Source organism: Paraburkholderia sp. FW306-2-2C-D06C (genome assembly GCF_058781505.1).
In genome coordinates, this window is sequence record NZ_JBYSWU010000004.1 from 1 (window position 1) to 57527 (window position 57527).

The 57527-nt window shown below is 63.2% G+C and carries 51 protein-coding genes and 2 tRNA genes; 22 read left to right on the top strand and 31 right to left on the bottom strand.

Annotated features, from left to right (window positions below; translation table 11 throughout):
* Positions 1-142 precede the first annotated feature (142 nt).
* Positions 143-1783: a tetratricopeptide repeat protein gene (locus tag AC3WLT_RS04065; protein WP_492590640.1), complete on the top strand. Its 1641-nt coding sequence runs from the start codon at positions 143-145 to the stop codon at positions 1781-1783.
* Between the two features lie 20 nt (positions 1784-1803).
* Here AC3WLT_RS04065 and AC3WLT_RS04070 read toward each other — a convergent pair whose 3' ends face one another.
* Positions 1804-2028, bottom strand: coding sequence for a cysteine-rich CWC family protein (locus AC3WLT_RS04070; protein WP_492590641.1), 225 nt, complete (start codon positions 2026-2028; stop codon positions 1804-1806).
* Between the two features lie 265 nt (positions 2029-2293).
* Here AC3WLT_RS04070 and argB point away from each other — a divergent pair, with 265 nt between their 5' ends.
* From argB to AC3WLT_RS04110, 8 genes are all read left to right on the top strand, one after another.
* Complete coding sequence (argB, locus tag AC3WLT_RS04075) at positions 2294-3193, top strand: acetylglutamate kinase (RefSeq protein WP_007179687.1); 900 nt, start codon at positions 2294-2296, stop codon at positions 3191-3193.
* Positions 3194-3396: 203 nt separating this feature from the next.
* Positions 3397-4188 carry a pyrimidine 5'-nucleotidase gene (locus AC3WLT_RS04080; RefSeq protein ID WP_492590642.1) on the top strand — a complete coding sequence of 264 codons (792 nt, stop codon included), beginning with the start codon at positions 3397-3399 and terminating at the stop codon, positions 4186-4188.
* Positions 4155-4847, top strand: coding sequence for a nucleoid occlusion factor SlmA (gene slmA / locus AC3WLT_RS04085; protein ID WP_492590643.1), 693 nt, complete (start codon positions 4155-4157; stop codon positions 4845-4847). The genes AC3WLT_RS04080 and slmA overlap by 34 nt, the downstream gene beginning before the upstream one ends.
* A 295-nt stretch (positions 4848-5142) precedes the next feature.
* Positions 5143-6288: a homoserine O-succinyltransferase MetX gene (metX, locus tag AC3WLT_RS04090; RefSeq protein ID WP_492590644.1), complete on the top strand. Its 1146-nt coding sequence runs from the start codon at positions 5143-5145 to the stop codon at positions 6286-6288.
* The gene (gene metW / locus AC3WLT_RS04095; protein ID WP_492590645.1) at positions 6285-6893 is read left to right on the top strand and encodes a methionine biosynthesis protein MetW; all 609 of its coding nucleotides are present in this window, start codon (positions 6285-6287) and stop codon (positions 6891-6893) included. The genes metX and metW overlap by 4 nt, the downstream gene beginning before the upstream one ends.
* 14 nt (positions 6894-6907) lie before the next feature.
* Positions 6908-8302 carry an AmpG family muropeptide MFS transporter gene (locus AC3WLT_RS04100; RefSeq protein WP_492590646.1) on the top strand — a complete coding sequence of 465 codons (1395 nt, stop codon included), beginning with the start codon at positions 6908-6910 and terminating at the stop codon, positions 8300-8302.
* Positions 8284-9570, top strand: a complete 1287-nt coding sequence (locus tag AC3WLT_RS04105) for a M48 family metallopeptidase (protein WP_492590647.1) — start codon at positions 8284-8286, stop codon at positions 9568-9570. Before AC3WLT_RS04100 ends, AC3WLT_RS04105 begins: the two co-directional genes overlap by 19 nt.
* Positions 9571-9604: 34 nt before the next feature.
* Positions 9605-9763 carry a hypothetical protein gene (locus AC3WLT_RS04110; protein WP_492590648.1) on the top strand — a complete coding sequence of 53 codons (159 nt, stop codon included), beginning with the start codon at positions 9605-9607 and terminating at the stop codon, positions 9761-9763.
* Here the strand turns inward: AC3WLT_RS04110 and AC3WLT_RS04115 are convergent, their stop codons facing one another.
* From AC3WLT_RS04115 to gatC, 5 genes are all read right to left on the bottom strand, one after another.
* Positions 9764-10543 (bottom strand): exodeoxyribonuclease III, encoded by a 780-nt coding sequence (locus AC3WLT_RS04115; protein ID WP_492590649.1) that lies wholly within the window; start codon positions 10541-10543, stop codon positions 9764-9766.
* Between the two features lie 62 nt (positions 10544-10605).
* The gene (locus tag AC3WLT_RS04120; protein WP_492590650.1) at positions 10606-11445 is read right to left on the bottom strand and encodes a PPK2 family polyphosphate kinase; all 840 of its coding nucleotides are present in this window, start codon (positions 11443-11445) and stop codon (positions 10606-10608) included.
* A gap of 144 nt (positions 11446-11589) precedes the next feature.
* Positions 11590-13065: an Asp-tRNA(Asn)/Glu-tRNA(Gln) amidotransferase subunit GatB gene (gene gatB, locus AC3WLT_RS04125; protein WP_492590651.1), complete on the bottom strand. Its 1476-nt coding sequence runs from the start codon at positions 13063-13065 to the stop codon at positions 11590-11592.
* Positions 13066-13070: 5 nt separating this feature from the next.
* Positions 13071-14558: an Asp-tRNA(Asn)/Glu-tRNA(Gln) amidotransferase subunit GatA gene (gene gatA / locus AC3WLT_RS04130; RefSeq protein WP_492590652.1), complete on the bottom strand. Its 1488-nt coding sequence runs from the start codon at positions 14556-14558 to the stop codon at positions 13071-13073.
* 168 nt (positions 14559-14726) lie between these two features.
* On the bottom strand, positions 14727-15026 hold the full coding sequence (gatC, locus tag AC3WLT_RS04135; protein WP_492590653.1) for an Asp-tRNA(Asn)/Glu-tRNA(Gln) amidotransferase subunit GatC: 300 nt from the start codon (positions 15024-15026) through the stop codon (positions 14727-14729).
* 379 nt (positions 15027-15405) lie between these two features.
* On the opposite strand from gatC, the gene AC3WLT_RS04140 reads away from it, so the two are divergent.
* The 5 genes from AC3WLT_RS04140 (at position 15406) to rodA (ending at position 21858) form a co-directional block, all read left to right on the top strand.
* Entirely contained in the window at positions 15406-16449 is a 1044-nt protein-coding gene (locus tag AC3WLT_RS04140) for a rod shape-determining protein (RefSeq protein WP_004189550.1), read from the top strand.
* Between the two features lie 153 nt (positions 16450-16602).
* The gene (gene mreC / locus AC3WLT_RS04145) at positions 16603-17676 is read left to right on the top strand and encodes a rod shape-determining protein MreC (RefSeq protein ID WP_492590654.1); all 1074 of its coding nucleotides are present in this window, start codon (positions 16603-16605) and stop codon (positions 17674-17676) included.
* Positions 17673-18185: a rod shape-determining protein MreD gene (gene mreD, locus AC3WLT_RS04150; RefSeq protein ID WP_492590655.1), complete on the top strand. Its 513-nt coding sequence runs from the start codon at positions 17673-17675 to the stop codon at positions 18183-18185. Before mreC ends, mreD begins: the two co-directional genes overlap by 4 nt.
* Before the next feature lie 141 nt (positions 18186-18326).
* Positions 18327-20699 (top strand): penicillin-binding protein 2, encoded by a 2373-nt coding sequence (mrdA, locus tag AC3WLT_RS04155; RefSeq protein ID WP_492590656.1) that lies wholly within the window; start codon positions 18327-18329, stop codon positions 20697-20699.
* A gap of 10 nt (positions 20700-20709) precedes the next feature.
* A complete protein-coding gene (rodA, locus tag AC3WLT_RS04160) occupies positions 20710-21858 on the top strand; it encodes a rod shape-determining protein RodA (protein ID WP_492590657.1) in 1149 nt (382 codons plus the stop codon).
* A 188-nt stretch (positions 21859-22046) separates the two neighbouring features.
* Here the strand turns inward: rodA and AC3WLT_RS04165 are convergent, their stop codons facing one another.
* From AC3WLT_RS04165 to def, 14 genes are all read right to left on the bottom strand, one after another.
* The gene (locus AC3WLT_RS04165) at positions 22047-22748 is read right to left on the bottom strand and encodes a tetratricopeptide repeat protein (protein WP_492590658.1); all 702 of its coding nucleotides are present in this window, start codon (positions 22746-22748) and stop codon (positions 22047-22049) included.
* Positions 22745-23527: an HpcH/HpaI aldolase family protein gene (locus tag AC3WLT_RS04170; RefSeq protein ID WP_492590659.1), complete on the bottom strand. Its 783-nt coding sequence runs from the start codon at positions 23525-23527 to the stop codon at positions 22745-22747. The genes AC3WLT_RS04165 and AC3WLT_RS04170 overlap by 4 nt, the downstream gene beginning before the upstream one ends.
* Before the next feature lie 229 nt (positions 23528-23756).
* Complete coding sequence (queD, locus tag AC3WLT_RS04175; protein WP_492590818.1) at positions 23757-24200, bottom strand: 6-carboxytetrahydropterin synthase QueD; 444 nt, start codon at positions 24198-24200, stop codon at positions 23757-23759.
* 9 nt (positions 24201-24209) lie between these two features.
* The gene (queE, locus tag AC3WLT_RS04180) at positions 24210-24842 is read right to left on the bottom strand and encodes a 7-carboxy-7-deazaguanine synthase (protein WP_492590660.1); all 633 of its coding nucleotides are present in this window, start codon (positions 24840-24842) and stop codon (positions 24210-24212) included.
* A gap of 67 nt (positions 24843-24909) precedes the next feature.
* Positions 24910-25641, bottom strand: a complete 732-nt coding sequence (gene queC, locus AC3WLT_RS04185) for a 7-cyano-7-deazaguanine synthase QueC (RefSeq protein WP_492590661.1) — start codon at positions 25639-25641, stop codon at positions 24910-24912.
* A gap of 453 nt (positions 25642-26094) precedes the next feature.
* Positions 26095-26170: transfer RNA gene (locus tag AC3WLT_RS04190), tRNA-Phe, on the bottom strand.
* Between the two features lie 96 nt (positions 26171-26266).
* Positions 26267-26956, bottom strand: a complete 690-nt coding sequence (gene esaR, locus AC3WLT_RS04195; protein ID WP_492590662.1) for a response regulator transcription factor EsaR — start codon at positions 26954-26956, stop codon at positions 26267-26269.
* Positions 26957-29371: a sensor histidine kinase gene (locus AC3WLT_RS04200; protein ID WP_492590663.1), complete on the bottom strand. Its 2415-nt coding sequence runs from the start codon at positions 29369-29371 to the stop codon at positions 26957-26959.
* A complete protein-coding gene (locus tag AC3WLT_RS04205) occupies positions 29361-29960 on the bottom strand; it encodes a DUF4390 domain-containing protein (protein ID WP_492590664.1) in 600 nt (199 codons plus the stop codon). The genes AC3WLT_RS04200 and AC3WLT_RS04205 overlap by 11 nt, the downstream gene beginning before the upstream one ends.
* Entirely contained in the window at positions 29957-31396 is a 1440-nt protein-coding gene (gene rsmB, locus AC3WLT_RS04210; protein WP_492590665.1) for a 16S rRNA (cytosine(967)-C(5))-methyltransferase RsmB, read from the bottom strand. Before rsmB ends, AC3WLT_RS04205 begins: the two co-directional genes overlap by 4 nt.
* A gap of 297 nt (positions 31397-31693) precedes the next feature.
* A complete protein-coding gene (htpX, locus tag AC3WLT_RS04215; protein WP_492590666.1) occupies positions 31694-32551 on the bottom strand; it encodes a zinc metalloprotease HtpX in 858 nt (285 codons plus the stop codon).
* Between the two features lie 103 nt (positions 32552-32654).
* Positions 32655-33296, bottom strand: coding sequence for a LysE family translocator (locus tag AC3WLT_RS04220; RefSeq protein WP_492590667.1), 642 nt, complete (start codon positions 33294-33296; stop codon positions 32655-32657).
* Positions 33297-33409: 113 nt separating this feature from the next.
* Complete coding sequence (gene fmt, locus AC3WLT_RS04225) at positions 33410-34399, bottom strand: methionyl-tRNA formyltransferase (RefSeq protein WP_492590668.1); 990 nt, start codon at positions 34397-34399, stop codon at positions 33410-33412.
* A gap of 31 nt (positions 34400-34430) precedes the next feature.
* Entirely contained in the window at positions 34431-34934 is a 504-nt protein-coding gene (gene def / locus AC3WLT_RS04230) for a peptide deformylase (RefSeq protein WP_492590669.1), read from the bottom strand.
* Between the two features lie 242 nt (positions 34935-35176).
* Here def and dprA point away from each other — a divergent pair, with 242 nt between their 5' ends.
* The 3 genes from dprA (at position 35177) to AC3WLT_RS04245 (ending at position 39742) form a co-directional block, all read left to right on the top strand.
* A complete protein-coding gene (gene dprA, locus AC3WLT_RS04235; RefSeq protein WP_492590670.1) occupies positions 35177-36358 on the top strand; it encodes a DNA-processing protein DprA in 1182 nt (393 codons plus the stop codon).
* Between the two features lie 90 nt (positions 36359-36448).
* Positions 36449-36826 (top strand): thioredoxin family protein, encoded by a 378-nt coding sequence (locus AC3WLT_RS04240; protein ID WP_492590671.1) that lies wholly within the window; start codon positions 36449-36451, stop codon positions 36824-36826.
* 252 nt (positions 36827-37078) lie between these two features.
* On the top strand, positions 37079-39742 hold the full coding sequence (locus AC3WLT_RS04245; protein WP_492590672.1) for a DNA topoisomerase III: 2664 nt from the start codon (positions 37079-37081) through the stop codon (positions 39740-39742).
* 173 nt (positions 39743-39915) lie between these two features.
* On the opposite strand, the gene AC3WLT_RS04250 is transcribed toward AC3WLT_RS04245, so the two are convergent.
* Positions 39916-41016, bottom strand: coding sequence for a LysR family transcriptional regulator (locus AC3WLT_RS04250; RefSeq protein ID WP_492590673.1), 1101 nt, complete (start codon positions 41014-41016; stop codon positions 39916-39918).
* Positions 41017-41357: 341 nt separating this feature from the next.
* A complete protein-coding gene (locus tag AC3WLT_RS04255; protein ID WP_492590674.1) occupies positions 41358-43214 on the bottom strand; it encodes a phosphoenolpyruvate carboxykinase (GTP) in 1857 nt (618 codons plus the stop codon).
* 375 nt (positions 43215-43589) lie between these two features.
* Here AC3WLT_RS04255 and AC3WLT_RS04260 point away from each other — a divergent pair, with 375 nt between their 5' ends.
* Positions 43590-44603, top strand: coding sequence for a D-2-hydroxyacid dehydrogenase family protein (locus AC3WLT_RS04260; RefSeq protein ID WP_492590675.1), 1014 nt, complete (start codon positions 43590-43592; stop codon positions 44601-44603).
* A 78-nt stretch (positions 44604-44681) separates the two neighbouring features.
* On the opposite strand, the gene AC3WLT_RS04265 is transcribed toward AC3WLT_RS04260, so the two are convergent.
* Positions 44682-45557: a patatin-like phospholipase family protein gene (locus AC3WLT_RS04265; protein WP_492590676.1), complete on the bottom strand. Its 876-nt coding sequence runs from the start codon at positions 45555-45557 to the stop codon at positions 44682-44684.
* Positions 45558-45616: 59 nt separating this feature from the next.
* Positions 45617-46021: a PaaI family thioesterase gene (locus AC3WLT_RS04270; RefSeq protein WP_492590677.1), complete on the bottom strand. Its 405-nt coding sequence runs from the start codon at positions 46019-46021 to the stop codon at positions 45617-45619.
* 203 nt (positions 46022-46224) lie between these two features.
* Between AC3WLT_RS04270 and AC3WLT_RS04275 the strand changes: the two genes are divergently transcribed.
* A tRNA-Lys gene (locus tag AC3WLT_RS04275) sits at positions 46225-46300 on the top strand.
* Between the two features lie 350 nt (positions 46301-46650).
* Here the strand turns inward: AC3WLT_RS04275 and AC3WLT_RS04280 are convergent.
* From AC3WLT_RS04280 to AC3WLT_RS04310, 7 genes are read right to left on the bottom strand one after another with little or no spacing between them, the layout of a single operon-like run.
* Positions 46651-47403 carry an inositol monophosphatase family protein gene (locus AC3WLT_RS04280; RefSeq protein ID WP_492590678.1) on the bottom strand — a complete coding sequence of 251 codons (753 nt, stop codon included), beginning with the start codon at positions 47401-47403 and terminating at the stop codon, positions 46651-46653.
* Positions 47404-47424: 21 nt separating this feature from the next.
* The gene (locus tag AC3WLT_RS04285) at positions 47425-48411 is read right to left on the bottom strand and encodes a LacI family DNA-binding transcriptional regulator (protein ID WP_492590679.1); all 987 of its coding nucleotides are present in this window, start codon (positions 48409-48411) and stop codon (positions 47425-47427) included.
* Positions 48404-49924: a glycerophosphodiester phosphodiesterase gene (locus tag AC3WLT_RS04290; RefSeq protein WP_492590680.1), complete on the bottom strand. Its 1521-nt coding sequence runs from the start codon at positions 49922-49924 to the stop codon at positions 48404-48406. Before AC3WLT_RS04290 ends, AC3WLT_RS04285 begins: the two co-directional genes overlap by 8 nt.
* Entirely contained in the window at positions 49914-50972 is a 1059-nt protein-coding gene (locus AC3WLT_RS04295; protein WP_492590681.1) for an ABC transporter ATP-binding protein, read from the bottom strand. The genes AC3WLT_RS04290 and AC3WLT_RS04295 overlap by 11 nt, the downstream gene beginning before the upstream one ends.
* Positions 50969-51802 carry a carbohydrate ABC transporter permease gene (locus tag AC3WLT_RS04300; protein WP_492590682.1) on the bottom strand — a complete coding sequence of 278 codons (834 nt, stop codon included), beginning with the start codon at positions 51800-51802 and terminating at the stop codon, positions 50969-50971. The genes AC3WLT_RS04295 and AC3WLT_RS04300 overlap by 4 nt, the downstream gene beginning before the upstream one ends.
* 9 nt (positions 51803-51811) lie before the next feature.
* A complete protein-coding gene (locus tag AC3WLT_RS04305) occupies positions 51812-53224 on the bottom strand; it encodes a carbohydrate ABC transporter permease (RefSeq protein WP_492590683.1) in 1413 nt (470 codons plus the stop codon).
* Positions 53131-54489 (bottom strand): ABC transporter substrate-binding protein, encoded by a 1359-nt coding sequence (locus AC3WLT_RS04310; RefSeq protein ID WP_492590684.1) that lies wholly within the window; start codon positions 54487-54489, stop codon positions 53131-53133. The genes AC3WLT_RS04305 and AC3WLT_RS04310 overlap by 94 nt, the downstream gene beginning before the upstream one ends.
* A 670-nt stretch (positions 54490-55159) precedes the next feature.
* Between AC3WLT_RS04310 and AC3WLT_RS04315 the strand changes: the two genes are divergently transcribed.
* The 3 genes from AC3WLT_RS04315 (at position 55160) to AC3WLT_RS04325 (ending at position 57491) form a co-directional block, all read left to right on the top strand.
* Positions 55160-56362: a porin gene (locus AC3WLT_RS04315; RefSeq protein WP_492590685.1), complete on the top strand. Its 1203-nt coding sequence runs from the start codon at positions 55160-55162 to the stop codon at positions 56360-56362.
* Positions 56363-56453: 91 nt separating this feature from the next.
* Positions 56454-56723 carry a SemiSWEET transporter gene (locus AC3WLT_RS04320; RefSeq protein WP_492590686.1) on the top strand — a complete coding sequence of 90 codons (270 nt, stop codon included), beginning with the start codon at positions 56454-56456 and terminating at the stop codon, positions 56721-56723.
* 180 nt (positions 56724-56903) lie between these two features.
* Complete coding sequence (locus AC3WLT_RS04325; protein ID WP_492590687.1) at positions 56904-57491, top strand: LysE family translocator; 588 nt, start codon at positions 56904-56906, stop codon at positions 57489-57491.
* Positions 57492-57527: the final 36 nt, after the last annotated feature.

Here is a 57527-nt window from a genome sequence, read left to right on the forward strand (position 1 = left end):
GCCTCAAGGATTCGCTACGCCGGGCTTACGCCCGTCCTTGACCCGCCAAACCTACCCACTCAAAATTCAAAAGAGGCATTTTTTCGATAGCACCGCACGCGCCATCGCCAACCATCGGCTCTCCTGCTGTCCGAACACACTCATGCCGTCTACATCCTCCGATTCCGAGCGGGACATCTCGTCAGCTTTCCTGAATTTTCTGCGCCATGCTGTCGCAGATCAACGAAACGGCACCGCGCAAGCACAGGCCAGCTGGCTCGACGCTGCCGCGCAACTGCATCCACTCGACGACGCATCGCTCGAATCGATGACCACGGCTTTGCTCGGGCGCCACCGTCACGACGACGCCATCGCGCTAGCCGCCATTATTGCCCAACTCGATCCCAACCGCGCTGTTACGCACTTTCGCCTTGGCTACGTGCTGCAAATGGCAAGCCGGCATGGCGAAGCAATTGCACCGTATCGTCGCGCACTCGCAATCGATCCGAAGCTGCCAACATTGCGCAACAATCTCGCCGGCGCGCTGGCGCTCACCGGCGGCGACGTGAACGAACAACTCGTACTACTGGAAAGCGCAGTGCAAGACGAGCCTGACGAAGGCGACACATGGACCAATCTTACGCAGGCAAGCCGCGTCAGTATGAATCTGCCGCGCGCGCTCGAAGCCGGCGCACGAGCCGTGCAATGCGCGCCGCACAGCCCGCTGGCGCACAACAACTATGCGCTGGCGCTGCGTGAAGCGCAACGCTGGGACGACGCGGAGCGGGCCGGAAGAACCGCCTGCGCACTTGCGCCCAACAACGCGACGATGCGCTCCAATCTCAGCATGTTGCAACTGATGCGCGGTGACTACGCGCACGGCTGGCCAGCGCACGAAGCGCGCTGGGAAGGTTCTTTGGAACTGGGCGGCAACCGTCCGAAGATGCCGGCGCCGACCTGGCAAGGCGAGCCGCTCGCCGGCAAAACGCTGTTGGTGTGGGGCGAGCAGGGCGTGGGCGACGTGTTGCAGTTCAGCCGCTATATCCCGCTGCTGGCCGCGCGCGTTCATCGCGAAGGCGGCCGTCTGATCTGGAATTCGTTTCCGCAGATGGGCGCGCTGCTGGTACGCAGCCTCGGCGAGCATGTGGACGGCTACACGGCGGGCGGCGGCGTCGAATTCCTGCCGCCATTCGACTGCGAGATTCCGCTACTCAGCCTGCCATTCATATGCGACACGCGGGAAGAGACGATCCCCGCTGCAATGCCGTATTTGCACGCCGACGCTGCCGCCGGCAAGTCATGGCGCACGCGCCTTGCCGGCGAAACCAGGGCCAAGGTGGGACTGGCATGGACCGGCAGCGCCGGCCACCAGCGCAACCCGTTTCGGCGGGTGGGCTGGGAACGCTATGCGGCGTATTTCGGCGGCATGAAAGACGTCGCCTTTTATTCGCTGCAACCGGGCGCGGCGGCGGACGTTGCGGCGGCACAAGCAGCCGGCTTGCCAATGACCGACTTCACCGCCGAGTTCACCAACTTTGACGACACCGCCGCGTTTGTCAGCGCGCTCGACCTCGTCATCACGGTTTGTACGTCCGTGGCGCATCTGAGCGGCGCCCTCGGGCAGCGCACCTGGGTGCTGCTCGACGTCAATCCACACTGGGTCTGGCTGCTCGACCGCCGCGACAGCCCATGGTATCCGAGCGCGACGCTATACCGGCAGCCACAGTTCGGCCAATGGGACCCGGCGCTCGAAGCCGCCGCACGCGATCTGAGCGCGCTCGCGACCAGTCTGCGCGCGGCGTAAATCGCCATAGCGCACAGGTTTCAAGCCGGGTCCGCGCCAGACCCGGCTTGCGCGACTCGTGCGATCTCTGCCGCGAGACATTCAGGGCACAAGCAGCGGCCACTCGGATCCAGCCTGTCGGCCGGCAATGCCGGCAAGGCGCGGCACCAGCAGTCGAACGGCTGTTCGTGCATAGCGCAATCGAACGCGTTGCCGCAGCGCGGGCAACGCGCGCTGCTTTGGTGACGGGAGGCAGACGGTTTCATGACGGGCCGGATGGTCTCGCTGAGGCATCGGTCAGGAAATGATGCCACGACTGGCGAGGCTTCGTCAGTCGTCCGTCCGGCCTATTCACGGGCGGGTTCGGATCGCTGTACGCTTCACCTTCGCCCGCCTGCCAGAGCCGCCGATTGCGCAGTGCGCAAAGCACGCGCCGCCCGCCGCCAGCAGCACTATCGAAAACCCTGTTGCAGCGCGCCAGTCCTGTACAATTCGCCCTGTTTCAACTGTTCCGTGCCCGAGCCTGCCGCCATGTCCGAGCTTCCCGACCTTTCGCAGATTGCGCCCACCCTGAAGGCTGAAATCCTGGCCGAGGCGCTACCCTACATTCGCCAGTATCACGGCAAGACCGTGGTCATCAAATACGGCGGCAACGCCATGACCGAAGAGCGCCTGAAGCAAGGCTTCGCGCGCGACGTGATTCTGCTGAAACTGGTCGGTATCAATCCGGTGATCGTTCACGGCGGCGGTCCGCAAATCGACCAGGCGCTGAAGAAAATCGGCAAACAGGGCACGTTCATCCAAGGCATGCGCGTCACTGACGAAGAGACGATGGAAGTCGTCGAATGGGTGCTCGGCGGCGAAGTGCAGCAGGATATCGTCACGCTGATCAATCATTTCGGCGGCCACGCGGTCGGCTTGACCGGCAAAGACGGCGGCCTGATCCACGCGCGCAAGATGCTGATGCCGGATCGCGATAATCCCGGCCAGTATGTCGATATCGGCCAGGTCGGCGAAGTCGAGGCGATCAATCCGGCGGTCGTGAAGGCGCTGCAGGACGACGCGTTCATTCCGGTGATCTCGCCGATCGGCTTCGGTGAAGACGGCTTGTCCTACAACATCAACGCGGATCTGGTCGCAGGCAAGCTGGCAGTCGTGCTGAACGCCGAAAAGCTTGTGATGATGACCAACATCCCCGGCGTGATGGACAAGGAAGGCAATCTGCTCACCGATCTGTCGGCGCGTGAAATCGACGGCCTGTTCGCCGACGGCACGATCTCCGGCGGCATGCTGCCGAAAATCTCGTCGGCACTGGATGCAGCGAAGAGCGGCGTGCGTTCGGTGCATATCATCGACGGCCGGATCGAGCATTCGGTGCTGCTGGAAATTCTCACCGAACAACCGTTCGGCACGATGATCCGTTCGCATTGATCCCCGCCTCGAGCACGGCATGCACGGCGCGTCCAGCATGCGCGCCATGCATGTCCCCACGCACGCTCGCGACGTCAATCGGTACACCACGCGCCGCCCAATCGCGCGAAAATAAACACCTCTGTCCTCCCGCCGCCCGCAACGCGAACCGCTCGCGTTCGTCGCACGGCGCGGCAGCACGCCGCTAGCCGGCTCCTCTTATCATGCGCACTCCCACTTCCCGGCGTCGTCGTCCGCACATCGCAGGCGGCCGTCCGGTCTGGCTGTTCGATCTCGACAACACGCTGCACCACGCGTCGCACGCGATCTTTCCGGCAATCAACCACGCGATGACGCAGTACATCATCGACGCGCTGCAAGTCGAAATCGACGAAGCCGACCGCCTGCGCACCGGCTACACGCAGCGCTACGGCGCGACCTTGCTTGGGCTCGCGCGGCACCATCCGCTCGATCCGAACGATTTCCTGAAGGTCGTGCACACGTTTCCCGATCTGGGTTCGATGATCCGCCATGAGCGCGGGATCGCGCGCCTCGTCGCGGCGCTGCCCGGCCGCAAGATCGTGCTGACCAATGCGCCGGAAGCCTATGCGCGCGCCGTGCTGGCCGAACTGCGCATCGAGCGCCTGTTCGAGCAGGTGATCGCGATCGAGCACATGCGCGACCGTCACGGCTGGCGCGCCAAACCCGACCACGCGATGCTGCGCAAAGCGATGCGCGATGCGCACGTGTCGCTCAAAGACACGATCCTCGTCGAAGATACGCGCTCGCATCTGAAGAGCTATCGGCGGCTCGGCATCCGCACCGTGTGGATCACTGGCCATCTGCCGCGCAAGCCGCATGCGGACGGCGTGCCGACGCGTCTGCCGGGCACCGGCCGGCCGCACTATGTCGACCGATGCATTCGTTCGTTAAAATCGTTACGACTGGGCACCCGCTCGGTGCGACTGAAGGGACGACAGACATGCAGCCGATCGACAAGCCTGACGAAGCCGTAGCCGAACACGAGCCCGAACCCGCGGCAAACCCGCGTGCGCCGCGCCTGAAGCCGGGCGAGCGCCGCGTGCACATCCTCCAGACGCTCGCCGCGATGCTGGAGGCGCCGAAGAACGAAAAGATCACCACGGCGGCGCTCGCCGCCCGCCTGGGCGTCTCGGAAGCCGCGCTGTACCGGCATTTCGCCAGCAAGGCGCAAATGTTCGAAGGGCTGATCGAGTTCATCGAACGAACCATCTTCGGCCTGATCAACCAGATCGCCGACAAGGAAAGCAACGGCGTACTGCAAGCGCGTTCGATCGCGCTGATGCTGCTCAGTTTCCCCGCAAAGAATCCCGGCATGACGCGCGTGCTGACATGCGAGGCGCTGGTCGGCGAGCATGAGCGGCTGACCGAACGCGTCAATCAGATGCTGGAGCGGGTCGAGGCGTCGTTGAAGCAGTGTCTGCGGCTCGCTCAAATGGAGGCCGGCGCAACTGCCGACGCGAGCGCCGGGAGCGTGAACCATGACGTCCCGCTGCCCGCCGGCTACGATCCGGCGATCCGCGCGAGCCTGTTGCTGAGCTATATCATCGGCCGCTGGCACCGCTACGTGCGCAGCGGCTTTGCGCGCCCGCCCGCCGAACACGCCGACGCCCAGTTGCTGCTGATTCTTCAGTAGTCCGCGCGGGCGTGCGCGGTCTCATGCGAGCGCCGACGACGCTGCCACGCGAGAATTTCCGCTATACTTTGCGCCTGACTGCGGCCCCTCGATGCACTTGAGGCCGCAATCCAGAACACCTTGAACATCTCACGCGCCGATTTGCTGACTCGATTGCGGGCGCGCGAACTGCCGGGAACCATCCCGGGGTTCATTACAAATGCGGCTAAAGAGGTCGTCAGCCCCGCACACAGTCGCCTCCTCCGTGCTTTGCCGACGCCGTCTAGCCGCCCTCTTTTGTTAAATGGCGGAATGAATGGAATCGATCGGTATCGTCGCTCCCCAAAAAATGCATTTCAGCGAGCCGCTGCGCTTGCAGAACGGCAGTTCGCTCGCCGGTTACGACCTGATGGTCGAGACCTACGGCACGCTCAACGCCGCGCGCAGCAATGCCGTGCTGGTGTGTCACGCGCTCAACGCTTCGCACCACGTGGCGGGCGTGTATGCCGATAATCCGAAGGACATCGGCTGGTGGGACAACATGGTCGGTCCGGGCAAGCCGCTCGACACCAACCAGTTCTTCGTGATCGGCGTGAACAACTTGGGCTCGTGCTTCGGCTCGACCGGCCCGATGAGCGTCGATCCGGCCACCGGCAAGCCGTACGGCGCGACGTTTCCCGTCGTGACGGTCGAAGACTGGGTCAATGCCCAGGCGCGCGTCGCCGATGAATTCGGCATCACGCGCTTTGCCGCGGTGATGGGCGGCAGCCTCGGCGGCATGCAGGCGCTCGCGTGGAGCATGATGTATCCGGAGCGCGTCGGCCATTGCATCGTGGTCGCCTCCACGCCGAAGCTCTCCGCGCAGAACATCGCCTTCAACGAAGTGGCGCGCTCGGCGATCCTGTCCGACCCCGACTTCCACGGCGGCAACTACTACGCGCACAACGTGAAGCCGAAACGCGGCCTGCGCGTCGCGCGGATGATCGGCCACATCACCTATCTGTCGGACGACGACATGGCCGAGAAATTCGGCCGGGCGCTGCGCCGCGCGGAAGGCGCGGTGGACGAGTACAACTTCAACTTCGACGTCGAATTCGAGGTGGAGTCGTATCTGCGCTACCAGGGCGACAAATTCGCCGATTACTTCGACGCGAACACCTATCTGCTGATCACCCGCGCGCTCGACTATTTCGATCCGGCCAAGGCCTTCGACGGCGATCTGACCGCCGCCGTCGCGCACACCACCGCGAAATACCTGATCGCCAGCTTCTCGACCGACTGGCGGTTCGCGCCGGCCCGCTCGCGTGAACTGGTGAAGGCACTGCTCGACCACAAGCGCACGGTGACCTACGCGGAGATCGACGCGCCGCACGGCCACGACGCCTTCCTGCTCGACGACGCGCGCTATCACAATCTGATGCGCGCCTATTACGAACGCATTGCGAACGAGGTGAACGCATGAACCAGCGAGCTCTCGATTATCTGGCGCTGCGCCCGGACTTCCGCGCGATCGCCCGCTGGGTCGAACCCCGTGCCACCGTGCTCGACCTGGGCTGCGGCGACGGCTCGCTGCTGTCGCTGCTGACCGAAGAACTGGACGTGCAGGGCTACGGCATCGAAATCAACGACGCCGGCGTGCTGGCGTCGACGCAAAACGGCGTCAATGTGATCCAGCAGAACCTGGAAGACGGCCTGCGTCTCTTCGAGGACGCCAGCTTCGACTTCGCGATCCTCTCGCAGACGCTGCAAACCATTCATCAGACGGCCGCGATCCTGCGCGAGACGGTGCGGGTGGGCAAGGAATGCATCGTCTCGTTTCCGAATTTCGGCTACTGGGCGCACCGGCTCTCGGTGTTGCGGGGCCGCATGCCGGTGTCGAAGTCGCTGCCTTTTCAGTGGCACAACACGCCGAACGTGCGGGTGCTGACCATCAAGGATTTCGAGGCGCTGGCGCCGGAGGTGGGCATCGAAATTCTCGACCGCGTGGTGCTGCACGACGGCCAGGCGGTGCGGTGGGGCGTGAACTGGCGTGGTAGTCTTGCGGTCTATCGCGTCAAGAAAAGCTAACGCAAGTTATCCACATGTCGAACCCGCCGCACGAGGCGCCTGCACTTACCGCTCACGAAGAACATCCCGGCTGGCGCGCGTTCCTGAATACGCGCATGCTGATTTGCGTCTTTCTCGGCTTTACGTCCGGACTGCCGCTGTTCACGCTCGTCTATCTGGTGCAGGCGTGGCTACGCTCAGAAGGCGTCAATCTGAAGGAAATCGGCCTGTTTGCGCTGATTCAGTTCCCGTACACCTGGAAATTCGTCTGGGCGCCGCTGATGGACCGCTACGTGCCGCGTTTTCCGGGCTGGCGGCCGGGCAGACGGCGCGGCTGGATGCTGGTCACGCAGATTCTGGTCGCCGGTGCGATCGCCACACTCGGCTTCGTCTCACCCAAAGACGCGATCTGGACCGTCGCGGCCTTGACAGCGTTGGTCGCGCTCTTCGGCGCGAGCCAGGACATTGCGATCGACGCCTACCGGCGCGAGCTGCTGAGCGACACGCAGCAGGGTCTCGGCAATGCGGTGCATGTGAACGCTTACAAAATCGCCGCGCTGGTGCCGGGTTCGCTGGCGCTGATTCTGTCCGATCATTTGCCGTGGACCACCGTTTTCATCGTCACCGGTGCGTTCATGCTGCCCGGCATGATCATGACGCTGGTGGTGCGCGAACCCGAGGTGCATGGCACGCCGCCCAAGAATCTGCGCGAAGCGATCGTGCAGCCGTTCAGCGAATTCATTCAACGCGACGGCTGGCGCGGCGCGCTGTTCGTGCTCGGCTTCATCTTCCTGTACAAGCTCGGCGATACGATGGCGACCACGCTGTCCACGTCGTTTTTCCTCGACATCGGCTTTTCACGTACGCAGATCGGCGTGATCGCGAAGACCACCGCGTTTGGCGCGAGTCTCGCGGGCGGGATTGTCGGCGGAATCTGGCTGATGAAGATCGGTATCGGCCGCGGCCTGTGGATCTTCGGCATCCTGCAGATGGTGTCGACGCTCGGTTTTGCCTGGCTCGCGCATCTCGGGCCGGCCTCGCCCGGTCTGACGGCGATTTACGACATCGCCGTCTGGGTGAGCCAAGGCGCGACCAGGCTCCTGGCCGTGGTGGGCGTCGACTGGGCCGTGCAGCTCGAACCGCGCTCGGTCGCGCTCGCACTCGTGTACGGCTTCGAAACCTTCTCGACCGGTCTGACCATGGCGGCCTTCACCGCCTACATCGCCAGCACCACCGATCCGCGCTACACGGCCACCCAGTTCGCGCTCTTCACGAGCCTGGCTTCGGTGCCGCGCACGCTGGCTTCAGCGGCAAGCGGCTATGTGGTCGCGAAGATCGGCTGGTTCGACTACTTCATCGTGTGTACCGCGCTGGCGCTGCCCGGCATGCTGCTTCTGCTGCGGATCGCCCCTTGGAGAAACCAGTCGTGACGGTGCGTCTGCCAAAGCGCGTGATGCGCGCGGATGCCTCGTCGGCCGCCTCCCGCAAGGCCAGCCGCGCCGTGTTGCATGCTGCAATGGCGTTCGGCTATGCCGGCGTCACGCTCGCCACTCCGTTGAGCGCACACGCGACGGCGACGACAACGCCCGCGGCCGCCACCAGTGCGCCGACGCCGGCCACCGTGCCGGCGGCAAAATCGGCGCTGAGCGCGGCCGGCCCCGAGAACCCGGCACCGGCGGCGCCCGGCGCGAATAGCGCTGCAACCGCCGGCAGCGCACCTGCCGCCGCCACACCGCTGGCTTCACCGCCGCCCGCGCCGCCGCCTGCGCCGGTAACGGCCAAGACGCCCGCGCCTACCGCACTGCCGCCCACCGCCGCAAAAGCGCCCGCCGCTACATCGGCGCCCGGCGCTTCAACCGCGCCTGGGGCCTCCTCGTCGTACGGTCCGAACTCGCAATTGCGCTACGGCGGCTATGTGGTGTTCCGCAACCTGATTCCGTCGCCGATGCTCGAGGCGCAAGCCGCCGAAGAGTTCGACCAGATCGCGCGCGGCGCGGACCACGCGAACCGTCTGTACGGCGACACCAACGCGCACGTCACGCGCGTGCGTTCGATCACCGACAAGCTGATCCCTTACTCGCTGAAATGGAACGAGCGGGCGAAGGGCTGGAAGTGGGATGTGGCGGTGGTGCGCTCGCCCGATATCCGCATGTACTGTCTGCCGGGCGGCAAGATCGTCGTGTATAGCGGACTGCTCGACCGCGTGCGGCTGAACGACAACGAACTCGGCATGCTGATCGGCCACGAGATCGCGCACGCGTTGCGCGAGCATGCGCGCGAGCGGCTCGGCGAGCAACAGGCGGGACAACTGGGTTCGTCGGGCGCGATTCCGCAGCTGTTCGGCCTCGCCGATCTCGGCGCGGCGCCGCTCGGCATCGGCTCGCAGTTGCTGGAAATGAAGTACGAGAGCACCGACGAAACCGAAGCCGACGTGATCGGCAGCGATATCGCGTCGCGCGCCGGCTTCGATCCGCGCGCGGCGGTCACGCTGTGGGACAAGCTGGCGACGGCAACGCGCAGCAATCGCGAGCAAGGTTTCATCTACGTGCATCCGTACACGCAGGCGCGCCGCCAGGACATCATCAAGCGCTTGCCGGACATGCTGCCGCTCTATGCCAAGGCAGCCGGCAAAAGCGTGGACGCGCTGCCGGACTATGCCGGTATGGGTCGTCCGCGCCGCAAGCTGGTCCGCGATTGAGTTTGGCGAGCCGCGCGTTCGCGGCTCGCTTGCCGTGCTTGCCGTGCTTGCCGTGCTTGCCGTGCTTGCCGTGCTTGCCGTGCTTGCCGTGCTTGCGGCGCTAGCGGCTCAAGCGGCGCTAGCGGCTCAAGCGGCTCAAGCGGCTCAAGCGGCTCAAGCGGCTCAAGCGGCTCAAGCGGCGCTCATTCTGTGATTACTTCTTGAGCTTGTGGTCGTAATCGACGGTCAGCGGCGCGTGGTCGCTGAACTTGATATCGCGGAACACGTCGGTGCGCTTCGCCTTGCCGGCGATGCCCGGTGTCGCGATCTGATAGTCGATCCGCCACCCGACGTTCTTCGCATACGCCTGGCCGCGATTGCTCCACCACGTGTACTGTTCCGGCCGCTGATCGAGCGTGCGGAACACGTCCACGTAACCGACTTCGTCGAACAGTCTGGTCAGCCACGCGCGCTCTTCCGGCAAGCAGCCTGAGTTCTTCTGGTTGCTCTTCCAGTTCTTGATGTCGATCTCTTTGTGGACGATGTTCACGTCGCCGCACACGATCACTTCACGCTCTGTGGTCAGTTCCGCGAGATGCGGCATGAACTCGTCCATGAAGCGGTACTTGGCCTGCTGGCGCTCATCGCCGCTCGAACCCGACGGCACATACACCGACACGATCGACAGCTTGCCGAAACGCAGTTCGACATAGCGCCCTTCGGCGTCGAATTCCTCGCTGCCGAAACCGATCACGACTTCGTCCGGCTCATGACGCGTGTACACGCCCGCGCCGCTATAACCCTTCTTCACCGCATGTTGAAAATAGCCGGTGAAATCGTGCGGCGCCATGAATTCGGGCGTCATGTCGTCCTGCGAGCATTTGATTTCCTGCACGCACAGCACGTCGGCTTTCTGTTCGCCGAACCAGTCGAAAAAGCCCTTCTTCGCCGCTGAGCGGATGCCGTTCAGGTTCGCGGTAATCACACGCAACATGTCGTTCCTCTTATGTTCAATTCGTTCAGTTCGTTCAATTCACGGCGAGGCCGGAGGACAGGTCACTCGACCCTGACGCCCTTCAGCGACTCTTTGGGCGGCGGATATTCGAGTTTCAACCCTTCGAACGTGCGCAACAGCAACTCGGCGATCATCACGTTGCGATGCGTCTTCGAATCGGCCGGAATCACATACCACGGCGCGTAATCCATCGACGTGGCGGCCAATGCGTCGAGGTACGCCGCCTGATACTTGTCCCACTGCTTGCGCGCGTCGAGATCGGACACATCGAATTTCCAGTGCTTGCTCGGATCGTCGATCCGCGCTTGCAGACGCGCACGCTGCTCGTCTTTCGAAATGTGCAGCATGCACTTGATGATGGTCGTCCCGCTGTATGCCAGCATCTCCTCGAACTGGCGAACGTGGCGGCAGCGTTGCTCGAATGCTTCGGCGCTCAGGTCGCCGAGCACGGTGGGCACCAGCAGATCTTCATAGTGGCTGCGGTTGAAGATGGTCAGCTCGCCGGCCGCCGGCACTTGTGCATGCACGCGCCACAGGAAATCGTGCGCCATTTCGACGGGCGTCGGCGCCTTGAACGGCACGATGCGCAAACCGAGCGGATCGACTTCATGAAACACCGCGCGGATCGTGCCGTCCTTGCCGCTCGTGTCCATGCCTTGCAGCACCAGCAACATGCGACGCTTCTGCTGTGCGTGCAGGCGCTCCTGCAACGTGTCGAGCTTCGCACCGATCTCCGACAAACGCGCGCGGTCGCCCTCTTTTGAACCGCTCGAAAACGGCTTCGCGGCCGGATCGAAATCGTCGAGTGAGAATTTGCTCTTCTTCTTGCCGTCGTCGAAATACGGTACGCGGAAATCGTCGAGTTCGGGTTGCTTCGCCATTCACACACTCCGTGATCTGCGTTTAAACGTGCGCGCAAAATGAAACGGGCCGTTGCCCCACTTTCGTTTCCGGCAACAGCCCGTGGCGGCTAAAGCGTGCGCTTCAGCCGCGTTTGTTCAACTGAGCTTCCACTCAGCTTCAACTCAGGACAGCTTCTTCTTCAGCAGTTCGTTCACCTGCGCCGGATTGGCCTTGCCCTTGGTCGCTTTCATCGCCTGGCCGATCAGCGCGTTGAACGCCTTTTCCTTGCCGGCGCGGAATTCCTCGACCGATTTCTGGTTCGCGGCGAGCACTTCGTCGATAATCGCTTCCAGCGCGCCGATGTCCGAAATCTGCTTCAAACCCTTGGCTTCGATGATGCGATCGGCAGCGGCTTCGTCGGTGGCCTTCTCTTCCCAGATCGCGAGGAAAATTTCCCTGGCGATCTTGTTCGAGATCGTGCCGTCGGCGATACGTTGCAGCAGCAATGCGAGTTGCGCCGCCGAAACCGGGCTCCCGGCGATATCCAGGTCCTCGCGATTCAGTTGCGACGACACTTCGCCCATCAGCCAGTTTGCCGCGACCTTGGCCTGCGCCTGGCCGACCTTCTGCACTACCGCTTCGTAGTAAGCCGCCATCGCCTTGCTCGACGTCAGCACGTTGGCGTCGTACGGCGTCAGGCCGTATTGCGACACGAAGCGCTGCTGGATCGCCACCGGCAGTTCCGGCATCTCGCTCTTCACACGCTCGACCCACGCCGGATCGATCACCAGCGGCATCAGATCGGGATCGGGGAAATAGCGGTAATCGTGCGCGTCTTCCTTGCTGCGCATCGAGCGGGTTTCGCGCTTGTCCGGATCGTAAAGACGCGTTTCCTGCACCACCGTGCCGCCGTCTTCGATCAGCTCGATCTGGCGGCGCACTTCGTACTGAATGGCTTCCTCGAGGAAGCGGAACGAGTTCAGGTTCTTGATCTCGGCGCGCGTGCCGAATTCCGCCTGGCCAACCGGCCGCACCGACACGTTCGCGTCGCAACGGAACGAGCCTTCCTGCATGTTGCCGTCGCAGATGCCGAGCCAGGTGACGAGCGTGTGCAGCGTCTTCGCATACGCCACCGCTTCAGCCGCGCTGCGCATTTCCGGCTCGGTGACGATCTCGAGCAACGGCGTGCCGGCGCGATTCAAATCGATGCCGGTCATGCCCGCGAAGTCTTCGTGCAGCGACTTGCCTGCGTCTTCTTCGAGGTGGGCGCGAGTCAGGTTGACGACCTTCTCGTACGCTTCCTTGCCCGCCTTTTCGTTGGCCGGCACTTGAATCGTCACCTGGCCGCCCTGCACGACAGGAATTTCGTACTGGCTGATCTGATAACCCTTCGGCAGATCAGGGTAGAAATAATTCTTGCGCGCGAAGATGCTGCGCGGCGCCACCGTCGCGCCGATCGCAAGGCCGAACTGAATCGCACGCTCCACCGCGCCGCGGTTCATCACCGGCAGCGTGCCCGGCAAAGCGAGATCGACGGGACACGCCTGCGTGTTGGGCGCGGCGCCGAATTGCGTGGCGGCGCCCGAGAAAATCTTCGATTTCGTCGACAGTTGCGCGTGGGTCTCCAGACCGATCACGACTTCCCATTGCTTGGTCATGGTGTTCACACTCCTGCCGGTGCTTTGCGGTGCCAGTCGGTCGCGCGCTGGAACGCGTCGGCCACTTGCAGCATCCGGGCTTCATTGAAATAGTTGCCGATGATCTGCAGACCCACCGGACGCTGCGCATTCGCGCCCGCGCCGAAACCGCACGGCACGCTCATGCCCGGCAAACCGGCGAGACTCACCGACAGCGTGTAGATGTCAGCGAGATACATCTGCACCGGATCGTCGCCCTTCGCGCCGATGTCCCACGCCACTGAAGGCGCCACCGGTCCCATGATCACGTCGCACTGCTTGAACGCTTCCTGGAAATCCTGCGCGATGATGCGGCGGATTTTCTGCGCCTGCAGGTAGTACGCGTCGTAATAGCCGTGCGAGAGCACATAGGCGCCGACCAGAATGCGGCGCTTCACTTCCGGGCCGAAACCTTCGGCACGCGACTTCTTGTACATGTCGAGCAGATCGCGATATTGCGCGGCGCGATGGCCGAAGCGCACGCCGTCGAAACGCGACAGATTCGACGAAGCCTCCGCCGGCGCGATCACGTAGTACACCGGGATCGACAGTTCGGTTTTCGGCAGCGAGACGTCGACCAGCGTTGCGCCGAGCGCTTCGTATTGTTTCAGCGCGGCGTCGATCGAGGCGCGCACGTCGTCGGCGAGACCTGCGCCGAAATACTCTTTCGGCAGGCCGATGCGCAGGCCGGCGAGCGGCTTGTCCGCGCCATCTTCTCGCCACGTCTTACCGAGGTAGCGCGTGAAGTCTTCGTCATCGCGCGTGAGGCTCGTCGAATCGCGTTCGTCGAAACCGGCCATGGCGTTGAGCAGCGTCGCGCAATCCGCGGCGGTTTGCGCCATCGGGCCGCCCTGGTCCAGCGACGACGCGAACGCGATCATCCCGTAACGCGACACGCGGCCGTAGGTCGGCTTGATGCCGGTGATACCGGAAAACGAGGCCGGCTGACGAATCGAGCCGCCGGTATCCGTGCCGGTTGCCGCGGGCGCGAGACGCGCCGCCACGGCCGCCGCCGAACCGCCGGACGAACCGCCCGGCACGGCCTGACGATCCCACGGATTCTGCACCGGGCCAAAGTACGAATTCTCGTTGGACGAGCCCATCGCGAACTCGTCCATATTGGTCTTGCCCACACACACCATGCCGGCATTCTGCAAGCGCGCGACCACCGTCGCATCGAACGGGCTTTCGTAGTTCGCGAGCATCTTCGAGCCGGCGGTGGAGCGCCAGCCCTTCGTCACGAACACGTCCTTGTGGGCGATCGGCAGGCCGACCAGCGGGCCGGCGTGGCCGGTGTGGAGCAGCGCGTCGGCGGCTTTCGCCTGCGCGAGCGTCAGATCGGCGTCGACCTGAATGAACGCGTTCAGGCTGTTGGCCGCGTCGATCCGCTTCAGATACAACTGCGCCAGTTCGACTGCGGAGCATTCCTTGGCAGCGAGTGCGGCACGCAGTTCGGTCAAGCTTTTTTCATGCATTGCGTTTCATCCTGAAGAGCGCGGCAGCGTGGGCAACGCTGCCGTGGAGGCATTCGGCTGCCCGCCGGCAAGCCAAGCCGAGGAGGCCGGATTCAGTGGACGTGCGAGCGCGAATCGGTCAGGCGGCGATCCGCTGGGCGGCGATCCGCTCGCACACCGCACCGGGCTTTATTCGATCACCTTCGGCACGAGGTACAGGCCGTCCTGGACAGCCGGCGCCGGGTGCTGGAAAGCTTCGCGTTGAACGGTTTCGGTTACGGCGTCTTCACGCAGACGCAGCGCGACGTCTTCGATCTGTTCGATCGGATGGGCAAGCGGCGCGATGCCGGAGGTATCGACTGCCTGCATCTGCTCGACGAGGCCGAAGAAATCATTGAGCTGGGCAAGCGTGTGCTCAGCGTCGGCGTCGGCCAGTTCGAGCCGCGCAAGATGCGCGATGCGTTTAACATCGGTCAAGGTCAGAGCCATGCAGTCACCGGAAAATGTGGTGGACCGCCGCAGCGCGGAAAAACAATGCTGCGACAGCGGGTTACGACACTGGAGGAACGCCTCGAAAAAGGGGCCAGCGGCGGCAAAAAGTGCCGTCCGTTTCCTTCAAAACAACCAAAATTATAAGGTATCATTACGCGTTCGACCCAAACCCGGACCGACTTACCCAGGCCTTTCTGAACAATTCCCACGGATAGTTCGGATTTCGCCGACATGGCTTTGCTCCGGCCTCCGGTAGACTCCCCCGCAGCTTCAAGTTCCTGTGGCGCCGCTTCCGCCCGGTTGAAGCTGTTATTTTTTCCGCTGCCGCCCTGCGCATACGTTGCGAGGCCCGGCGCCAAGCGAGACAGGATTTTGAATGTTCGGTTTTTTGCGCAGCTACTTCTCCAACGATCTGGCGATTGACCTTGGCACTGCCAACACGCTCATCTACATGCGTGGCAAGGGTATCGTTCTCGATGAACCGTCGGTGGTCTCGATCCGCCAGGAAGGCGGCCCCAACGGCAAGAAAACCATTCAGGCAGTCGGTAAGGAAGCCAAGCAGATGCTCGGCAAGGTGCCGGGCAACATCGAGGCGATCCGCCCGATGAAAGACGGCGTGATCGCCGACTTCACCGTCACCGAGCAGATGATCAAGCAGTTCATCAAAACTGCTCACGAATCGCGCATGTTCTCACCGTCGCCGCGCATCATCATCTGCGTGCCGTGCGGTTCGACCCAGGTCGAGCGTCGTGCGATTAAAGAAGCGGCGCACGGCGCCGGCGCATCGCAGGTCTATCTGATCGAAGAACCCATGGCCGCCGCCATCGGCGCCGGCCTGCCGGTGTCGGAAGCCACCGGCTCGATGGTCGTCGATATCGGCGGCGGCACGACCGAAGTGGGCGTAATCTCGCTCGGCGGCATCGTGTACAAGGGCTCGGTGCGCGTAGGCGGCGACAAGTTCGACGAAGCCATCGTCAACTACATCCGCCGCAACTACGGCATGCTGATCGGCGAACAAACCGCTGAAGCCATCAAGAAGGAAATCGGCTCCGCGTTCCCGGGTTCCGAAGTCAAGGAAATGGAAGTGAAGGGCCGCAATCTGTCGGAAGGTATCCCGCGCAGCTTCACGATCTCCAGCAACGAAATCCTCGAAGCCCTCACCGATCCGCTGAACCAGATCGTGTCGTCGGTGAAGATCGCGCTCGAACAAACGCCGCCGGAACTCGGCGCGGACATCGCCGAGCGCGGCATGATGCTCACGGGCGGCGGCGCACTGCTGCGCGATCTGGACCGCCTGCTCGCGGAAGAAACCGGCCTGCCGGTGCTCGTCGCCGAAGACCCGCTGACGTGCGTTGTGCGCGGCTCGGGCATGGCGCTCGAACGCATGGACAAGCTGGGCAGCATCTTCTCGTACGAGTAAGCGAGCCCGTCTCCATGCCAGTAGCGCGGATCAGGCAAACGGCCCCTTGCGGGCCGGTTTGCCGTTGGCTGGGCCTGCCAGCCGCCGCGCACTGAACGCGCGTCCCTCGCGCGCCGCCGTCTCACCCAACCGCTCACGCCCCCGGCGCCGACCATGGAATACAGTCCGCCGCCCCTGTTCAAGCAAGGCCCGTCCGCGCTCGCACGGCTGGTGTTTTTTGTCGTGCTGGCGCTCGCCCTGCTGATCTCCGACGCACGCTTCAAAACGCTCGAAATCGTTCGCGGCGTGCTCGGCGCGGGTCTTTATCCGTTGCAACGCGCCGCCCTCGTGCCGCGCGACGTCTTCATGGGCGCGGCCGACCTGGCCGTGACCAGCGCCACATTGCGCCACGAAAACGAAAAGCTGCGCACCAAAGATCTCCAGCTGTCGCAACAAGCCAATACGGCGGCCGAACTGGCCGCCGAAAACACTCATTTGCGCGCGCTGCTGCAGCTGTCGCAGCGCGCGACCACGCAATCGCTGCCCGCCGAAATCCAGTACGACACGCGCGATCCGTTCACGCAGAAGGTCGTGATCGGCCGCGGCGCGCAGCAAGGCATCCAGAACGGCTCGCCGGTCGTCAACGAAGACGGCGTGATCGGGCAGGTGACGCGCGTGTTCCCGCTGCAGGCCGAAGTCACGCTGCTGACCGACAAGGATCAGGCGGTGCCCGTGCAGATCGTGCGCACCGGTTTGCGCAGCGTGATTTACGGCACGCCGAAGGGCGATACGCTCGATCTGCGCTTCGTGCCGATCAGCGCCGACGTGCAAGCCGGCGACGAGCTCGTCACCAGTGGGCTCGACGGCGTGTATCCGCCAGGTTTGCCGGTGGCGAAGGTGGTACGCGTCGATAAACAGGCCGACACGGCGTTTGCGCGCGTGATCTGCCTGCCGGTCGCGCCGGTGCGCGGCGCGCGCCAGGTGCTGGTGCTGCACTACCTGAACAATGTGCCGCCGCGTCCGGCGGAAGAGCCCGATGCGGCCGCCGCCGCGAAAGAGGCGAAGAAGAAAGGCGCGAAGGCCGCGGACAGCAAGGCCGCCGCGGACAAGAACGCCGCGAAGCCCGCTGACAAGCCGGCCGCCAGGGGCGCTGACAAAACCCCGCCCGCCAAACCCGCCGCCGCGGAGAAGAAACCGGCCGCCGACAAGAGCGCCAAGCCGCAAGCCACGCCGGGGGCCAAGCCATGAACCGTCCGCAATACATCCTGCAGCCGGTCAATCCGTACTTCATTGCATTCAGCCTCGCCGCGGCGTTTTTGCTGAACCTGATGCCGTGGGGACGCCTCGTCGGCGTGCCCGACTTCGTGGCGCTGGTGCTGCTGTTCTGGAACGTGCACCAGCCGCGCAAGGTCGGCATGGGCATCGCGTTTTTCCTCGGTTTGCTGATGGACGTGCACAACGCCAGCCTGCTCGGCGAACATGCGCTGGCTTATACGCTGCTGTCGTATGGGGCGATTACGATCCATCGCCGCGTGCTGTGGATGTCGCTCGGCGTGCAGACCTTCGCGGTGATGCCGCTGCTGGTGATCGCGCAGCTGGTGCCGTTCGTGATCCGTCTGCTGATGGGCGCGGCGTTTCCGGGCTGGGGTTACCTGTTCGACGGCTTCGTCGAGGCTGCGTTGTGGCCGATCGCCAGCATGCTGCTGCTGATGCCGCAGCGCCGCCCCGCCGATCCGGACGATACGCGGCCGATTTGACCACGCATCGAGCGAACCGGCCGTTCTGATGGAACCTGCACTCCCGGCCCGCTCGACGCGCATCGCTGTTCATGCCTTCCGGCTCCGGCCGGATTGGGCGCACACTCATGATGGCCGTCACGCGGCCTTTTGCAGAATCGCATGACCGAATTCAAGGACACTCAGCAACAGCTCTCGAAGTTCCGCCTGCGCGTCGCGGCGGCGGGCCTGTTCGTGTTCGTGTGCTTCGGGCTGATCGGCTTCCGCTTCCTGTTCCTGCAGGTCTGGCACTACAGCAAGTACTCGCTGCAAGCGGACGAAAACCGCATCTCGGTCGCGCCGATCGTGCCGAACCGCGGCATCATCACCGACCGCAACGGCGTGGTGCTGGCCAAGAACTACTCGGCGTACACGGTCGAAATCACGCCGTCCAAGCTGAACGATTCGCTCGAAAACGTGATCGACAATCTGTCGACCGTGATTTCGATCGACGCACGCGACCGCCGCCGCTTCAAGAAGCTGCAGGAAGACTCGAAGAACTTCGAGAGCCTGCCGATCCGCACCCGCCTCACCGACGACGAAGTCGCGCGCTTCACCGCGCAGCGCTTCCGTTTTCCGGGCGTCGAAGTGCGCGCGCGCCTGTTCCGTCAATATCCGCTCGGGCCGACCGCGGCGCACGTGATCGGCTACATCGGGCGGATTTCGCAGCGCGACCAGGAGCGCATCGACGACGCCAGCGATCAGAACGACAGAGATCCGGAGCACTACGATCCACGTCTGGACGCGAACAACTACAAGGGCACCGACTACATCGGCAAGATCGGCGTCGAGCAGAGCTACGAAACGGAACTGCATGGCCAGACCGGCTTCGAGGAAGTCGAAGTGACAGCGGGCGGGCGGCCGGTGCGCACGCTGTCGCGCACCCAGGCGACGCCCGGCAACAACCTCGAGCTGTCGCTCGATATCGGCTTGCAGCAGGTCGCTGAACAAGCCTTCGCGGGGCGCCGCGGCGCGCTGGTCGCGATCGAACCGTCGTCGGGCGACGTCCTCGCATTTGTGTCGGCGCCGAGCTTCGATCCGAATTCTTTCGTCGACGGCATCGATCAGCAGACCTGGGACGAACTGAACAACTCGCCGGACCACCCGCTGCTGAACCGGCCGCTGCACGGCACCTATCCGCCGGGCTCGACCTATAAGCCGTTCATGGCGCTCGCCGCGCTGACGCTGCACAAGCGCACGCCGGGCTGGGGCTTCCAGGATCCGGGCTCGTACACGTTCGGCGGCCACACGTTCCGCAACGACGTGCGCTCGGGCCAGGGCTGGGTCGACATGAACCGCGCGATCGTCGTGTCGAACGACACGTATTTCTACATGCTCGCACACGATCTCGGCGTCAACGCGATTGCCAACTTCATGAAACCGTGGGGCTTTGGCCAGATCACCGGCATCGATATTTCGGGCGAAGCGCGCGGCATCCTGCCGTCGACGGAATGGAAGCGCAAGGCGTATCGCAAGCCCGAGCAGCAGCGCTGGTACGAGGGCGAAACGATCAGCCTGGGCATCGGCCAGGGCTACAACTCGTTCACCATTCTCCAGCTCGCTCACGCCACGGCGACGCTCGCGAACAACGGCGTCGTGATGAAGCCGCACCTCGTGCGCGATATCGAAAACCCGATCACGAAGGACACCCGCGCGGTCGTGCGCGATCCGAGCGACAAGATCGCCGTGAAGCAGTCGGACATCGACGTCATCAAGCAGGCGATGGAAGGCGTCGTGACGAACGGCACAGCGTCGAAACTGTTCATCGGCGCGCCGTATCTGGCGGCCGGCAAAACCGGCACCGCGCAGGTGTATTCGCTGCAAGGCGCGAACTACAAGGGCCACGCGATCGCCGAACATCTGCGCGACCACGCGCTGTTCATCGCATTCGCGCCCGCCGAGCAGCCGAAGATCGCGCTCGCGCTGGTCGTCGAGAACGGCGGCTGGGGCGCGGAGGCGGCCGGTCCGGTCGCACGGCGCGTGCTCGACTATTACCTGGTCGGCCGGATGAAGCCGGGCGCCCAAGCGGCGGCCGTAGAGGCGGCAGCCTCGGCGACACAGGATGCATCCGCGCCCGAAGTGGGTGACGCACCGACGCCGCAAGAAGCGGCGCAGCCGGTCAAGATCGCGGCGGGCTTCACCGCGCTGCCGATGCCCGGCGCCGCTTCGGCGGCCGCGGCGGCCTCGGCTGCGGCCGCCGCGTCGGCTCCAGCCGCGACGTCGGCGCCTGCTGCCACGGTTGCTGCATCTCGTGCATCGGCCCCCGGTGCATCGGCCCCTAGTGCATCAACGGCCGTTGCCGCGTCTGCGTCCAGCGCAGCAAAGAATCCGCCGCCGCGCAAGTCCGGCGGCCCGCGTAAGCCCCGCCCGAGCAGCGAAGCGGCGCCGAGCGCCGCCGCACGCCCCGGAGGAAGTCCCCTTGGGGGACCGTCGCGGGATGACGGCATTCAGTCCACGTCGCCACGCCAGCCGGTTTCCGGCGGCATCGACGAGTAAGGAGAATGGCATGCAATTCGACAAGCGCGCCTGGCTCGACCGCATCAAGCGAATGTTCGCGGGCTTCGATCGCCCGCTCGCGCTGATCGTGTTTCTGCTGTTGTGCGTCGGCATCGTCACGTTGTACAGCGCGAGCCTGGACGTCCCTGGCCGCGTGGAAGACCAGTTGCGCAACATCATGCTGACGTTCGTGCTGATGTGGGCGCTCGCCAATGTGCCGCCCACCACGCTGATGCGCTTCGCGGTGCCGCTCTATACGTTCGGTATCGCGTTACTGGTCGCGGTGGCGCTGTTCGGCTTGACGCGCAAGGGCGCCAAGCGTTGGATCAACGTCGGCGTCGTGATCCAGCCGTCCGAGATTCTGAAGATCGCCACGCCGTTGATGCTCGCCTGGTACTATCAGCGCCGCGAAGGCGTGATGCGCTGGTACGACTATCTGGTCGGCCTGCTTATCCTCGCCGTGCCGGTCGGTCTGATTGCCAAGCAGCCCGACCTGGGCACCGCCGTGCTGGTGTTCGCCGCCGGTTTCTTCGTGATCTACTTCGCGGGGCTGAGTTTCAAGCTGATCGTGCCGGTGCTGATTGCCGGCGTGATCGCGGTCGGTTCGATCGCCGCGTTCCAGAACAAGATCTGCCAGCCTGAAGTGCAGTGGCCGTTGATGCACGACTATCAGAAGCACCGCATCTGCACGCTGCTCGATCCGACCTCCGACCCGCTCGGCAAGGGCTTCCACACGATCCAGGCGGTGATTGCGATCGGCTCGGGCGGCCCGCTCGGCAAAGGCTGGCTCAAGGGCACGCAGGCACATCTGGAGTTCATCCCCGAGAAGCACACCGACTTCATCTTTGCGGTGTTTTCCGAGGAGTTCGGGCTGGCGGGCGGCCTCGTGCTGCTGACGCTCTATATGCTGCTGATCGCACGCGGCCTGTATATCGCGGCCAATGGCGCGACGCTGTTTGGACGCCTGCTGGCCGGTTCGCTGACGATGGCGTTCTTCACCTACGCGTTCGTCAACATCGGGATGGTGAGCGGAATCTTGCCGGTAGTCGGCGTGCCGTTGCCGTTCATGAGTTATGGCGGCACGGCGCTGACTACGCTGGGGGTCGCGATCGGGCTGATCATGAACGTCGCGCGGCAGAAGCGGTTGATGCAGAGTTAAAGCGGCAGAGTTAAAGCGGAAGAGTTGAAGCGGCAGGGTTAAAGCGGCTGAGTTGAAGCAGCAGAGTTAAAGCGGCAGGGTTAAAGCGGCTGAGTTGAAGCAGCAGAGCTGAAGCGACAGGGTTAAAGCCGGCCATGAACGGCTCAAGAAACAAGAGGGGCGCACCGCAGGGAGCGCCCCTTTTTCATTTACTGCGGTTTCACTTCCTTCTGATCCCGCAATTGCGCGCTCAGTTGCTGATACTTCAGACGCGCCGCCGGATCGCCCTGCGCCGCCGCTGCCGCGTAGTACGCGCGCGCCACATTCAGATTCTTGTCCACACCGTCGCCGCCGCGCTCGTAGAACGAGCCGGTCACGTATTGCGCGGTCATGTCGCCGCCTTGCGCCGCCTTCTTGTACCAGACGAACGCCTGCTTGTTGTCGCGCCCGGTGCCGCGGCCGTCGAGGAACTGGTTGGCGAGCGCCAGTTCCGCCTGCACGTGCCCCTGCTGCGCGGCCTTCAAAAACCACCGGTGCGCCTCGACCGGATCGCGCCCGACGAACTCGCCATCGTCGTACATCTTGCCGTACACATACTGCGCGTGAGACATGTTCGCGTCGGCGGCCTTGCGCAGCCACTTCCTGCCTTCGTCGACATTCGCGGTGGTGCCTTCGCCGTTGAGCAGCATCATTGCGTAGTTGAACTCAGCGAGCCGGCTGCCGTGCTCCGCTGCTTGACGAAACTCGGCAAGCGCGGCCTTCAGATTACCCGCGTTGTAATCGGCGACCGCGGTTTGCGTCTCGGGATCGTTCGACTTCGCGATCTTGTCCTGCGCATGCGCCGTCACGCTCGCCATCAACGCCGCTGCCACCGCCAGACGCACGACGACGCACTGCACCATCCCCATCATGACCTCACCTCCTGCAACGCCTGACGAGTCGCGCGCAACATCCACATGACGTCCGCGGCCAGCGCGATAAAACGGAAACCGGCGTCGCGATACTGCTTCGCGCTCGCGACATCCATGGCAAAAATTCCGGCTGCGATGCCGGCCTTGTCGGCAGCGCCGACAATGCGCGCGGTCGCCGCCTGCACGTCGGCATGCTTCGAATCGCCGAGATGACCAAGGCTCGCGGCCAGATCGGCCGGCCCGACGAACAGGCAATCGACGCCCGGCGTCGCGGCGATCTTGTCCACTTCCTGCAAGCCGCGCGCCGACTCGATCTGCACGATGGTCGCGATCTGCGCGTTGGCCGTCTGCACGTAATCGCGCCGCATGCCGTACGACGCAGCACGCACCGCGCCCGCCACGCCGCGCAAACCGTCGGGCGCCTCGGTGGTCGGATATTGCGTGAGACGCACAGCGCGAGCTGCCGCCTCGGCGGATTCGATATTCGGGAACATCAGCGTGCGCGCGCCGGCGTCCAGCACGCGCTTGACGAGCCACGCCTCGCTCGCGGGCAGCCGCACGACGGGCTCGCTCGGCAGATGCGCGGCGGCGATCGCGCGCAATTGCGACGTGACGTCGGCGCTATCGTTAGGGGAATGCTCCATGTCGATCAGCAGCCAGTCGAAACCGGCATGCGCTAGCGCCTCGGCAGCCGATTCGCTACCGAGCGACAGCCACAGGCCGAACAGCGGATCGGTTTCCGCCAGACGCTGCTTGAGGGGATTGGTGAAGGTGCTCATCGCCGCGCTCCCCGGCGATGGAACACATCGCCTGAAACGCGGGAAAGGACGCTGGTGTGGCGAACCTGATGGCCGCCAAGGCCGTGGCGGCCGACGTGCCTGTTGCGACGCAATGCGGTGACCGGCATGTCTCGCTCCGTGTGGTTATCGCAGCGATCATACCGTGACAATAACGCGGGGGTGGGTCGTACCGCGGGTCGTGCTGCGGGTCGTGCTGCCGACCGCAGCTTCAGTCGCGGACCACGTCGACCCAGCAGTTCGGCGTCTCGTACAGACGCACCTTGTGCAGGCGCAGATTGACGCCGTAATGCGCGTCATAGACGTTCGCGAGGATGTCGAACGCAACGGCGGCCAGGTTTTCGACCGTCGGAATGCGGTCGAGCACGACGGTCTTATGCCCCGCCATGGTTTCCAGAAAGCCGCGCACCTGCGTATCGCCTTCGTAGACGAGGAACGCATGGTCCCACTTGTCGACCAGATGCTCGACGGCGAGCGACTTCACGTCGGCGAAGTCCATCACCATGCCGCGGTCCGGCGCGCCCTCGGTGTCGACCAGGTCGCCTTGCAGCGTGATTTCGAGCACATAGCGATGCCCGTGCAGGTTACGGCACTGGCTGCGGTGGTCAGGGATGCGGTGACCCGCGTCGAATTCGAGTTTTCGTGTAATCGTCAGCACGGCAAATCAGGGAATGTTCAGATACTTGTGGGTCTGCATCGACAGGCGCCATTGCGGATGGCGTTTGCACCAGTCGATCGCGAGCCTGGTGTTGATGTCGCGCGACGGGCCGTCCATCGGCTGGACGAGGAAATACTCGAAGTCGAGCTTCGCATACTCGGACAGGCGCTGGTTGTCCTGCGGAATCACGACCTTCAGTTCGTTGCCTTTGGTGACGACGAGCGGCGCGTCAGCCTTCGGGCTCACGCAGATCCAGTCGATCGTCTCGAGCACCGGCAGCGAGCCGTTGGTTTCGATGGCGATTTCGAAATGGGCGGCATGCAGCGCGTCGACGAACGGCTGATCGATCTGCAGCATCGGTTCGCCGCCCGTGCACACCACGAAGCGTTCGCCCTCGCCTTCCGGCCACAGCGACGCGATCATCTGCACCAGTTCTTCGGCGGTGCGGTACTTGCCGCCGTTCTCGCCGTCAGTGCCGACGAAGTCCGTATCACAGAAGCGGCACACGGCTTCGGCACGATCTTCTTCGCGGCCCGACCACAGATTGCAACCGGCGAACCGGCAAAACACGGCCGGACGTCCGGCATTCGCGCCCTCGCCCTGCAATGTGTAGAAGATTTCCTTGACCGCGTACGTCATGCTGCTTTCTGCCTGTGTTCCTGAATGTGATTGCGTGTGCCGCGCGCGTCCGGGCGGCACTGCTGCGTCAAACCGGCTCCGTGACCTTTTCGCCTGACAGATACGCTTCGTACCCACGCTTGCGCAAGCGGCACGCCGGGCACTCGCCGCAGCCGAAGCCCCAGGCATGCAATTCGGCACGTTCGCCGAGGTAGCACGTATGCGTTTCGACGCGCACCAGTTCGACCAGTTCGTCGCCGCCCAGCTCGTGCGCGAGACGCCACGTGTCGGCCTTGTCGAGCCACATCAACGGCGTTTCGAGCAGGAAGCGCTTGTCCATGCCGAGGTTCAGCGTGACCTGCAGTGCCTTCATCGTATCGTCGCGGCAATCGGGATAGCCCGAGAAATCCGTCTCGCACATCCCGCCGACCAGCACCTGCAAACCACGCCGATACGCGATGGCTGCGGCGATCGTCATGAACATCAGATTGCGGCCCGGCACGAACGTATTCGGCAACCCGTTCGCCGTGGCTTCGATCTCGATCTCGCGCGTCATCGCGGTTTCGCTGATCGAACCGAGCACCGACAGATCGATCATGTGATCGTCGCCGAGACGGTCGGCCCACGCCGGAAAAGCGCGCACCACGGCGTTACGAAAACCTTCGCGGCATTCGAGTTCGACCCGGTGCCGCTGACCATAATCGAAGCCGAGCGTTTCGACCGTTTCATAACGTTCGAGCGCCCAGGCGAGGCACGTGGCGGAATCCTGGCCGCCGGAAAACAGCACCAGAGCGCTACGTTTAGCGTCTTTGCGGATCACCGTGAAACTCCGTGAATGATGAGTGCCACGTCGCGCTGCGCGAGGTGCGCCATGCAAGCAACGCGGCGCGACGCGTGCCGGCACTGCTGCCGGCCCAAACCAGTATAGGCCGCGCCTTCCGCATGCAGAGTCGCTGGGCGCTTATACCGTTAATCGTCGGGCGATGGGTTCGGCGTCTGTTGCGAGCCCCGGCTTTTGCGACTGGGAAGCCTCGGAAGGCCCGCTCCAGAAAAGCGAAAGGACTTGCCTGACGCGGCGGCACCCGGTTGGCACCCAGCCGGCATTCAGGCGACACGCTCATGTGCAAGTCCTTGAACTGTCGCGATTTTATCACGCGCCGCCGAACGTCGCCGGGCGCACCGCGCCCGCGTCATGCGCACAAGCCGGAAGCAATGAAAGCCCGTCAGAAAAGGAAAAGCCCCAGGAATCTTGCGATTTCCTGGGGCTGAATCCTGGTGGCCTGGGACGGAATCGAACCATCGACACGCGGATTTTCAATCCGCTGCTCTACCAACTGAGCTACCGGGCCAACGAAGAACGAAATCATATCAAAGGGTCAGCAGCACGGCAAGCCCCTTCCCGAAAAAATCTGCCGGGGCGAAATCAGCGCGCAGTGCGCGACCCTTCACTCCCCTTTATTCTTGCCGAGATCCACACCGAGTTGCTTGAGCTTGCGATACAGGTGCGTGCGCTCCAGACCGGTCTTCTCCGCCACGCGCGTCATGCTGCCGTTCTCGCGCGCGAGGTGATATTCGAAGTACGCGCGCTCGAACGCGTCGCGTGCGTCGCGCAGCGGGATATCGAACGAGATCGATGCTGTTTGCGCCGCCAATGCGCCGCTGCTCATGCCGTCGGCCGACAGCATCGGCAACGCCGCCGCCGACGCCACTGCCGACGCGTTCGTCGGCAAGGCCGGCTTGACTGCCGCGCCGCCTGGCGCGCTCGCCGCATTGCCACGCGCCAGCCCTTGCTCGACGGCCTTCAACAGCTTCTGCAACGCAATCGGCTTCTCGAGAAAATTGAGCGCGCCGATCTTGGTCGCTTCGACCGCTGTATCGATAGTCGCGTGGCCGGACATCATGATCACCGGCATTGTCAGTTGCCCTTGCGCGGCCCACTCCTTGAGCAACGTCACGCCGTCGGTATCGGGCATCCAGATGTCGAGCAATACCAGATCGGGCGCCTGGCGCAAACGGAAGTCGCGCGCTTCCTGCGCGTTTTCCGCAGCCTCTACGACATGCCCCTCGTCGCTCAGGATCTCCGAGAGCAATTCCCGGATGCCCATTTCATCATCTACCACCAGGATGGTTGCCATTTACGCTGCCCTTGTCTGCACTGTTGCTTTTGTCGTTCCCTGCGACGCACCGCCGTGCGCCGCCCGCGGCCCCGCTTCAGGCGCCGCGGCATCGTCTGCCAGTTGAAGGAAGAGGATCGAAATCTGCGCGCCTTCGATCACATCACCCGCTTTCATGCGGTTGCGAATATCGATCCGCGCGCCGTGTTCGTCGACGATCTTCTTGACCATCGCGAGACCGATGCCCGTACCTTTGGCCTTGGTCGTCACGTAAGGCTCGAATGCACGTGTGAGGATACGCGCGGGGAAGCCCGGCCCGTTATCCGACACTGTCAGACGCACCGCGACGCGCACCTTGCCTTCCGCGTCGGGGTCTCCGTATTCTACTGTCCTCGTCTCGAGCAAGACACGTGGTTGCTCGACGTCGGCCACTGCATCCTGCGCGTTCTGCAGCAGGTTGTGAATCACCTGACGCAATTGCGTCGCGTCGCCGCGGATCACCGGCAACTCCGCGAGCTCCACCTGAATCGAGCTCTTGCCTTCCTCGATACCGTACAGCGTGAGCACTTCGCTGACCAGATCGTTCAGCTGCAGATGCGCAAGCACCGCCGGCGGCGTACGCGCATAGTCGCGGAAATTGTCGACCATCTGCTTCATTGCCGCGACCTGGTTGACGATCGTGGTCGCGCCGCGCTTGAGCACATCGGCATCCGACGGCGAGAGCTTGTCGGCGAGCTTCATCTGCAAGCGCTCGGCCGAAAGCTGGATCGGCGTGAGCGGATTCTTGATCTCATGCGCGAGGCGCCGCGCGACCTCACCCCACGCGATCGAACGCTGTGCCGAGATCACGTCGGAGATGTCGTCGAACACGACGACGTAGCCCGAGGTCTGCATGTCTTCGGCGTCGCGTTCGGTGGCGGACACAAGGCGCGCGCCCCGCACGAGCAAGGTGAGCGGTTCCGTTTCGCCCGGCACCTGCACCGAGAACTGCTGCTGCCAGTGGCCGCGGTCGTCGTGACCGTCGCCGCTCGCGGCCTCGCGATCGGCAAAGGCCTTGCGCACCATGCCGCCGAATTCGCTCAACACGCCGATCTGCTCGAGCGCCGAACCCAACACCTCCTGGAACTGCTGGCGGAAGATCCGCTCGGCGCCGCGGTTCGCGGTGGTGAGGCGGAACTGCCGGTCGAACACGAACACGCCCGCCGTCAGGTTCGCGAGAATGCTTTCCAGATAGGCCTTCGAATGCTCGAGCGCGATACGGTTGTTCTCGACCGCCGCGCGCGCTTCGGACAACTGCCGCGTCATCGCGTTGAACGACTGCGTGAGGAAGCCCAGTTCGTCGCGCGACTTGATTTCGCGCTTCGGCGTGTAGTCGCCTTCGGTCACTTCCTTGGTGCCCTGCGCGAGCAGGAACAACGGCCGCGCAAGCTGATTGCCGAGCGCGAGCGCCAGCATCATCGCGATGAAGGTGGCGAGGAACAGCGCGAGCGTCAGCGTGCCGATGTACATCTTGCGCAAGCCGGTGCGGCCCAGCGCCTTCTCCTGATACTCGCGATACGCGCGCTGCACTGCATCGGCATTGCGTGCGAGCGAGGGCGACACCGGCTGCGTGAGTTGCAGGAACCGTTCGGTGGGTTGCAGCAGCGCCGCGTTCGAATCAGGAATACGCTGCACGACGCGCAGCCTCAACGCGCCCTTGCTGCCGTGCGCGTGCGGATCGCCGTCCACCTCGCCTTCGATCGCGGCGAAACCGCGGCCGCGCGCCTGATCGATCATCAACGGCGTGGGCAAGTCGTTCGGCAAGAGCGTCGCGAAATTGCTGGACGCCTGTGCGACCACGTGCATGTCCGGCGTCGCGCCCGACATGCTGCGGGTGGGTTCGACGATCGTCGCGTCCTGCACGCCGAACTGATCGCGCAAACGCAGTAGCGTGAGCGTCGTGCCGGCCGCGTCCGCGCTCGCCAGCTGTTCGGACATCAAACGGCCCTTGGTCTGCAGATCGGACAGCGACGCGTCGAGCATGCCGCGGCCGAGATTCAGGCCCGAGGTCAGCGCGGTTTCGACGTTCACGTCGAACCACGACTCGATACTGCGCGACACGAACTGATACGACACGACGTAAATGATCCCGCCCGGCACCACGCCGACCAGCGCCATGAAGAACGCGAGCTTCGCTAACAGCCTGGTGCCGAACTTACCCTTCCGTAGCCGCGCGATGATGATGATGACGAGCGTGGCCACCACCAGCAGGAAGATCATCGCGACCGCGAGGTTGGCCGCATACAGCCACTGGTAATAGCGGTCGAAGAATTCGGTATTCGCGCTCGCCGCCGCCAGCAGGACGAGCAGCAACACGGCCGTCACGGCGACCGTCGACACCAGCACGCGCACGACGATGCTGCTGACACTGGTGGCTCGGCGCACTCTATTTAGCACGTTCGGTCACCGTGAAGGTAAAGCGCTTCCACTCCGAAGAGAGATTCCAGTCGCGGTTGTTCACCGCGTCGATCTGGAACGGCTTGGGCATCAGCGCGATGTCGAGTTGCATGCGCACGGAGGCATTGTAAGTCTCGCCGGCATGCACCTGATTGCGGTCGATCACATGCCACGAGGTGACGTGCTTGATCACCGCGAGCGCGTCCTTGAGCGTCGTGAAGCCGAGCTGCAAACCGCCCGACGACACGCTCGACACGCGGTACTCACGCGTGAGCGGCTGAAACGACAGCCGAATGCTCTGCGACACACTCACCGGTTGCTCGTCGAACCAGTACCAACGCGGCCGGCTCAACTCGAAATCGGTCGTGAAATAAAGCGGAATGCCTTTATTGACCGCGTCTTCGAGGTTGCTGTTCAGATCGAAGTCGAAGCGCGCGTCCAGGCTCCAGCCGGTATTGTCGGCCTGCAGCGACGCACGCTGCACCGCGATCGGGTCAGCGTGCGCCGCGCCCGGTGCGGCAAGCCATACGGCCAGCGCGATCCAGAGCACGGCTGCGAGCCGAAGCGGGAAGAAGCGTTTGATGGTCACCGTTTCTGAAAGCGCGCGTAGAAAAATCCGTCGTGGTCTGAGTTCGAGCCGGCGCCATCTTCAGCGGCGTGTCCGGCATGGGAACCGGCCGATGTGTCGGCGGGCGCGCGGGCAACTGCGGGTAAAAGTTGCCCCGGCGCGTCCAATCGTACCGCATCCTGGTATTTGTCTCCAAACCACTGCGCCTGCAACTCGCCTTCTTCGGGGAAGATCGAGCACGTAACGTAGAGCAACTCGCCGCCTGGCTTCACGAGCGGCCACAGCGCGTCGAGAATGCGGCGCTGTTCGGCGACCAGCGCGGGAATATCCGACGCGCGGCGCAGCCAGCGAATATCCGGATGACGCCGCACGATGCCCGACGCCGAGCACGGCACATCGGCGAGAATGCGGTCGAACGGCTGGTCGATGTCGTCATGCCATTTTGACGGCTGGCCCGCGTCGCCGATGCGTACTTCCGCGTCCAGCTTGAGCCGCTGCAAATTTTCACCGATGCGGCGCGCGCGCGACGCGTCGCTTTCGAGCGCGATGAGCTGGAGGTTGGCCAGTTCCAGCAAATGACCAGTCTTGCCGCCAGGCGCCGCGCACGCATCGAGCACGCGCATGCCGTCGCGCACGCCGAGCAGTTGCGCCGCGAGTTGCGCGCCGGCATCCTGCACGGACACGACGCCGTCGTTGAAGCCGGGGATACGGTCGACCGGCATCGGCGTGGCCAGCTTGACCGCGTAGTCGCCGGCTCGGCTCGCGGCGATGTGATGATCCTGCAGCACTTGCAGATAGGCATCGACTGTCGAGCGGCGCGCGTTCACGCGCAACGTCAGCGGACCTTGCGTGTTGCCGGAGGCGAGCACCGCTTGCCACGCGTCGGGCCATGCGCGCTTGACTGCGTCGATCCACCACGCGGGGTAATTCCAGCGCGCCACTTCGTCGGCCTGCAATGCGCTGAGCAGCGTCTCACGCTCGCGTAAGAAATTACGCAGCACGGCGTTGACGAGTCCTTTCGCAAACGCGAATTCACGACGCGCAGCGATTGCGCTGACAGCCTGATCGACGACGGTGAACGGCGCGTAAGCAGCGCTCGCTTCATCGTCGACGAGCAAGGCGAGCGCACAGGCGAGCACGTGGCCGACGTGTGGAGGCGGCGCCTTCTTTACCAGCTTCGCGATCAGCCATTCGACAGTAGCCAGACGTCGCATCGTGCGATACGCGATGTCCTGCACTGCGCCGCGCGCAGCGGCGGCGTTGCCTTCAGGCGCGGACACGAACACGGATTGCAGGGCGGCCGGCAACGCCGCGCCGAGGCGCACGGCGCCGACGGCCTGGCCTGCGCAGTCGAGCGCAAAACCGAGCGATTCGGGCGCGAGATGCATCACCGACAGACGTGATTCGCGCGGGCGCGCCGATTGGGAAGCAGAACGCGAAAAAGGCTTTGGGATCATGAAAGAGGCAAAGGCAGGCCGCGCGGAGCGCGCGACGCAAACAACACATTGTAGCGTGGTGCAGCGCGGGGGCCTCTGCGGCAGGACGGCCGGGCCGCGGCAACCAGCGCGTATGGCCCGAGAACCTGCTGCCGGCGTGACAGGCCTTCACATCGCTTGTATCCGGCGGCGCCGCCGCTCTCGCGCGCAATTTTCTCCGCTTCATAAAAAAGGCGAGCCCGCGGACTCGCCTTTCATCACACGGCGCGCGCGCCTCGCCGTTCGCGCCTCGCCATCGGCGCCGCGCACCGTTATCCGTTATTCGAAGCGCCCGGTGCGCGCCATTTCCATCAACCGCGCGATGCGTTCCTCCGTGGCCGGGTGCGTCGAGAACAGATTCGCGATACCGCCGCCCGACAGCGGATTCATGATCATCATCTGCGCGGTGGCAGGATGCTGTTCGGCTGCGGGGAACGGAATGCCGCTCGCGTAACGATGGATCTTGTCGAGCGCCGAAGCCAGCGCTTGCGGGTCGCCGGAAATCTGCGCGCCACCACGGTCCGCTTCGAATTCACGTGCGCGCGAAATCGCCATCTGGATCAGCGCGCCGGCGATCGGCGCGAGCAACGCGACTGCAATGCTCGCGATCGGATTCGTCGGACGGCCGTTTTCGTCGCGGCCACCGAAGAACATCGCGAAGTTCGCCAACGCGGAAATGGCGCCCGCCATCGTCGCGGAGATGGTCGAGATCAGGATGTCGCGGTGCTTCACGTGCGCCAGTTCGTGCGCCATCACGCCGCGCATCTCGCGCTCGGACAGCACGCGCAGGATACCCGTGGTGGCCGCGACCGCCGCGTGCTCCGGATTGCGGCCGGTGGCGAACGCGTTCGGCGCGTCTTCGTTGATCAGGTAGACGCGCGGCATCGGCAAGCCAGCGCGGGTGGCGAGATCGCGCACCATCCGGTAAAACTGCGGCGCGCTCGTCTCGTCCACTTCCTGCGCGTTATACATGCGCAGGACCATCTTGTCCGAGAACCAGTACGAAAAGAAATTCATTCCGAGGGCGATCACGAGCGCGATCGTCATGCCGCGCGACCCGCCGATCATCCCGCCGATCACGATGAAAAGGGCCGTGATCGCGGCCATCAACATCGCGGTTTTGACCCAATTGAACATGTCTGCAACTCCTTGCCCTAACGCGGGTTCATATCTGCGCCGCGTCATGGCGGCGCCTGATTGTAAGCGAACTGTTAGATATGGGTGCGCGAGGAAAATTCAATCATCTTGATGCGGTGGCGAGCTTGACGCCCAAGCCGACGAATGCGCTGCCAACGCCGCGATCCAGCCACTTCTTCACTGACGGTTTGCCGGAGAAACGCCGCGTCACGCTTCCGGCGATCCACGCGACGAAACTGTTCCAGATCATGCTCATCACGACGAACACAACGCCGAGCGTGAGGAACGCGAGCGCTTTGTGGTCGCTGCCGGTCGTCACGAACTGCGGGAAGAAAGAGACGAAGAACAGCACCACCTTCGGGTTCAGCACGTTGGTCCAGAAGCCTTGCAGGAACAGCTGACGCAGCGACTTCGGCGCGCCCGCCGCACGCGCTTTGCACGCCGCCTCGTCTGCCGCGGGCTTCGCGAAAATCAGCCGCACGCCCAGATAAATCAGATAAATCGCGCCGACAAACTTGATCACGGTGAAAGCGGTGGTCGACGCGGCCAGCAGCGCCGTCAAGCCGAACGCGCAGGCAAGCGAATGGACGCAGCATCCGGCGGAGATACCGAGCGCCGACATCAGACCCGCCCCGCGCCCCTGCGCGACACTGCGCCCGACGATATAGGCCGTATCGGGCCCGGGTGTCACGTTCAACAAAAAAACGGCGACGACGAAAAACTCGAAATGGGTGATGCCGAACATGGAAATCCTCGAAAACTGGGCCGTTGCATGGAGGATTCTAACGCGCCGCAGGCGTGCGGCGGGGGCGCCGAACATCGGCCGAACGGACGATGTTCAGGACGCGCGCATCGCTGTTATTGTGCTTCGGGAAGCTGGAAACGCTGCCCCGCGGCCAGCGTCGCGCCGGCCAGAAATTCGCGTACCGGCAAGCGCTTGCCGCCGGGTTTCTGCAATTGCGTGAGACGCAGCGCGCCTTCCCCGCAGGCCACTACAACGCCTTCGGGCGACACATCGGTAATCGTGCCGGGAATGCCGCCATTGCCTTGCGTTTGTGCCGGCACGGCTGCCCAGATCTTGATCGACGTGCCGTCTTCCAGCGTGGCCACGCCGCCGGGGAACGGGTCGAATGCACGGACCTGGCGCGCAAGAACGGCGGCCGGCCGTCGCCAGTCGAGCGCGGCTTCGTGCTTGCCGATCTTTTCCGCGTAAGTCGCGCCGTCCGCGGGTTGCGGCGTCGCCGGCAGCTTGCCGTTGCGCTCGAGTTCGCTCAGCGCGTCGACGATCAGCTTCGCACCGTCCTGCGCAAGCCGGTCGTGCAAGGTGGCGGTGGTGTCGTCGTCGGAAATCAGCGTGCGCGCTTCGGAAATCATCGCGCCGGTGTCGAGGCCGACGTCCATCTGCATCAGCGTGATGCCGGTTTGCGCGTCGCCCGCTTCAATTGCCCGATGGATCGGCGCGGCGCCGCGCCAGCGCGGCAACAGCGATGCGTGAATATTGATGCAGCCATGCGACGGGATATCCAGCACTTCCTGCGGCAGGATCAGGCCGTACGCGGCCACCACCATCACGTCGTGCGGCGTGGCGCGCAGCAGGTCGATCGCGGCTGCGGCTTCGGCCGGGTACTTGCCGGCGCGGCGCAGCGACGGCGGCTGCGCGACGGCAAGGCCATGCTCCTGCGCATAGCGCTTTACCGGGCTCGCCTGCAATTTCATTCCGCGTCCGGCGGGCCGGTCGGGTTGGGTCAGCACGAGCGGTACCGGAAAACCGGCGCTGTGGATCGCGGCCAGTGCGGCCGCGGCGAACTCCGGCGTACCGGCAAAGATGACGCGCAACGAATGACTCATGAACGGGAGCAGTAGGCGAAATGGACGCGAATTACATCGCGTGGGCGAGCTTCTTCATCTTGCTCTTGATACGCGTCTGCTTCAGCGACGACAGGTACTCGACGAACACGCGGCCCATCAGGTGATCCATTTCGTGTTGGATGCAGACCGCGAGCAGCCCTTCGCAGCCCATCTCGAAGGTCTCGCCCTTCTCGTTCAGCGCCCGCACTCGCACTTTCTCGGCGCGCTCCACGTTGTCGTAAATGCCCGGCACCGACAAGCAGCCTTCTTCCGAAAGCTTCCGCTCGTCGCTCGACCAGATGATTTCCGGGTTGATGAAGACGAGCAGTTCGTCGTGCGCGTCCGACACGTCGATCACGACCACGCGCTCATGCACGTCCACCTGAGTCGCGGCAAGGCCGACGCCGGGCGCGGCGTACATCGTTTCGGCCATGTCGGCGACGAGGCGGCGGATGCGGTCGTTGACCGCTTCGACCGGCTTCGCGATCTTGTGCAGCCGTTTGTCCGGGTAATTGAGGATGTTCAGTAAAGCCATGATCTTGAAGTTGATTTCAGGCGCCGCTGGCCGGTGGAAGGTTCGCGTTGGCCATTCGGCCAGGTTGTGAGCCCGTCGCGTTACGCACAGGATAGATGGTGTCGAACCGGTTCGATTCAACGCGCCACTTGCGCTAGACGACGAGCCCGCGCGGGTGGGCGCGGCGCTGCGGTTATTTCGGATGATGAAAATTTTAGCATGGCGCCCGCCTGCCCGCTGGCCCTGTAGGAGGATCGACCGCAATGCACACGTTGCCCGCAACCCATATTGAACTCGCCGCCTGGCTGCGGCTATCGCTCGCGCCGGGGCTGAAACCGGCCGCGCTACGTTTGCTTCTGAGCGCTTTTGGACTTCCCGAAGCGATCTTTGATCAATCGCCAGAGGCGCTCGCCAGCATCGTCGGCGAGGCTGCCGCGCGCGCCGTGCTGGCCCCGGCCAGTCCCGACTTCGAGGCACAGCTTGCCGCAGTGGTTGCGTGGCGCGAGCAGCCCGGCAATCAGCTGGTAACGCTCGACGATCCCGCCTACCCGCCCACGCTGCTGACCATGCCCGATCCACCGCCGTTGCTATATATAAAGGGCCGGCTCGATCTGCTGCATACGCGGGCAATTGCCGTGGTGGGCAGCCGCAGCGCGACGCCGCAAGGTGTGGAGGACGCGGAGCGTTTTGCGCGTGAGCTTTCAGTGGCGGGAGTGACAGTTGTGTCGGGGCTGGCGCTCGGCATCGACGGCGCCGCGCATCGCGGCGGCCTGGAAGGTCCCGGCGGCACGGTGGCGGTCATCGGCACCGGGGCGGACCTCGTGTACCCGTCGGCGCATCACGCGCTGGCCCGGCAGATCGCGGTGCGAGGTGCGATCGTCTCGGAATGGCCGCTCGGCACGCCCGCGCGCGCCGCCAATTTCCCGCAGCGCAACCGGTTGATCGCCGGCCTCGTCAGCGGCGTGTTGATCGTGGAGGCAGCGATGCGCTCAGGCTCGCTGATCACCGCGCGGCTCGCCAACGAAATGGGGCGCGATATCTTTGCGCTGCCTGGCTCGATCCACGCGCCGCTATCGCGCGGCTGTCATCGGATGATCAAGCAAGGCGCCAAGCTGGTCGAAACGCCCGATGAGGTGCTCGAGGAGCTCGGCTTCGCCAGAGCGTCGACGGCTAAGCCTGTTTGCACGCCGTCTGTGCAGCGGGATAGCGAGGTTCAGGCGGATTCGCCACCGGCAGCGGCGTCAGCTGCCGTTCGGCCAGCAATTACCGCAGAAGGTCAGCGATTGCTCGCCGCGCTCGGCCATGCGCCAAGCACACTTGAAATTCTTGCCACCCGCACCGAGATGGAGGGCGCAGTATTGCAAAACACATTGCTGCAACTCGAACTCGCCGGCCAACTGACCGTCCTGCCTGGCGGTCGCTTCATGCGGGCAAGCTACGGCTGACCCTGCATCGACCATGGATTGACCGCGGCTCGCGACCGGCCATGCTACATTCGCGCCAAAGCACCTGACAAAAGTACGCAAGGAACCATCATGCCCGCGCTGAATCTCGACACCGACCAAGACCGGATCGCCGAGCGCGTCAACGAACCCGACACGCTGTTCGTTGCCTGCCTGTGCGCGGAGTGGTGCGGAACCTGCCGTGACTATCGGGAAGTCTTCGACCAACTGGCGGACAAGCGCCCGGACATCTGCTTCGCATGGATCGACATCGAAACCCATGCCGACCGTTTCGATGACCTGGACGTCGAGAATTTCCCGACCATCCTGATTGAAGACTCGGTCACGACACGTTTTTTTGGCACGGTTTTGCCACAGGCGGCGATTGTCGAGCGAATGCTGGTCGACCTGACGGCCGTGCCCGGCATCAGCGGAGCGCCCAAATTACGGCCCGCACTGGCAGTCGCCTGACGCGCAGCAACCGGCCGCACAGCCTTGCGGGACAGCCGCTGCAGGCTGTCCCGAACGCGCACGCCACGGCTTGCTCAACCGCTGGGCACGAAATTATGATGGCACGCATTTTTATGGCACTTGACACGCCGCTCTCGCGCCGTGTGCTATAAAGCGGTCGTTATTGGGTCGCAAAGGTCGCAAACGAGGGTCGCGCGCTAATTTCGCGCACTCAAGGCCATCAACCCGGATCTACCAACCTCACATCGAGTCATGTCCAAAGCACTGATCATCGCCGAAAAGCCTTCCGTCGCGAACGACATCGCGCGCGCTTTGGGCGGTTTTACCAAGCATGACGAATACTACGAAAGCGACGACTACGTCCTTTCTTCGGCAGTCGGCCATCTGCTGGAAATCGCCGCGCCCGAAGATTATGAAGTCAAGCGCGGCAAGTGGAGTTTCGCCAATCTACCCGTCATTCCGCCGCATTTCGACCTTAACCCGATCGCAAAAAGCGAGTCGCGCCTGAAGGTGCTGACCAAGCTGCTCAAGCGTAAAGACGTCGAACGCCTGATCAACGCATGTGACGCGGGGCGCGAAGGCGAGCTGATTTTCCGCCTGATCGCGCAGCACGCGAAAGCCAGGCAGCCGGTGCAACGCCTGTGGCTGCAATCCATGACGCAGGCCGCGATTCGCGAAGGATTTGCCCGCCTGCGCAGCGACGAAGAAATGCAGCCGCTCGCCGACGCGGCACGCTGCCGTTCGGAAGCGGACTGGCTGGTCGGCATCAACGGCACGCGGGCCATGACCGCGTTCAACAGCAAGGGTGGCGGCTTCTTCCTGACCACGGTTGGGCGGGTGCAGACGCCGACGCTATCGATCGTCGTGGAGCGCGAAGAGAAAATTCGCCGCTTCGTGCCGCGCGACTACTGGGAAGTGAAGGCGGAGTTCGTCTGCGCAGCCGGCTTCTATGAAGGCCGCTGGTTCGATCCCAAGTTCAAGCGTGACGAGTTCGATCCGGAAAAGCGCGACTCGCGTCTGTGGGCGCTGCCCGCCGCCGAGACAATCGTCGCCGCCTGCCGCGGCCAGATCGGCACGGTGACGGAAGAGTCGAAGCCGTCCACGCAACTGTCGCCGGCGCTCTTCGATCTGACCAGCTTGCAGCGCGAGGCCAATGGCCGCTTCGGCTTCTCGGCGAAGAACACGCTCGGTCTGGCTCAGGCGCTGTACGAAAAGCACAAAGTCTTGACCTATCCCCGGACCGACGCGCGCGCGCTGCCGGAAGACTATATGGAGACGGTCAAGCAGACACTCGGCATGCTCAAGGAGAGCAACAACTATCTGCCGTTCGCCAAGCAAGTGCTCGACAAGGGCTGGGTAAAGCCGAACAAGCGCATCTTCGATAACTCGAAGATCAGCGACCACTTCGCAATCATCCCGACGCTGCAAGCGCCGAAGAGTCTGTCCGAACCGGAACAGAAGCTGTACGACCTGGTCGTGAAGCGCTTCCTGTCGGTGTTCTTCCCGGCCGCCGAGTACCGGGTGACGACACGGATCACGGAAGTGGTCGGCCATCACTTCAAGACCGAAGGCAAGGTGCTGGTCGAACCGGGCTGGTTGCAGGTCTACGGCCGTGAAATCAGTGGCGAAGACGCGAACCTCGTGCCAGTGCAGAAAAACGAGAAGGTCAAGACCGACAAGATCGCCGCACAGCAACTGGTGACCAAACCGCCCGCACGCTACAACGAAGCGACCTTGCTGTCGGCAATGGAAGGCGCGGGCAAGCTGGTCGAAGACGACGAACTGCGCGAAGCGATGGCGGCCAAGGGTCTCGGCACGCCGGCCACGCGCGCTGCGATCATCGAAGGCTTGCTCGGCGAAAAGTATCTGATCCGCGAAGGCCGCGATCTGATTCCGACCGCCAAGGCATTCCAGCTGATGACGCTGCTGCGCGGCCTCGGCGTCAAGGAATTGACCGCACCGGAACTGACCGGCGAGTGGGAATACAAGCTCTCGCAAATGGAGCGTGGCAACCTGCCGCGCGACGCGTTCATGCAGGAAATCGCCCGCATGACGCAAACCATCGTCAAGCGCGCGAAGGAATACGATTCCGACACGATCCCGGGCGATTACGCGACGTTGCAGACGCCGTGTCCGAATTGCGGCGGTCAGGTGAAGGAAAACTACCGGCGCTTTGCGTGCTCCAAGTGCGAGTTCTCCATTTCGAAGATTCCGGGCGGACGCCAGTTCGAAATCGAGGAAGTCGAGGAGTTGTTGAAGAACAAGACGATCGGACCGCTGTCGGGTTTCCGCAGCAAGATGGGCCGGCCGTTCTCGGCAATCCTGAAGCTTTCGCTGGACGACGAGATCAAGAACTACAAGCTCGAATTCGACTTCGGCCAGGATTCGGGCGGCGAAGACGGCGAACCGCCCGATTTCTCCGACCAGCAGCCGGTCGGCGCATGCCCGAAGTGCAAAGGACGCGTGTTCGAGCACGGCATGAGTTATGTCTGCGAGAACTCGGTTGCGAACCCGAAGACGTGCGACTTCCGCTCGGGCAAAGTGATCTTGCAGCAGGAAATCGCCCGCGAGCAAATGGCGAAACTGCTGGAAGAAGGACGCACCGATCTGCTGACGAACTTCAAGTCGTCGCGTACCGGCCGCAACTTCAAGGCGTTCCTCGTCAAGCAGAACGACGGCAAGATCGGCTTCGAGTTCGAGAAGAAGGAACCGTCGGCGAAAACCGCCGCGAAGACTGCGGCGGCGAAATCAGCTGCCAAGGCGGCGCCGGAAGCGGATGACGAAGAGGCGGCAGTTGCAGTGAAGGCGGCGCCCGCGGCAAAAAAGGCAGCTGCGAAGAAAGCGCCCGCTGCCAGGACCGCCGCGGCCAAGAAGGCGCCCGCCAAGAAAGCGGCGGCGCGCAAGACCGGCTCGTAATTGAAGCTGGGGGAATCCAGCAAGAATCTGCCGCAGGAATCTGTGGCCGGCATTCAGTTCATGTCCAGCCAGCTTCGCGCTCGCTATAAAAAAGGCGCAGTCACTTGAAGTGACTGCGCCTTTTATTTACCGCCAGACTGCGTTTGTCGCCGCGCTTCCCGTCCAGGACGAACTCACAACGGCGACAAAGCCGTCGGTCGCGGGCGATTCGACGTCTTCGCCAAGGTCTTCGGCACTGGCGACAATTCGCTGTCGAGGAGCCGTGACAGCGGCTCGGCGCCGTCGAAGGCTTCCGGCGGCATCATCTCCGTGGAATCCACCGCGGCCGCCGTGGCAGGACGCACCAGGCCGTCCTTGATCCACTGCTCGCCGAGCAGACTGTTCGGCGTCTGGCTGAAATGATCGACCAGGTGATCGATGAACGTGCGCACCTTCGCCGGCAAGTGACGGCGGCTCGGATACGCAATGTTGATCTCCACCTGCGGCAAACGGTAATCGCCGAGCAGGCGCACGAGCCTGCCGCGCGTCATGTCGCGGCCAATCAGATAGCTCGGCAGAATCGCGATGCCCATGCCGAGCAGCGCAAACTGCCGCAGCATTTCCGTGTTGTTCGCCACGATCACGTTCGACGGACGCACCCGCACCTCGCCGTCCGGCCCCGTGAACACGCGCTCGTCGCCCCAGTACTCAGACGGCAAGCTCAGGCACGGATGCTCGAGCAGATGCTCAGGACGGGTGGGCGTGCCGTGCTTTTCCAGGTATGCGGGAGTCGCGCACACCGTCATGCAACCGGTGGTCAAACGCCGCGTGACGATGCTCGCGCTGCGCATCTGCCGCGCGATCACCACACCGACGTCGAAGCCTTCTTCGACCAGATCGACCTGGCGGTCCACCAGCGTGACATCGGGAATGACTTTCGGATAGCGCTCCGCATATGTCTGGAGCACCGGCGCCAGGTTATGCAACCCGAACACGACCGGCGCAACTATTCGCAAGGTGCCGACGGGTTCATGATTTCGCGCGACCACCATCTGCTCGACGTCTTCCAGTTCGTCGAGAATCTGACGCGCACGCTCCAGATAAACTTGACCTGATTCCGTCAGCGACAAGCTGCGGGTTGTGCGATTGAGCAGCCGCGTACCAAGACGGCCTTCGAGATCGGCAACGTGGCGGGTCGCGACTGCGTTGGAAATATCCATCGCGCTTGCAGCGCGGGCAAAACTGCCGAGATCCGCCACTTTGACGAAAACTCGCATCGACTGCAAATGATCCATAGGACAACTCCTGCCGTGTTACAGCGTCCTGACAATTAGTGAAAACCAGTGAAGCGAACTTGGAATTCTCCTACGACTCGCAAAATCGTGCAGAAGTTGCCCGTCAAAGCGGAAATTTTGTCGATATTTGTGCCACTGTGTTCCCTAGTGCGGGGCATGGACGCTCATTGTTCCCAGAAAGGCAACAATCTGCTGCACTGCAGCTTGCGCTGTCTTTTTTGTTCGAACAGACGCAACGGTCGCTCGAGTGTTGCTGAATCAGAAAAAATGCCTTGGGGGTCGAATTAAAAAACAAAAACCGCCCGAAGGCGGCTTTTGATACGAAGTGAACACTCACGTGATCAGGCCACGAGTTTTCGCTCCAAGGCTGCTTTAGTCTGAGTCAAAGCCGGTGGCAACCCTTGCTGCAGTGTGTCAAACAACTCGGCATGCAGAACGAGTTCATCGCGCCAGGCGGCGGCGTCGACCGAGATCACCTGCTGGAATTGCCCGCGGCTGAAATCGAGCCCGCTCCAGTCGATGTCTTCATAGTGCGGCGAAATGCCAAATGCGTGTTCCTCGCCTGACGCCGAGCCTTCAATGCGTCCGACCATCCAGCTCAACACCCGCATGTTCTCGCCAAAGCCCGGCCAGACGAACTTGCCGTCCGCGCCCTTGCGGAACCAGTTCACGCAGAAGATCTTCGGCAGCTTCGCGTTCAATTTCTCCAGGCGTTCACCGGTTTTGAGCCAGTGACCGAAGTACTCGCTCATGTTGTAGCCGCAGAACGGCAGCATCGCGAACGGGTCGCGGCGTACGACGCCCTGCTGCCCCGCGGCGGCCGCGGTCGTTTCGGAGCCCATGGTCGCCGCCATGTAGACGCCTTCGACCCAGTTGCGCGCCTCGGTAACGAGCGGCACGGTGGTCGAACGGCGGCCACCGAAGATGAACGCGTCGATCGCGACGCCCGCCGGGTTCTCCCAGTCGGCATCGATCGACGGACATTGCGAGGCCGGCGCCGTGAAGCGCGCGTTCGGGTGCGCCGCTTTGCGGCCGCTTTCCTTCGCGATCGCCGGCGTCCAGTCCTTGCGCTGCCAGTCGATCAGGTGCGCGGGCGGTTCGTCGGTCATGCCTTCCCACCAGACGTCGCCGTCGTCGGTCAGCGCAACGTTCGTGAAGATGACGTTTTCCTTCAGTGTGGCCATGGCGTTGAAGTTGGTCTTCTCGCTGGTGCCCGGCGCGACGCCGAAATAGCCCGCTTCCGGATTGATCGCGTACAGGCGGCCGTCCTTGCCCGGCTTGATCCACGCGATGTCGTCGCCGATTGTCGAGATTTTCCAGCCGTTCAGGCCTTCCGGCGGAATCAGCATCGCGAAGTTGGTCTTGCCGCAAGCCGACGGAAACGCGGCGGCGACGTGATGCTTGCGCCCTTCCGGCGAGGTCACGCCGAGAATCAGCATGTGTTCGGCGAGCCAGCCTTCGTCGCGGCCCATGGTCGACGCGATGCGCAGCGCGAAACACTTCTTGCCGAGCAGCGCATTGCCGCCGTAACCCGAGCCATAACTCCAGATTTCCCGCGACTCAGGGAAATGGACGATGTATTTGGTGCTGTTGCACGGCCACGGCACGTCTTTAGCGCCCGCAGCGAGCGGTGCGCCGACCGAATGCACGCACGGCACGAACTCGCCGTCTTCGCCCAGCACGTCATACACCTTGCGGCCCATGCGCGTCATGATGCGCATGTTGGCCACCACATACGGGCTGTCGCTCAACTCGATGCCGACGTGCGCGATCGGCGAACCGAGCGGCCCCATCGAGAACGGCACCACGTACATCGTGCGGCCGCGCATGGTGCCGTCGAACAGGCCGTCGAGCGTCGAGCGCATTTCGGCCGGGGCGATCCAGTTGTTGGTCGGGCCGGCGTCTTCACGGCGCTGCGAGCAGATGAAGGTGCGGTCCTCGACGCGCGCCACATCGGACGGATCGGACCACGCGAGATAGGAATTGGGACGTTTGGCGGGATTGAGCTTCTTGAGGGTGCCGGCTTCGACCATCTGCGCGCATAAGCGGTCGTACTCCTCCTGCGAGCCGTCGCACCAGACCACCTGATCGGGTTTGGTCAACGCTGCTACACGCTGGACCCAATCGATCAATTTCCGGTGTTTGACCCAGGCGGGCGCTTCGATGATGGGCTGTCCTTCGAATGAGGAATGATTCATCGACCTGTCTCCGTTTTGAAAGCAATAGAAAAACAGTACAAGCCCAGCGACGCTACGCGCGAGAGGCGGTCAATTCATCACACCGACGTTCTTACAACGCGCGCAATTGGTCAGGTTATCGTGGGCCACACACAGCCCGTTGCGCGGAAGCTTTTGCCGACAGCCTTCTGAAACCGTCTGTAAAGCGGCTTGCATCAATACGCAACAAACTGTTAAAAACGATGTCAATCGGCCTTGCCGTGGTGCTGCCGTTCTTCGCGGAAGCTATTACGGTACGGCATCCATCCAGACCACCATGTGACCTGGGTCACATGGTAGGACAGTCAGCATAACACTCCGTTTCGCACCGTCATGGTGCGCCGCAAGACACATACCATGAAGATTGCCATCCTCGACGATTACCAGGACGCCGTTCGCAAGCTCGATTGCTTTCAATTGCTGGCCGACCATGAGGTCAAGGTTTTCAACAACACTGTCCGTGGCTTGGGCCAACTGGCGAGCCGTCTTTCCGAAGTCGACGCACTCGTCCTGATTCGCGAACGTACTCGCATCAACTCGCAACTACTCGATAAGTTGCCTCGTTTGCGCATGATCAGCCAAACCGGCAAGGTGTCGAGCCACATCGATCTGCAGGCGTGTACCGAGCGCGGCATCGCCGTGCTGGAAGGCAGCGGCTCGCCGATCGCGCCGGCCGAACTGACGTGGGCACTCATCATGGCCGCTCAACGGCGGATTCCGCAATACGTGGCAAACCTTAAGCAAGGGGCCTGGCAACAGTCGGGGTTGAAGACGTCGGCATTACCGCCGAACTTCGGTTTGGGCCAGGTGTTGCGCGGCCAGACGCTGGGGATTTGGGGTTACGGCAAGATCGGGCGGCTGGTTGCCGGATACGGCAAGGCGTTCGGCATGAATGTGCTGATCTGGGGCCGCGAGCATTCGCGCGAAGCGGCTCGCGCCGACGGCTTCGGCGTCGCAGAAAGCCGCGAAGCGCTGTTCGAGCAGAGCGATGTGCTGTCGCTGCACCTGCGTTTGCATGACGACACGCGCGGCATCGTCAAGCAGGAAGACCTGATGCGGATGAAGCCGACCGCGTTGCTCGTGAATACGAGCCGGGCCGAACTGCTCGACGAAAATGCGCTGGTCAATGCGCTGTCGCACAACCGTCCGGGGATGGTCGCAATCGATGTCTACGAAAGCGAGCCGATTCTGCAGGGCTACAGTCTGCTGCGGATGGAAAACGTGATTTGCACGCCGCACATCGGCTATGTCGAGCGCGAGAGCTACGAGTTGTATTTCACCGCGGCGTTCAAGAACATTCTGGCTTTCGACGCCGGGGATACGGCAAGCGTGGCGAATCCGGAAGCGTTGCAGGGCGGCCGGCGGCGTTAAGCGAAGCGCGGGCTCGGGCCCTGCGCGCGGCGGCGCTCAACGAAAAGAAACGGCGAAACGAAACCGCGCCGCCGCCGCTCAGCGCGCTTCGTGCGCGGCGGCTTCGCGCAGATCGGGCATGCGTTCAAGGAAAGTCTCGCCGTCGGTGCGGCCGAGGTTGTACGCGTGGACCATCTGCGAGGGGCTCGTGTAATCCCAGCTCGAAATCGGCACCTTGCGCGAGGGCTGCACGTAGAGCCGTTGCTGCACGCCATGCGGCACGACGAACATCTGCGGACGCGGATAAAGACGCGTGACCATCACCAGCACGTTGCCCGGCGCGTCGGCATCGAGCGCGCCGACCGGCACGTTGTCGACCATCCCGCCATCCAGCACCGGCCGGCCGTGGCGCCGCAGAACCGGCGTGAACGGCGGCGTACTCGACGATTGCAGGATCAGATCCGCGAGGTCCTCGACCGTCGCGCAATCCTGCGCGCGCACGAATTCCGGACGGAAACCGAGCGTCTGACCAAGCGTCGGATGCAGCGTCTTGCGCACGTACTTTTCGATGTTGTACGCGATCAGCCCCGCGGCGACCGCGCTGCGTGCGCCGAGCCAACGCGGCAGATGCGACACGCCGATGCGGATTTCCGGCGCCTGTGCGAGCGTCGAAAACTTGTCGCCATAGATGTCGAGCAGAGCCTGCCGGTAGATGCGGTAATGCGGAAACACCGATTCGCCGCGCAGCAGGTTGCCCCAGTAGGCGTTGCGGGTGTTGTGGCGCAGCGCCTCTTCGTAATAGCGCATCACCCAGTCTGAATCGCGCGTGTAAAGCATGCACGCGGTGGCGGCGCCGGCCGAAATGCCGGTGATGACGCGCGGACGGATACGCAGCTCCGGCTGCACGACGTCCCAGAATCCCGCCTGCCACCAGCAACGATTGCCGCCACCGGCGAATACGACCTGATCGAACATCTTGGCTTTTTCCCCTAATACGGCGTGCGGCGCGTTGTTTTAAGTCGAATTGAGTCGCTTTAGTCGAGCAGCGCGTAGGTGGTCGTGGCGTGGACGGCCATGTTGCCGGTTTCATCGAGCAACTCGACTTCACCGAACACCAGATTACGGCCCATGCGCAATACGCGCGCGGTAATCAGCACGTCGCCCTTACGGACCGCGCGCATGAAACTGATGTTGAGCGAGACCGTGGTCATAGGCTTGAAGCCGCCGAGCGCGGCCGCAATCGCGACGATCATCGCCGTATCGGCGGCCGCCATGAAGACCTGACCGCAGATCACGCCGCCCGAGTGACGCAGTTCGCCGGAAAACGGCAGGCGCAGCGTCGCGCCCTCTTCGCCGACCTTGACCGGTGTGAGCGTGAGCGTGCGCACCCACGGCGCGAGGACGCGGTCGAGCAACTCGAGAATCTCTTTATCATTCATGTCTGTCCCCGGTCGAGAGCCGCACGACGCTTCGCGCGGCATGGTGTCCGCGACATGATACCGGGACGCTGAGCGCAGCGCGTTGTCAGTGACAGCGCGTCTGCCAGGCAGATGTTCGAGCGCCCTTTAGCAGATTTTTTTAAGAAATCTGCTAAAGGGCCTTGGCAATCCCGGAAAGTTGCTGCATAATTTCGCTTCTGTTGGGGGCGTTAGCTCAGTTGGTAGAGCAGCGGACTCTTAATCCGTAGGTCGAGTGTTCGAGTCACTCACGCCCCACCAAGAAATTCAAGCACTTAGCCCAGTCCTCGTGACTGGGCTTTTTGCTTTCTGGATTCCGTGTAGGCACCGTGCAGGTATTTTGGGTCTGTATCAATCAATGTCGATCCATGTCGACGTGCTGGGTAAATGTAGCCGCGCGCAGCGCGCCGAAATATTCAGCCAACGACAAGAACCTGTTAGCGTTCAAACACTCCTGGCGCAGCCCCGGGTCCGGTAGGCACTTCGGCCTATGGTTGGACTTCCCTCGGAACAGTAGACAGATTCCAGCCTTACGCTGAGGCAAGTTCAAAGGCTTCAGGACCGCCGTCGAGCGTGCTGACGCAAGCGCGCTCGTGGTCATTCGAAAGAATTTACGGCAGCAAATCCAGCAGCCCCGGCAGCCCTGCGCGAATCGCGTAGCCGTTATTGACCGGCTTCAGGTCCACCCGCAGCCCGGCCTCGCGCACGATCACCACGCCGGCCATCACATCCCAGGCGTTGATATGCGCCTCGACGTAGCCATCGAACCGGCCTGCCGCGACATACGCAAGACCGAGCGCAGCCGACCCGAGACGACGATGCTCGATGCCCTTCAGGTAAAGCTGTTCGATGGTACTCAGGTACGTCGACAACGCCGTACGCGCCGAATAGCCGATATTCACAAGCCCTGCCCCGGCCTGCAGCTTGCGGCCTTGCAGACGCGCGCCGTTCAGGTAAGCCCCCTCGCCCTTGCAGGCATGAAACAGCTCGTCGTTGACCGGATCGAAAATCACACCGAGCACCGGCTCGCCCGCGACAACGTAGGCAATCGACACGCACCAGTGCCGGTGCTGGCGCAGATAGTTGCTGGTCCCATCGATCGGATCAACGATCCACATGCCGGCCTGGCCTTCGGTACGTCCGGTTTCCTCGCCAAGAAACCCGTCTTCCGGAAACTGCGTAGTCAGCACGTCGCGGATCAGCCGCTCGGTTGCCCGGTCAGCCTCGCTGACGAAGTCCTGCGGCCCCTTCTCGACGATGACGAGATCGTCGCGCTTCAGTCGTTCCTGAAACGACAGCGCGAGCGCACCGGCGTCCCGCGCAAGCTGCCTGGCCACCGCCAGGCGCTGATGCAATGAATCCATGGATAACGTCCGGAGAGTGGGTCAGTGGCGCACGATCAGTTGCACGTCGATCGTCTCGGTCTGCGCATCGCGCTCCGGGTGATCGATACGCCGCTTCAGCAGACCGACGGCGGCATCCGCCAGCTCGCGCGTCGATTGCCGGACCGTGGTGAGCTGGTAGCCGAGCCAGCTGGCCTGGGGAATGTCGTCGAAGCCCGCGATGTGCAGTTTCCGGAACCGCGCGGCGCTCAGCTTCTGCCGGAGATGGTCGATCAGTCCGAGCGCAAGGTAATCGTTGGTACAGAACACGCCATCCGGCAGGGCCTCGGCCTCGAGCAGTTCGCGTGCCGCCATGCCGCCGCCCTGGTAGTGATGCCGAGGCACGTGGACCCGCGAGGTCCGCATGCCCAGCGCCGCGGCCTGCTTCACGAACAGCCGCTCACGCGTCTGGATGCTGTAGGAACCATCTTCCGCAGCAACAACCGCAACATGCCGGCAGTCGGCCTGACGGAAGAAATCCGCGAGCAGTGAGATACCCTTCGCGTTGTCGCACAACACGCGGTCGACCATGGGAGGCTGATCCGCCTTGTTGATCAGAACCACCGGCATCTCGTGGCGAATGCACCTCCGGTAGATTTCGGCGGGCGGTGTATCGGACGTGATGATGACGCCCGATACCGCATAGCGCATCAGCATGTCGATCACCTGCGCACTGTCGCGGCCTTCCGCGGTCGGGATCAGCAACGGGCGGAACTGCTGCTCGAGCAGTGCCTCGCTGAGGTCCTTCAGTTGCTGGGCGCGAAACGGGTTGTCGATATCGGCCACCACCAGGCCAACCAGATCGGACCGCTGCATGTTCAGGCCACGCGCGAGATGGTTCACGTGATAGCCGAGCGTATCCGCCGCCTTGAGCACCTTCCGCCGCGTTTCCTCCGACACGTAGCCGCTATTGGAAAAGGTCCGCGACACCGCGGAACGGGAAACCCCCGCCGCTTCCGCCACTTCCTGGGCTGTTACCTGTTTAAGCATCCGTATTCGTACCCGTATTCGTGTCTGCGGTCCGGCCCGCTTCGCTCTGCAGCCAGGCTGCATAGGCGCGGCTGAACACGAACGGATCGTCAATATTCACCATATCGGGCTTCAGCGCAATCAGCGTCCGGGCATCGTCGGGGACTTCCGAGAAGAAGCGCACCATGATCCGCGCGCCCGCCGCACGCGCGCGTGCGAATTCCGACAGATCGTCGATACGGTAATCGTATTCGATGACATACGGCTTTCCGGCTGCCAGCAGCGCGTCGAGACTCGGGAAATCCTGGCGGCGGCGCATCGTGCGCGCCTGCGGATAACCCGCCTGGATCCGGTCGATCACGGCGCTGTCTTCGCACCAGAAAAAGCAGTACGTCCACGCATCGTGCGCCGCCACTTCTTCCATGACCCGGCGCACATCCGCCGCCTTGATTTCGACGAAGAGTCCGCCACGGTGCTTCGCAAGGGAGAGGTAATCGCCGAGCGTGCTCACGACCTCCCCCGCATAACGTGCATGGAACCACGAACCCGCGTCGCAGTGCGCCAGTTCTTCCTGCGTGCGGTTGGCCACCGGGCCGTCAAGGTTCGTCGTGCGTGCGAGCGTGTCGTCATGGATCACGACCAGCTTCCCGTCCGAACTCGTGCGCACATCGAGCTCAACCCGCTGCGCGCCCATCCGGTACGCGAGTGCCGCACCGGCGAGCGTGTTCTCGGGCGCAACGGTATTTGCGCCGCGATGGCAGACGATCTCGATCGGATTGTCCTTGCTCGGGCGGTACCCACTGATCATTTCCGGCAGATCGCTGCAGATCGCCAGGATCGGCAATTTGCGGAGCGCGGCAATCTCGCGCTCACGCTCTTCGTGCCAGGCGACGATCGGCAGGTCGCGCCTGCCCGCCTCAGCCATCAGTTCGTCCGTCAGCAGTTCGTGCGGCGCATCCGACGCGCGCTCCCAGCACAGGTGGATCATATCGGCCCCTGCGGCTTCCGCCAGCGCAAACGGATCCGCCCCGACCGGCACCAGCACCGACAGCGGATACGGGCATGCCGCCTCGGCCAGCTCGGCCACCTGCGCGATATCGAATGAGCCGAGCACGGCACGGTCGAACCGCATGGCCTCGAGCAGTGCGACGACCTTGGGCCCGCTGCCCTTCGCCTTCAGTTCGACATACAGGCCGCAACCGGTACGCTGCGCAAGCTCGATCACTTCGCGCACGCTCGGTACGGGCTCGCCGTTATTCAGCTTGTATTTGCGCAGTTCGTCGAATGTGAATTGCGCGATTTCGACATCGACGCCCGCATGCTTGAGCAGATTGGCGTCGTGACTCACCACGCAGATGCCATCGGCAGTGAGATGGACATCGATCTCCCACATGTCGGCGTTCAGGTGCGCGGCGAGCGCGAAGGCTTCGAGCGTATTCTCGAGTCGGTGGCCACTTGCGCCACGATGGGCGACACAGAGCGGCTCTGGGCGAGCCAGCGCGGCGATGGCCCGGCGGACGTGTTCACGCGACATGCAGACGGTCTCCGAGTGCATCGAAAAACAGGATGTCGTTCGCTTCGATATGCCACTGCACTGCTTCACCCGCCTTCAGCACCGGCCCGCCGGATTGCAGCGTGCGAATGATGTCGCCATTGGCCAGTTGCAGGTCGTACAGGATCTCGCGCCCCTGATGCTCGACAAAACTCACGGTCGCGGGATTCCCGCCCTCGGATACGAGCGTCACGTGCTCGGGACGCAACCCCGCACGCGCGGGACCCTGCGCCACCGCGCGCGTTCCGCCAAGCGCGATCCGCGCGCCGCCGCTCACGAACTGCTGCGCATCCACACTGCCGCCGATAAACGAGATCGGCGGATTGCCGAGAAAGCCGGCCACGAATTCGGTGCGCGGATTGCGATACATGTGTACCGGCGTATCGACCTGCACGATCCGGCCATGCTGCATGATTGCGATGCGATCGCACATGCTCATCGCCTCGACCTGGTCGTGCGTAACGAGAATCGCAGTGATGCCCGATTCCCGCTGGATGCGGCGGATCTCCGCGCGCATGGCCATGCGCAGGCTCGCGTCGAGGTTGGCGAGTGGTTCGTCCATCAGCAGCACATCCGGACGGCGGATAATCGCCCGCGCGAGCGACACGCGCTGCTGCTGGCCGCCCGACAGTTCGGCGGGCTTGCGGTGCAGCAGCGAGTCGATCCGCACGAGTGCAGCGATCTCGGCCACCTTGCGTTTGATCTCGCGGGGCGGTTCGCCGCGCACCTTTAGCGGAAAGCCGACGTTCTGCTCGACAGTCATGTGCGGATACAGCGCATAGGACTGGAAGGTGACGCCCACATTGCGTGTCTGCGGTGGTTCCTGCGTCACATCGCGTCCGCCGATCAGGATCTGCCCCTCGTCGGCGCGATGGATGCCGCTGACCGCGAACAGCGTGGTGGACTTGCCGCAACCCGACGGGCCGAGCAGCGCGATCATCTCGCCCTGCGCGATATCGACGTTGAGATTGTCGATGACGAGGGTTTCGCCAAAGCGCTTGGTGAGATTGAGAATCCGGATTCCGCTCATCCCTTGTTCCCCCCGCTATACATGTTCATCAGTTGCTTCTGGAATACGATGAAGAGAATCATGACCGGCGCAGCATAGAACAGTCCCACTGCCTTGAAGGTGGCCATGTCGTAGTTGTTGTCGTCAGCGATCAGGCCGGCGAGATAGACGGACAGCACCTGGACATGATTGCCCGGCGCCAGCACCTGCGGCAGCAGATACTCGCTCCAACCTGCCAGGAACGAGAATATCGCGAGCGGCAGCAGCGCCGGCCGCACCAGCGGCAGTACGATCTCACGCCAGACGCGGAAACGGCTTGCCCCATCCTGGATGGCGGCCATTTCGATTTCCCAGGGTACGTTGTCGTAGAAACCCTTGAGGATCCAGATGCCGAACGGCAGTTCGAGCGAAGCCTTGCAGAGAATCACGCCTGGCAGCGTGTCATAGAGCCCGATGTACTGCAGGATCAGAAACGTCGCGATCAACAGCGTGACGGTCGGAAACGCATGCAGCACCATCACGCCGCCAAGGAAGAAGCCACGCAACGGGATATCCATGCGTGACAGCGTGTAGGCTGCCGCCGACGAGATAACGACCACCAGCAAGGTGGTTGTGCTCGCAAACAGCAACGTGTTCAGCGTGACCGTCCAGATGTTTGGACGGCCCGGCAGGTCCTGCCACAGGAAATGCCAGTGCGCGAGCGTGAACGCGTGCGGCAGCCACTCGCCCGCACGCGTGTCGGTGAACGTATCGACCAGCAGGTACACGTACATCAGCACGAGCGGCACACTCGCCAAACCAAGCAGAATGGTGACCACAGGCAGCAGCACGTTCGATGGTTTATTGATCATCGTCGGCTCCTAGATTTCAATGCGTGGCCGAACCACGAGCTTCGTGAAGCCGAACAACTTCAGATAGAGGCAGGACAGCACCAGGCCGATGCCGACCAGCACCATCGCGAGTGCTGCGCCATAGCCGTACTGCAGGTTGCCCGCATAGTTGTGCAGCGCGACGTGGAAGGCGCTCAGCGCCCAGACTTCGGTCGAGCCGCCGGGACCGCCGTCGGTCGCGAGCAGAATATATTCAAACGAGGTCAGCAGCGACAACGTCTGGTAGCACGTGACAAACAGCAGCGGCCAGCGCAGTTGCGGCAACACGATATAGCGGATCTGCTGCCAGCGGCTCGCACCGTCCACGTCGCTCGCCCAGAAATGGCTCTTGGGAATGGCAGCCAGTGCCGATGAAAAGATCAGCATGCCCATCGAGGCACCCACCACACCATTGATCAGGAACACGAATATCCAGGCATTCGTGGCGGAATCGAGCATCCAGTTGCGCGCGGGTACGCCGAAAGCCGACATCACCATCGAGATGAAACCGGTGTCCCAGGCCAGCCACTTCCACAGCAGCACATACAGCACAGAAGGCGTGATGCGCGGCAACAGCCAGATCGCGCGCAGACCGCCCGACAGCCGGGCCGGCATGTAGTGCGTTGCAAGCGCGAGCACGAGCGCAAAGCCGATATTGAACAGGCTGAGCGTACCGAACACGTAGAACAGCGTGTTGCCGAGCACTTTCCAGGTGCCGGGCGAAGACACCATCCGCGCATAGTTGCCGACCGTCACGGTCCAGCCTGTATAGCTGGCCTTGACCACAGCCTGCTGCTGTTCGGGCGTCAGGGATTGCCCAGCGGCGGACACCGCAGCGAGCAGGCCGCCAGCACTGTCGTACTTGCCGTTGCCCGCTGACTGCAGGAACGCGTCAGCATCGCGCTTGAGCACGAACACCTCGTCCGGCCGCCCCGGAAGCACGCGCAACGCGGACACGAGATCGTCACGCTGCCCGTAGCTGCGGCCCATGAGTTGTGCGGCAATCGCCTCGACAAAAGCACTGGGCGCACCATTGGCGTTGAGTCTATCGATGCCGTGCGCATCGACCCTGTATCCGGCCTCCCCAAGACGGGTGGCCAGGTCAGGTTGGTTGAACTCATTCGATAGGCGGGACAGGGCCACGGGGGTCAACTGGTACGTCCCGCGGCCAATCCCGGTGGCCGTGCTCATGTCCGTCATAGAGAACACTGCTGTCATCACGACCGGCAGCAGGAAGAAGAGCGACAAGAGAACCAGGGCCGGCGCGAGCATCGCCGGCCCCAGGGTGCGCGACCGATTTAGCACGCTCATTACCGGACTTCGACCTTGCTGGCGAAGCTGCTGGCGCGCACTTCCTTCTCGGCGTCGGCAGCGGCTTCTTCCGGCGACTTCGTGCCCGTCCATGCGGCCTCGAGACCCTTCCAGTAGATGTTCCACAGATTGCCGAGGTCACTGTCGTTCGGCATCGCGTACGCATACGGCAACAGTCGCTCCGTGGCTTCGGCGGACCAGCGGTCGGCGCGGTAGGCTTCGACGTTATTTTCCGCCGGGCTGATGCCGAGGTGCGCCGACTTGAGCGCATGCAGCGCATTGATGCGCGGCTCGGAAGCGATTTCGATCAGCTTGGCTTCGATCGCCTTCTGCTTGTCGCTGCCCTGTTTCGTGATCAGATACACGAGCGGGTGCGTGAGGGTATTCGCCTTGCCGGTCTTGTCGCCTGCCGGGATCATCGAGTAGTCGACGTTACCGAAGAAATCCTTCAAGCCCTCCTTGCCCGTGTAGCGCACATAATGCCAGGTGCCGCCCTGCCAGAACACCGCCTTGCCGGCCGCCACTTCGTGATACCACTGGTCCCACGGCGTGCCGATCATGTTCTTGCGAGTCACGCCCATCTTCACTGCGTCAGCAAAGAACTGGTAGGTCTTGCGGATCGCCTGCTTGTCGAACACGAGCTTGCCGGTCTTCGGATTCTGCATCTGGCCGCCGAAACTCACGTAGTACTGCCAGTAGTCAGGGCCAGCCGACGGACGCGGATAGAAACCGTAGCCCGGCGCAACGAGGCCCTTGTCCTGCGCCTTCTTCGCATCGGCGAGCATGTCGTAGAGCGTGTATTCGCCTGACTTGATCTTGCCCGGCAGCGCATCGATCTGCTTGTCGCTATAGCCGATCGCGCGCAGGCTGCTCCTCCACATGAACATCGTGCGGGCTTCCGCGTCCTGCGGCACGCCATACAGCTTGCCGTTGTACGAGGCAACCTTCATCAGGTTCGGGTAGATGCCCTTGATCGACGGGGCCGAGGTCTCCAGGTAATCCTCGATCGGCACGATGATGCCCGACTGTGACCACGGTGCGATGTCTTCATGGCCAGTCACCACAATGTTCGGTGCGTTGCCCGATTCGGCCGACAGCGTGACTGCCTGCTTGAAGCTGTCCCAGTCGGAATAGCTGCGCTTTTCCACCGTGATCTTCAGATGCTCGCCCTTCGCGACGGCCTGCTTCATCAGCACGTCGGCGGCCATTTCGATCGCGTCGGTACGATAGCTGTCGTTCGGGCCCGAGCCGCCGGCCACCACCGAGATCGTGTAGTCCGCAGCCAGTGCGTGGCCTGCGAAAGCCAGCGCGGCAACCATCAGGCTGCACCTGAAAATCCGCTTCGTCGATTTGCTCATTTCCCTGCCCCTTCAACCATGTTCGAGATCACCCCGGCACATTCGGCATCGCCCCGGACCGATGTGCACACGTGTGCATGCCCGGCATTATTCTGGCGTTCCGTGAAAGATTTGTGATGGGCGGTCAGGTTTTTTCCGTCAGCTCCGAAGCACCTGGGCGACGTCCCGGCAGGTATGACTGTTGACGAGCGATCACGCGACTGTCGCAACAGCGTGTTCCAGAATTAGGAAAATCCTTCACATCGCTTCCGGTGAATGCTCAGAAATTCCCTAGTTTTCGCGCTATTTCCCGAAGGTTCAATGTCATGAGGAATGCGACTCATCCGAGATTTCTGCGCCACTGTCACACACGCTTCATCGATTGACGTAAGACTGCGAACCGTTTCGAATCTGGATCGCCTGAAGGCACCGTGTCGACAGGTCGCAGAAAGGGGGCAAACCGCCCCCAATTTTTCCAGTTGTTGTGCACACGTGTTCAGTTTTGATTGAAGAAGGCCCGAAAGGATGAGGAGCAATCGTACTATTTGCCCTTTTTTCCGGCCCGAGACTGCACACGTGTGCACATCACGCACATACGGGGAACGAGCCACTGGGGCGCGGCCGCATCAACGGCTGCACTCCACGGATTTTCCTTCATGAACGACAGAGGGAATTTGGAGTTAATGGAACAATGAAAAAGTCATGCTTCGCACTGCTCGCGCTCGGTACGTTCGGCGCCGCCGCATATGCTCAGAGCAGCGTCACGCTGTACGGTGTGGTTGACGCCGGACTCGGCTACACGAGCGGCCAACGCGTCGTCGTCGCGCCCGGCAAGGCCGGTCGCCCGACCAGCTATCAGAACAAGCCGTTCTACGGCTTCGCAAGCGGTACGTGGTCCGGTCCTCGCTGGGGCCTGAAGGGCAGCGAGGATCTCGGCAGCGGTCTGTCGGCGATCTTCCAGATCGAAAGCGGTTTCAACATCGGCAACGGTCAGAGCTGGTCGGGCGACCGTCTATTCGGCCGCCAGGCCTACATGGGCCTGTCGAGCAAGCAGTACGGTACCCTCACGCTCGGCCGCCAGTACGACCCGATCGTGATGTACGTCGCCTCGATCGGTCCGGGTTCGTTCACGACCGGCGTGACCGCTCACCCGGGCGATCTCGACAACGAAGACAACCAGTCGCGCGTCAACAACACGATTCTGTATCGCACCCCGAGCTGGAACGGCATGCAGTTCGGTGCTATGTACGGCTTCGGCAATCAACCGGGCAGCGTGAAGGCCCGCAACATGTGGAGCGTGGGCGGTAACTACGAGTACGGCCCGTTCGCCGTCGGCGTGGCCTACCTCAATGCGACCAACAACACCACCCTGCCGAATACCGGCACATGGGACAGTTCGTATGACGGCTCGTTCGGTTCGTCGGTGACCGAGGGTTTCGCCAGCACCAGGGACTTGCAGATCATCGCTACCGCGGCTACGTACAAGGTCGGCAATGCACGCTTCGGTGTGAACTACGGCAACACGCAATACACACCGGACGGTGGTTCCCTGTTCAAGCACAAGGAGACGTTCAATGCAGTGGGCGTGAATGCCGAATACAACGTCACGCCTTTCACGCGCGTCGCATTGGGCTACAACTACGCACGCGGCACCAGGATCGACGGCGCATCGGCACCGGCGTACCACACTGTCGGCGCGGGCGCGTTCTACTCGATGTCGAAGGCGACCCAGTTCTACCTGATCGGCGGCTACACGCACGCCGCCGGCAAGACGCTCGACCGCTACGGCAATCAGGTCGATGCGACAGCGACGATCGGCGACTTCACGAGCGGCACGCCATCGGCCACGCCGACGCAGACCGTCGTTCGTGTCGGCATGCGTCACTCGTTCTAAGCAAAACGGAAGCCGGTTCCCGCGACCGGACCATCAGGCAATCCGGCGCGGCCGCGCACTCGTGCGCCCGCGCCGCTCTCATTCGTGCAACATGGCCCTGCTTTTCAAACTTCTGACCCAGCCAATCGGCTATATCGCCGCGACCTGCACCACGGCCTCGTTCGTGCCGCAGGTGATACTGACCTGGCGCACCAAGTCCGCCGAAGGCGTGTCGTTCGGTATGTATGCGGTGTTCGTCACCGGCATCGCGCTCTGGCTCACCTATGGCATGCTGACCGGCAACTGGCCGGTGATCGTGGCCAACGCCGTCACGCTTGCGCTCGCGGCGTGCATTCTCGCGATGAAGCTGCGCTATGACTGAAGCCACGCGGCCGTTACGCGGATGCTTTTGCGAGCTCGGCCCACTGTAACCATCAACGCAATGTCCCCCAGCGCCCGGTAGCATCGCCCCTCCAAAGCAATTTCCTTCAATACACCCCACCCCGCAGCCCGATACCGTTGGCCGTCGCAAATCCTGCGCACCCACGTATCGAGGCATCAGATGACCGTCTTACTTTCCATGGCCGCCTTTGCGTTGGCCTCGTCGATTTCTCCCGGCCCGGTGAATGTCGTCGCGCTCAGCGCCGGCGCGCAGCACGGACTCGCCGCGAGCATGCGGCACGTCACCGGCGCAACCGTCGGCTTCACGCTGCTGCTTCTGCTCATCGGCCTCGGCCTGCACGAGTTGCTCGCCCACTTCCCCAATCTGATCACCGTCGTCCAGTGGGCCGGGGTCGGGTTTCTGCTTTACATGGCCTACAAACTCGCCATCGATAACGGCCAGCTCGGCGCCGACAAGCCCGCCCGAGGCCCATCCTTTGCCTACGGCGCCGCCATGCAATGGCTGAATCCGAAGGCATGGCTCGCGTCTCTCGCCGGCATGGGCGCCTACGCAGCCGACGGCGACGGCAGGCTCGTCTGGCAATTCACCGTCGTGTACTTCGTGATTTGCTATCTGTCGATTGCGAGTTGGGCGTATGCCGGCACGTTTCTGCGCCGATATTTGCAGGAACCGAAACGCGTGCGGCTATTCAATCGCGTGATGGCGGGTTTGCTGGCCGCTAGCGCCCTGTACCTCGTCATCGCGTGACACACGCGTCACCACGGCACGTGCGTCGCCATCCGT

Coding starts and splice junctions, on each gene's coding strand:
- mreD (WP_492590655.1), top strand. CDS start 17,673: ATGAACCGTCCGCAATACATCCTGCAGCCGGTCAATCCGTACTTCATT.
- AC3WLT_RS04265 (WP_492590676.1), bottom strand. CDS start 45,557: ATGTTCGATCAGGTCGTATTCGCCGGTGGCGGCAATCGTTGCTGGTGG.
- AC3WLT_RS04070 (WP_492590641.1), bottom strand. CDS start 2,028: ATGAAACCGTCTGCCTCCCGTCACCAAAGCAGCGCGCGTTGCCCGCGC.
- AC3WLT_RS04260 (WP_492590675.1), top strand. CDS start 43,590: ATGAAGATTGCCATCCTCGACGATTACCAGGACGCCGTTCGCAAGCTC.
- esaR (WP_492590662.1), bottom strand. CDS start 26,956: ATGGCAACCATCCTGGTGGTAGATGATGAAATGGGCATCCGGGAATTG.
- AC3WLT_RS04240 (WP_492590671.1), top strand. CDS start 36,449: ATGCCCGCGCTGAATCTCGACACCGACCAAGACCGGATCGCCGAGCGC.
- gatA (WP_492590652.1), bottom strand. CDS start 14,558: ATGCATGAAAAAAGCTTGACCGAACTGCGTGCCGCACTCGCTGCCAAG.
- AC3WLT_RS04245 (WP_492590672.1), top strand. CDS start 37,079: ATGTCCAAAGCACTGATCATCGCCGAAAAGCCTTCCGTCGCGAACGAC.
- AC3WLT_RS04305 (WP_492590683.1), bottom strand. CDS start 53,224: ATGGACGGGCACGAAGTCGCCGGAAGAAGCCGCTGCCGACGCCGAGAA.
- AC3WLT_RS04065 (WP_492590640.1), top strand. CDS start 143: ATGCCGTCTACATCCTCCGATTCCGAGCGGGACATCTCGTCAGCTTTC.
- queE (WP_492590660.1), bottom strand. CDS start 24,842: ATGACGTACGCGGTCAAGGAAATCTTCTACACATTGCAGGGCGAGGGC.
- AC3WLT_RS04120 (WP_492590650.1), bottom strand. CDS start 11,445: ATGGCGAAGCAACCCGAACTCGACGATTTCCGCGTACCGTATTTCGAC.
- AC3WLT_RS04250 (WP_492590673.1), bottom strand. CDS start 41,016: ATGGATCATTTGCAGTCGATGCGAGTTTTCGTCAAAGTGGCGGATCTC.
- AC3WLT_RS04295 (WP_492590681.1), bottom strand. CDS start 50,972: ATGAGCGGAATCCGGATTCTCAATCTCACCAAGCGCTTTGGCGAAACC.
- metX (WP_492590644.1), top strand. CDS start 5,143: ATGGAATCGATCGGTATCGTCGCTCCCCAAAAAATGCATTTCAGCGAG.
- AC3WLT_RS04270 (WP_492590677.1), bottom strand. CDS start 46,021: ATGAATGATAAAGAGATTCTCGAGTTGCTCGACCGCGTCCTCGCGCCG.
- AC3WLT_RS04115 (WP_492590649.1), bottom strand. CDS start 10,543: ATGTTGCGTGTGATTACCGCGAACCTGAACGGCATCCGCTCAGCGGCG.
- htpX (WP_492590666.1), bottom strand. CDS start 32,551: ATGTTCAATTGGGTCAAAACCGCGATGTTGATGGCCGCGATCACGGCC.
- AC3WLT_RS04285 (WP_492590679.1), bottom strand. CDS start 48,411: ATGCTTAAACAGGTAACAGCCCAGGAAGTGGCGGAAGCGGCGGGGGTT.
- AC3WLT_RS04325 (WP_492590687.1), top strand. CDS start 56,904: ATGACCGTCTTACTTTCCATGGCCGCCTTTGCGTTGGCCTCGTCGATT.
- AC3WLT_RS04165 (WP_492590658.1), bottom strand. CDS start 22,748: ATGATGGGGATGGTGCAGTGCGTCGTCGTGCGTCTGGCGGTGGCAGCG.
- AC3WLT_RS04255 (WP_492590674.1), bottom strand. CDS start 43,214: ATGAATCATTCCTCATTCGAAGGACAGCCCATCATCGAAGCGCCCGCC.
- AC3WLT_RS04290 (WP_492590680.1), bottom strand. CDS start 49,924: ATGTCGCGTGAACACGTCCGCCGGGCCATCGCCGCGCTGGCTCGCCCA.
- AC3WLT_RS04220 (WP_492590667.1), bottom strand. CDS start 33,296: ATGTTCGGCATCACCCATTTCGAGTTTTTCGTCGTCGCCGTTTTTTTG.
- AC3WLT_RS04170 (WP_492590659.1), bottom strand. CDS start 23,527: ATGAGCACCTTCACCAATCCCCTCAAGCAGCGTCTGGCGGAAACCGAT.
- gatB (WP_492590651.1), bottom strand. CDS start 13,065: ATGACCAAGCAATGGGAAGTCGTGATCGGTCTGGAGACCCACGCGCAA.
- AC3WLT_RS04280 (WP_492590678.1), bottom strand. CDS start 47,403: ATGGATTCATTGCATCAGCGCCTGGCGGTGGCCAGGCAGCTTGCGCGG.
- AC3WLT_RS04310 (WP_492590684.1), bottom strand. CDS start 54,489: ATGAGCAAATCGACGAAGCGGATTTTCAGGTGCAGCCTGATGGTTGCC.
- rodA (WP_492590657.1), top strand. CDS start 20,710: ATGCAATTCGACAAGCGCGCCTGGCTCGACCGCATCAAGCGAATGTTC.
- AC3WLT_RS04140 (WP_004189550.1), top strand. CDS start 15,406: ATGTTCGGTTTTTTGCGCAGCTACTTCTCCAACGATCTGGCGATTGAC.
- AC3WLT_RS04320 (WP_492590686.1), top strand. CDS start 56,454: ATGGCCCTGCTTTTCAAACTTCTGACCCAGCCAATCGGCTATATCGCC.
- AC3WLT_RS04300 (WP_492590682.1), bottom strand. CDS start 51,802: ATGATCAATAAACCATCGAACGTGCTGCTGCCTGTGGTCACCATTCTG.
- fmt (WP_492590668.1), bottom strand. CDS start 34,399: ATGAGTCATTCGTTGCGCGTCATCTTTGCCGGTACGCCGGAGTTCGCC.
- AC3WLT_RS04315 (WP_492590685.1), top strand. CDS start 55,160: ATGAAAAAGTCATGCTTCGCACTGCTCGCGCTCGGTACGTTCGGCGCC.
- AC3WLT_RS04100 (WP_492590646.1), top strand. CDS start 6,908: ATGTCGAACCCGCCGCACGAGGCGCCTGCACTTACCGCTCACGAAGAA.
- dprA (WP_492590670.1), top strand. CDS start 35,177: ATGCACACGTTGCCCGCAACCCATATTGAACTCGCCGCCTGGCTGCGG.
- def (WP_492590669.1), bottom strand. CDS start 34,934: ATGGCTTTACTGAACATCCTCAATTACCCGGACAAACGGCTGCACAAG.
- AC3WLT_RS04080 (WP_492590642.1), top strand. CDS start 3,397: ATGCGCACTCCCACTTCCCGGCGTCGTCGTCCGCACATCGCAGGCGGC.
- mrdA (WP_492590656.1), top strand. CDS start 18,327: ATGACCGAATTCAAGGACACTCAGCAACAGCTCTCGAAGTTCCGCCTG.
- metW (WP_492590645.1), top strand. CDS start 6,285: ATGAACCAGCGAGCTCTCGATTATCTGGCGCTGCGCCCGGACTTCCGC.
- rsmB (WP_492590665.1), bottom strand. CDS start 31,396: ATGATCCCAAAGCCTTTTTCGCGTTCTGCTTCCCAATCGGCGCGCCCG.
- mreC (WP_492590654.1), top strand. CDS start 16,603: ATGGAATACAGTCCGCCGCCCCTGTTCAAGCAAGGCCCGTCCGCGCTC.
- gatC (WP_492590653.1), bottom strand. CDS start 15,026: ATGGCTCTGACCTTGACCGATGTTAAACGCATCGCGCATCTTGCGCGG.
- slmA (WP_492590643.1), top strand. CDS start 4,155: ATGCAGCCGATCGACAAGCCTGACGAAGCCGTAGCCGAACACGAGCCC.
- argB (WP_007179687.1), top strand. CDS start 2,294: ATGTCCGAGCTTCCCGACCTTTCGCAGATTGCGCCCACCCTGAAGGCT.